At 45.3% G+C, this 57,671-nt stretch carries 45 protein-coding genes and 1 pseudogene (1 of these 46 running past the window's edge); 25 read left to right on the forward strand and 21 right to left on the reverse strand.

Going from position 1 to position 57,671, the window contains the following annotated elements:
• Positions 1 to 113 precede the first annotated feature (113 nt).
• Together L2755_RS12960 and rsmD are read right to left on the reverse strand one after the other, a co-directional pair.
• Positions 114 to 392 carry a DUF1145 domain-containing protein gene (locus L2755_RS12960; RefSeq protein ID WP_248981113.1) on the reverse strand — a complete coding sequence of 93 codons (279 nt, stop codon included), beginning with the start codon at positions 390 to 392 and terminating at the stop codon, positions 114 to 116.
• Positions 393 to 1,007 (reverse strand): 16S rRNA (guanine(966)-N(2))-methyltransferase RsmD, encoded by a 615-nt coding sequence (rsmD, locus tag L2755_RS12965; protein ID WP_248981114.1) that lies wholly within the window; start codon positions 1,005 to 1,007, stop codon positions 393 to 395. It lies immediately after the preceding gene.
• Between the two features lie 223 nt (positions 1,008 to 1,230).
• Between rsmD and ftsY the strand changes: the two genes are divergently transcribed.
• From ftsY to L2755_RS12990, 5 genes are all read left to right on the forward strand, one after another.
• The gene (gene ftsY / locus L2755_RS12970) at positions 1,231 to 2,751 is read left to right on the forward strand and encodes a signal recognition particle-docking protein FtsY (RefSeq protein WP_248981115.1); all 1,521 of its coding nucleotides are present in this window, start codon (positions 1,231 to 1,233) and stop codon (positions 2,749 to 2,751) included.
• 51 nt (positions 2,752 to 2,802) lie between these two features.
• On the forward strand, positions 2,803 to 3,495 hold the full coding sequence (gene ftsE, locus L2755_RS12975) for a cell division ATP-binding protein FtsE (protein ID WP_248981116.1): 693 nt from the start codon (positions 2,803 to 2,805) through the stop codon (positions 3,493 to 3,495).
• 8 nt (positions 3,496 to 3,503) lie between these two features.
• Positions 3,504 to 4,469 carry a permease-like cell division protein FtsX gene (ftsX, locus tag L2755_RS12980; protein WP_248981117.1) on the forward strand — a complete coding sequence of 322 codons (966 nt, stop codon included), beginning with the start codon at positions 3,504 to 3,506 and terminating at the stop codon, positions 4,467 to 4,469.
• A gap of 207 nt (positions 4,470 to 4,676) precedes the next feature.
• A complete protein-coding gene (gene rpoH, locus L2755_RS12985; RefSeq protein ID WP_248981118.1) occupies positions 4,677 to 5,534 on the forward strand; it encodes an RNA polymerase sigma factor RpoH in 858 nt (285 codons plus the stop codon).
• 45 nt (positions 5,535 to 5,579) lie between these two features.
• Entirely contained in the window at positions 5,580 to 5,738 is a 159-nt protein-coding gene (locus L2755_RS12990; protein WP_248981119.1) for a hypothetical protein, read from the forward strand.
• A 1,505-nt stretch (positions 5,739 to 7,243) separates the two neighbouring features.
• Here the strand turns inward: L2755_RS12990 and menE are convergent.
• The 6 genes from menE to L2755_RS13020 form a co-directional block, all read right to left on the reverse strand.
• On the reverse strand, positions 7,244 to 8,701 hold the full coding sequence (menE, locus tag L2755_RS12995) for an o-succinylbenzoate--CoA ligase (RefSeq protein ID WP_248981120.1): 1,458 nt from the start codon (positions 8,699 to 8,701) through the stop codon (positions 7,244 to 7,246).
• A gap of 6 nt (positions 8,702 to 8,707) precedes the next feature.
• Positions 8,708 to 9,751 (reverse strand): o-succinylbenzoate synthase, encoded by a 1,044-nt coding sequence (gene menC, locus L2755_RS13000; RefSeq protein WP_248981121.1) that lies wholly within the window; start codon positions 9,749 to 9,751, stop codon positions 8,708 to 8,710.
• On the reverse strand, positions 9,751 to 10,560 hold the full coding sequence (menH, locus tag L2755_RS13005; RefSeq protein WP_248981122.1) for a 2-succinyl-6-hydroxy-2,4-cyclohexadiene-1-carboxylate synthase: 810 nt from the start codon (positions 10,558 to 10,560) through the stop codon (positions 9,751 to 9,753). The genes menC and menH overlap by 1 nt, the downstream gene beginning before the upstream one ends.
• Complete coding sequence (gene menD, locus L2755_RS13010; RefSeq protein WP_248981123.1) at positions 10,560 to 12,269, reverse strand: 2-succinyl-5-enolpyruvyl-6-hydroxy-3-cyclohexene-1-carboxylic-acid synthase; 1,710 nt, start codon at positions 12,267 to 12,269, stop codon at positions 10,560 to 10,562. The genes menH and menD overlap by 1 nt, the downstream gene beginning before the upstream one ends.
• 327 nt (positions 12,270 to 12,596) lie before the next feature.
• Positions 12,597 to 13,046, reverse strand: a complete 450-nt coding sequence (locus L2755_RS13015; protein WP_248981124.1) for a tellurite resistance TerB family protein — start codon at positions 13,044 to 13,046, stop codon at positions 12,597 to 12,599.
• Positions 13,047 to 13,155: 109 nt separating this feature from the next.
• Positions 13,156 to 13,692: a DUF2780 domain-containing protein gene (locus L2755_RS13020; protein ID WP_248981125.1), complete on the reverse strand. Its 537-nt coding sequence runs from the start codon at positions 13,690 to 13,692 to the stop codon at positions 13,156 to 13,158.
• 185 nt (positions 13,693 to 13,877) lie between these two features.
• Here L2755_RS13020 and L2755_RS13025 point away from each other — a divergent pair, with 185 nt between their 5' ends.
• The 3 genes from L2755_RS13025 to L2755_RS13035 all read left to right on the forward strand — a co-directional run bounded on the left by L2755_RS13025 (position 13,878) and on the right by L2755_RS13035 (position 17,751).
• On the forward strand, positions 13,878 to 14,606 hold the full coding sequence (locus L2755_RS13025; RefSeq protein ID WP_248981126.1) for a hypothetical protein: 729 nt from the start codon (positions 13,878 to 13,880) through the stop codon (positions 14,604 to 14,606).
• Between the two features lie 104 nt (positions 14,607 to 14,710).
• Entirely contained in the window at positions 14,711 to 16,120 is a 1,410-nt protein-coding gene (locus L2755_RS13030) for a tetratricopeptide repeat protein (RefSeq protein ID WP_248981127.1), read from the forward strand.
• Positions 16,121 to 16,467: 347 nt separating this feature from the next.
• Positions 16,468 to 17,751: a hypothetical protein gene (locus L2755_RS13035; protein WP_248981128.1), complete on the forward strand. Its 1,284-nt coding sequence runs from the start codon at positions 16,468 to 16,470 to the stop codon at positions 17,749 to 17,751.
• Here the strand turns inward: L2755_RS13035 and L2755_RS13040 are convergent.
• Entirely contained in the window at positions 17,741 to 18,073 is a 333-nt protein-coding gene (locus L2755_RS13040; protein WP_248981129.1) for a hypothetical protein, read from the reverse strand. The two genes, L2755_RS13035 and L2755_RS13040, sit on opposite strands and share 11 nt — an antisense overlap.
• 118 nt (positions 18,074 to 18,191) lie before the next feature.
• Entirely contained in the window at positions 18,192 to 19,187 is a 996-nt protein-coding gene (locus L2755_RS13045; protein ID WP_248981130.1) for a LysR family transcriptional regulator, read from the reverse strand.
• 101 nt (positions 19,188 to 19,288) lie between these two features.
• Here L2755_RS13045 and L2755_RS13050 point away from each other — a divergent pair, with 101 nt between their 5' ends.
• Positions 19,289 to 20,491 carry a multidrug effflux MFS transporter gene (locus tag L2755_RS13050; protein ID WP_248981131.1) on the forward strand — a complete coding sequence of 401 codons (1,203 nt, stop codon included), beginning with the start codon at positions 19,289 to 19,291 and terminating at the stop codon, positions 20,489 to 20,491.
• Between the two features lie 142 nt (positions 20,492 to 20,633).
• Positions 20,634 to 21,236, forward strand: a complete 603-nt coding sequence (locus L2755_RS13055) for a tRNA-uridine aminocarboxypropyltransferase (RefSeq protein ID WP_248981157.1) — start codon at positions 20,634 to 20,636, stop codon at positions 21,234 to 21,236.
• Positions 21,237 to 21,439: 203 nt separating this feature from the next.
• On the opposite strand, the gene L2755_RS13060 is transcribed toward L2755_RS13055, so the two are convergent.
• Positions 21,440 to 23,557, reverse strand: a complete 2,118-nt coding sequence (locus tag L2755_RS13060) for an EAL domain-containing protein (protein WP_248981132.1) — start codon at positions 23,555 to 23,557, stop codon at positions 21,440 to 21,442.
• A 374-nt stretch (positions 23,558 to 23,931) separates the two neighbouring features.
• Between L2755_RS13060 and L2755_RS13065 the strand changes: the two genes are divergently transcribed.
• The 3 genes from L2755_RS13065 (at position 23,932) to L2755_RS13075 (ending at position 26,037) form a co-directional block, all read left to right on the forward strand.
• Positions 23,932 to 24,285: a hypothetical protein gene (locus tag L2755_RS13065; RefSeq protein WP_248981133.1), complete on the forward strand. Its 354-nt coding sequence runs from the start codon at positions 23,932 to 23,934 to the stop codon at positions 24,283 to 24,285.
• 40 nt (positions 24,286 to 24,325) lie between these two features.
• Complete coding sequence (locus tag L2755_RS13070; protein ID WP_248981134.1) at positions 24,326 to 24,985, forward strand: class I SAM-dependent methyltransferase; 660 nt, start codon at positions 24,326 to 24,328, stop codon at positions 24,983 to 24,985.
• Positions 24,986 to 25,059: 74 nt separating this feature from the next.
• On the forward strand, positions 25,060 to 26,037 hold the full coding sequence (locus L2755_RS13075; protein ID WP_248981135.1) for an eCIS core domain-containing protein: 978 nt from the start codon (positions 25,060 to 25,062) through the stop codon (positions 26,035 to 26,037).
• A gap of 35 nt (positions 26,038 to 26,072) precedes the next feature.
• On the opposite strand, the gene L2755_RS13080 is transcribed toward L2755_RS13075, so the two are convergent.
• The gene (locus L2755_RS13080) at positions 26,073 to 26,756 is read right to left on the reverse strand and encodes a PilZ domain-containing protein (protein ID WP_248981136.1); all 684 of its coding nucleotides are present in this window, start codon (positions 26,754 to 26,756) and stop codon (positions 26,073 to 26,075) included.
• A gap of 362 nt (positions 26,757 to 27,118) precedes the next feature.
• Between L2755_RS13080 and L2755_RS13085 the strand changes: the two genes are divergently transcribed.
• Together L2755_RS13085 and L2755_RS13090 are read left to right on the forward strand one after the other, a co-directional pair.
• Positions 27,119 to 28,450 (forward strand): M16 family metallopeptidase, encoded by a 1,332-nt coding sequence (locus L2755_RS13085; RefSeq protein WP_248981137.1) that lies wholly within the window; start codon positions 27,119 to 27,121, stop codon positions 28,448 to 28,450.
• 77 nt (positions 28,451 to 28,527) lie between these two features.
• Positions 28,528 to 29,925, forward strand: coding sequence for a M16 family metallopeptidase (locus L2755_RS13090; RefSeq protein WP_428847798.1), 1,398 nt, complete (start codon positions 28,528 to 28,530; stop codon positions 29,923 to 29,925).
• Between the two features lie 112 nt (positions 29,926 to 30,037).
• On the opposite strand, the gene mutT is transcribed toward L2755_RS13090, so the two are convergent.
• The 7 genes from mutT to pilB all read right to left on the reverse strand — a co-directional run bounded on the left by mutT (position 30,038) and on the right by pilB (position 36,781).
• A complete protein-coding gene (mutT, locus tag L2755_RS13095) occupies positions 30,038 to 30,433 on the reverse strand; it encodes an 8-oxo-dGTP diphosphatase MutT (protein WP_248981139.1) in 396 nt (131 codons plus the stop codon).
• Positions 30,430 to 30,669, reverse strand: a complete 240-nt coding sequence (yacG, locus tag L2755_RS13100; RefSeq protein WP_248981140.1) for a DNA gyrase inhibitor YacG — start codon at positions 30,667 to 30,669, stop codon at positions 30,430 to 30,432. Before yacG ends, mutT begins: the two co-directional genes overlap by 4 nt.
• A 49-nt stretch (positions 30,670 to 30,718) precedes the next feature.
• Positions 30,719 to 31,453 carry a cell division protein ZapD gene (gene zapD / locus L2755_RS13105; protein WP_248981141.1) on the reverse strand — a complete coding sequence of 245 codons (735 nt, stop codon included), beginning with the start codon at positions 31,451 to 31,453 and terminating at the stop codon, positions 30,719 to 30,721.
• An 8-nt stretch (positions 31,454 to 31,461) separates the two neighbouring features.
• Positions 31,462 to 32,067 (reverse strand): dephospho-CoA kinase, encoded by a 606-nt coding sequence (coaE, locus tag L2755_RS13110; RefSeq protein WP_248981142.1) that lies wholly within the window; start codon positions 32,065 to 32,067, stop codon positions 31,462 to 31,464.
• Between the two features lie 663 nt (positions 32,068 to 32,730).
• The gene (locus L2755_RS13115; RefSeq protein WP_248981143.1) at positions 32,731 to 33,642 is read right to left on the reverse strand and encodes a prepilin peptidase; all 912 of its coding nucleotides are present in this window, start codon (positions 33,640 to 33,642) and stop codon (positions 32,731 to 32,733) included.
• A gap of 77 nt (positions 33,643 to 33,719) precedes the next feature.
• Entirely contained in the window at positions 33,720 to 34,991 is a 1,272-nt protein-coding gene (locus L2755_RS13120) for a type II secretion system F family protein (protein WP_248981144.1), read from the reverse strand.
• An 80-nt stretch (positions 34,992 to 35,071) separates the two neighbouring features.
• Positions 35,072 to 36,781 (reverse strand): type IV-A pilus assembly ATPase PilB, encoded by a 1,710-nt coding sequence (gene pilB / locus L2755_RS13125; protein ID WP_248981145.1) that lies wholly within the window; start codon positions 36,779 to 36,781, stop codon positions 35,072 to 35,074.
• Positions 36,782 to 37,174: 393 nt separating this feature from the next.
• Here pilB and L2755_RS13130 point away from each other — a divergent pair, with 393 nt between their 5' ends.
• Positions 37,175 to 38,533 carry an O-antigen ligase family protein gene (locus L2755_RS13130; protein ID WP_248981146.1) on the forward strand — a complete coding sequence of 453 codons (1,359 nt, stop codon included), beginning with the start codon at positions 37,175 to 37,177 and terminating at the stop codon, positions 38,531 to 38,533.
• Between the two features lie 431 nt (positions 38,534 to 38,964).
• On the opposite strand, the pseudogene L2755_RS22395 reads toward L2755_RS13130, so the two are convergent.
• Both L2755_RS22395 and nadC read right to left on the reverse strand, forming a co-directional pair.
• Positions 38,965 to 39,064, reverse strand: a pseudogene (locus L2755_RS22395) (prepilin-type N-terminal cleavage/methylation domain-containing protein); the annotation flags it as partial.
• Positions 39,065 to 40,636: 1,572 nt separating this feature from the next.
• Positions 40,637 to 41,521: a carboxylating nicotinate-nucleotide diphosphorylase gene (gene nadC / locus L2755_RS13140; protein ID WP_248981147.1), complete on the reverse strand. Its 885-nt coding sequence runs from the start codon at positions 41,519 to 41,521 to the stop codon at positions 40,637 to 40,639.
• Between the two features lie 219 nt (positions 41,522 to 41,740).
• On the opposite strand from nadC, the gene ampD reads away from it, so the two are divergent.
• From ampD to L2755_RS13185, 9 genes are all read left to right on the forward strand, one after another.
• Positions 41,741 to 42,283, forward strand: a complete 543-nt coding sequence (gene ampD / locus L2755_RS13145; protein WP_248981148.1) for a 1,6-anhydro-N-acetylmuramyl-L-alanine amidase AmpD — start codon at positions 41,741 to 41,743, stop codon at positions 42,281 to 42,283.
• Between the two features lie 48 nt (positions 42,284 to 42,331).
• Positions 42,332 to 43,183: a beta-lactamase regulator AmpE gene (gene ampE, locus L2755_RS13150; protein ID WP_248981149.1), complete on the forward strand. Its 852-nt coding sequence runs from the start codon at positions 42,332 to 42,334 to the stop codon at positions 43,181 to 43,183.
• A 341-nt stretch (positions 43,184 to 43,524) separates the two neighbouring features.
• A complete protein-coding gene (pdhR, locus tag L2755_RS13155; protein WP_248981150.1) occupies positions 43,525 to 44,277 on the forward strand; it encodes a pyruvate dehydrogenase complex transcriptional repressor PdhR in 753 nt (250 codons plus the stop codon).
• Between the two features lie 66 nt (positions 44,278 to 44,343).
• On the forward strand, positions 44,344 to 47,007 hold the full coding sequence (gene aceE, locus L2755_RS13160; RefSeq protein ID WP_248981151.1) for a pyruvate dehydrogenase (acetyl-transferring), homodimeric type: 2,664 nt from the start codon (positions 44,344 to 44,346) through the stop codon (positions 47,005 to 47,007).
• A gap of 12 nt (positions 47,008 to 47,019) precedes the next feature.
• Positions 47,020 to 48,675, forward strand: a complete 1,656-nt coding sequence (gene aceF / locus L2755_RS13165; protein ID WP_248981152.1) for a dihydrolipoyllysine-residue acetyltransferase — start codon at positions 47,020 to 47,022, stop codon at positions 48,673 to 48,675.
• A gap of 159 nt (positions 48,676 to 48,834) precedes the next feature.
• Complete coding sequence (gene lpdA, locus L2755_RS13170; protein ID WP_248981153.1) at positions 48,835 to 50,265, forward strand: dihydrolipoyl dehydrogenase; 1,431 nt, start codon at positions 48,835 to 48,837, stop codon at positions 50,263 to 50,265.
• Between the two features lie 144 nt (positions 50,266 to 50,409).
• Positions 50,410 to 54,918 carry an EAL domain-containing protein gene (locus L2755_RS13175; protein ID WP_248981154.1) on the forward strand — a complete coding sequence of 1,503 codons (4,509 nt, stop codon included), beginning with the start codon at positions 50,410 to 50,412 and terminating at the stop codon, positions 54,916 to 54,918.
• A 44-nt stretch (positions 54,919 to 54,962) separates the two neighbouring features.
• A complete protein-coding gene (locus L2755_RS13180) occupies positions 54,963 to 57,179 on the forward strand; it encodes a patatin-like phospholipase family protein (protein WP_248981155.1) in 2,217 nt (738 codons plus the stop codon).
• Between the two features lie 484 nt (positions 57,180 to 57,663).
• On the forward strand, positions 57,664 to 57,671 hold the 5' end (the start) of the coding sequence (locus tag L2755_RS13185; RefSeq protein WP_248981156.1) for a M13 family metallopeptidase. Its footprint extends 2,050 nt past the window's final position; 8 of the gene's 2,058 nt are visible here — the first part of the coding sequence; its start codon is at positions 57,664 to 57,666; its stop codon lies beyond the right edge, outside the window.

The raw sequence follows: 57,671 nt of genomic DNA on the forward strand, positions 1-57,671 counted from the left end.
CCTAGCACCTAGCACCTAGCACCTAGCACCTAGCACCTAGCACCTAGCACCTAGCACCTAGCACCTAGCACCTAGCACCTAGCACCTAGCACCTAGCACCTAGCACCTAGCACCTAGCTTTTTTGCTGAGCTAAAACCAGCTGACGATATTGCAGTAAGCTAAATACGCCGAAAATAAACACTTGTAGATAATCGCCCCTCTTTAAGGAGATTAGGCTCTTAAATAAGGTGTGGAAGATAATCGTTTGGAAGCAGTGCATAAACAGGGTCACTGCTAAAAGAATATTAAGAATAGCGGCAATATTGCCGTCAAAGGGAGCCGCTAGATTATAAAACATCATTAACCATGCAAAGCCCGTCGCCAACTTACCTAATAGTAATATCAGTTTCATTTAAACGTGCTCCTCAGGCTCTTGAGTGTCATTATCTGCTAACGGATTGTACTGATATAAACGATAGATCACTTGGCCGGCTTTCTTCTCTTTAAGTTGAGTCCAACTCGCGGGTACATCAAGTGTTGCTAGTTCCGCTTCCGTTTCAACATAGATAAGTGCTTCAGGTAACAACCATTGCTGCTGATCTAGCAGTTGGATGCTTTTTTCTGTCAGTGACTTTCTGAAAGGTGGGTCGATAAATACAATGTCAAAACCGGTGCCGGGCGTTGTCGCTAATAGCTTCAAGCTATCGCCTTTGATCACATCGGCATTGTCACACTTTAAGGTCGCTAAGTTTGTCACTAGCTGTTTTGCCGCCTGGGGTTGTAACTCAAATACTCGGGCATAAGCCGCATATCGAGATAACGACTCTAAACTTAGTGCGCCACTGCCACCGAAGCAATCCAGTACTCTAGCACCGCGTAAATCGTCCGCTATCCAATTAAACAAGGTTTCACGCACACGGTCAGTTGTGGGGCGCAGACCTTCCAAATCATGGATAGGCAGTTTGCGTGATCGCCACTGGCCCGAAATAATTCTTACTTGGCCGCTTGAGGGTCTTTTTTTGACCATGGTGTCCTCGTGATTTTGCCTTATGGCAGAAAGTGGTAGACTATAGCGTCTAATTTAAGGTCGTTATTTTATACCAAAGCACAACTAAATGGTAAAAAGCCATCGCGCAGATGCGGTCGGTTACATTTTTGCTGTTTAAATCAGCGTAATTCTGCGGTGTTTTTGATATAACGTCCTCCACCCTACGCATTTATGTACAGCTATTTGAGCATCGGTAAAACACATGGCAAAGAAAGGTTTTTTTTCCTGGTTCCGCAAAGATAAATCTACAGAACAACCACAGGAAGCAGAGGCAGAATTAAACGTTTCGGCTCAAGCTGAAATTGAGCAAGTTGACGCTGAACAAATTGAAGCTGATAACGTTGCAGCAAAGCACGTTGAATCAGAAAAGCTTGCTGCTGAACAAGCAGAAGCTGAAAGAGTTGCAGCCGAGCAGGCAGAAGCTGAAAGAGTTGCAGCCGAGCAAGCAGCAGCTGAAAGAGTTGCTGTTGAACAAGCAGAGGCTGAAAGAGTTGCAGCGGAGCAAGCAGAAGCTGAAAGAGTTGCAGCGGAGCAAGCAGAAGCTGAAAGAGTTGCAGCGGAGCAAGCAGAAGCTGAAAGAGTTGCAGCCGAGCAGGTAGAAGCTGAAAGAGTTGCAGCCGAGCAGGTAGAAGCTGAAAGAGTTACAGCCGAGCAGGTAGAAGCTGAAAGAGTTACAGCCGAGCAGGCAGAAGCTGAAAGAGTTGCTGCCGAGCAAGCAGAGGCTGAAAGAGTTGCAGCCGAGCAGGTAGAACATCAACCAGAGCCGCAAGCGAAACCAGTCAAAGAGGGGTTATTTGCCCGACTTAAACGCGGTTTAAAGCGCACCAGCGAAAGCATAGGTAGTGGCTTTGTTGGAATATTCACTGGCAAGAAGATTGATGATGATCTTTTTGAAGAGTTAGAAGAGCAGTTACTGATCGCCGACGTGGGCGTTGAAACCACCACCCGTTTGATTAAGAGTTTAACCGAGCAAGCCAGTCGCAAACAGCTTAAAGATGGTGAAGCACTATATGAGCTGATGCGTGATGAGATGCAAAAAATACTAGAGCCAGTATCGATTCCTCTTGTTCCAGAAAATACAGACGGCCCGTTTGTTATTTTAATGGTGGGTGTTAACGGTGTTGGTAAAACAACCACTATTGGTAAATTAGCTAAACAATATCAAGCAGAAGGTAAAACCGTCATGCTCGCGGCGGGTGATACTTTCCGCGCGGCAGCCGTTGAACAGTTGCAGGTTTGGGGACAACGTAACGACATCCCAGTCATTGCCCAGCACACGGGTGCCGATAGTGCTTCGGTGTTGTTTGATGCACTACAAGCCGCAAGAGCACGTAATGTAGATGTACTGATTGCCGATACAGCGGGCCGCTTACAAAACAAAGCGCACTTGATGGACGAGTTGAAAAAAGTCGTTCGAGTGATGAAAAAACAGGACCAAGCGGCACCCCATGAGGTGATGCTCACTTTAGATGCATGCACTGGTCAGAATGCGATTAGCCAAGCTAAACTGTTTCAAGAGGCCGTGGGCGTAACGGGTATCACCATTAGCAAATTAGATGGCACTGCAAAAGGTGGCGTTATTTTTGCGATTGCGGACAAGTTTGGTATTCCAATTCGCCACATCGGTGTTGGTGAACAGATTGATGATCTTCGTACTTTTGATGCAAAAGACTTTATTGAAGCACTGTTTAGTCAATCAAAAGACGACTCTGACGCAAAATAGCGTTAGTTTATAAACTTTAATAGCGATATCGACGACTAAGAAATCTAATAAATGATTCGATTTGAGCAAGTCAGTAAAGTGTATTCTGGCGGGCAAAAAGCCCTGTCGGATGTGAACTTTCATTTAAAACGTGGCGAAATGGCGTTTCTTACTGGTCACTCAGGTGCGGGTAAGAGCACTCTGCTCAAGTTGATCACGGTGATCGAGCGTGCCAATGTCGGTAAAGTGTCTATTAATGGCCATGATATTGCCAAGCTTCGTCGCTCTCAAGTGCCTTACTTGCGTCGTGATATTGGGATGATTTTTCAAAATCATCACCTATTGATGGAAAAAAGCGTGTTTGATAATGTCGCGCTGCCGTTAATCATCGAAGGATTTTCCCACGGAGAGATCCGTAAGCGGGTAGCCGGTGCGCTCGATATGGTGGGGCTCTATGGTAAAGAGCGACATAGTCCCATCATGCTTTCAGGCGGTGAACAGCAGCGTGTCGGCATTGCCAGGGCTATTGTGAACAAGCCGCCACTATTACTTGCCGATGAACCTACCGGTAACCTAGACCCGAAATTGTCGATGGACATACTGCGCTTATTTGAAACCTTTAATGATTCAGGTACCACAGTGCTGATCGCAACCCATGATTTGGGCCTTATCGCACGGATGAAGTACCGTACATTAACGCTTAAGCAGGGTCGTGTGCTTGGTGCTCAAGAGCTAGACCAAACTGACACCTTAAGTGGGTACTGAGGACTATGATGAATAAACAGTCTCAGTTAACTCGCAGCAAATTGCCAATATCTGGTCAAATCGTGATGTTTTTTATTCGCCACATTCAACACGCAATGGCGAGCTTGGGTGAATTATGGCGTAATCCCATTTCATCATTCATGACAATGGCGGTACTTGGGGTCAGCCTCAGTTTACCGGCAGCGCTGCAAGTGCTGGTTAAAAATGCAGAAACCATCACTCAATCGTGGAACAGTGCCGCCGAAATATCACTATTTGTTGATGAAGGCCGCAGCGAAAAAAGTATTCAAAGTTTAATCGCTCGCCTTAAGGTGTATCCCGAGGTGGCAGAGATACATTATATCAATCGCGATCAAGCCCTAGAAGAGTTTCAACGGCTCTCTGGCTTCGGTGAAGCACTGTCCTATTTAGATGTTAACCCGCTTCCAGCCGTCGTGATGGTGACTCCTAGCTTAAAATATTCTAGTCCCACTGGCGCCAGAGAGTTGCTGAATAAGCTTGAGCAGGAAGCCGAAGTAAGCTTTGGCCGACTTGATATTGAATGGTTAGAACGCCTGCAAGCCGTGGTGCGTTTGCTTGAACGCACTGTAATGGCGATTGCAGCACTACTGGTGTTAGCGGTTGTACTCGTTATTGGTAACACGATTCGTCTGGCAATTATGAACCGACGTACCGAAATAGAAGTGATGAAGCTTGTTGGTGCCACGGAAGCCTTTATACAAAGGCCATTCCTTTATACCGGTATTTGGTTTGGGATCATCGGTGGTGTTTTAGCTTGGGTCATTATTAATTTATTGGTGTGGTATTTAGACAGCGCACTCGCTGAGCTGCTTGGTTTATATGGCAGCGAACTGCATATGGAATCACTGACATTAGCAGAGCTTGGGCAACTGGTTTTATTAGCCTCATTTTTAGGTTGGCTTGGTTCATACCTCTCTGTACGCCAACATTTACGGGCAATTGAACCTTCTTAGGGATAGGAGCAGCGGATTGGTAAAGATGAACTATCCTTCATTTGCGTTGTCTCTATGTAGGTGTAAAAATTCAACCGTACATATTAGACAACGCCGATGGTTGACATATTCTGTCAATTAGTCGATAGTTCTCTGTCCATCTCAATAGAGGTGTGATTTTCAGGTTTAGTTAGACCGTAGTATTGGTAATCAGTAGTAGGAGCGTGAATGACAGATCAAACGCAAACAATGGCCCTTATGGTTCCTCAAAGTAGTGGAAGCCTCGAGTCTTATGTTCACTCTGCCCATAGAATTTCTATGTTGGGTGCAGAGGAAGAGCATGAGCTGGCGAAGCGTCTGCAGGAAACGGGTGACCTACAAGCTGCGAAACAACTGATTATGTCGCACTTGCGCTTCGTGGTACATGTTGCAAAAGGCTACTCAGGATACGGTTTACCCCAAGCCGATCTAATTCAAGAAGGCAACATTGGCTTGATGAAAGCCGTTAAGCGTTTTGACCCAGATGTGGGCGTTCGCTTGGTATCATTTGCTGTGCATTGGATCAAAGCAGAAATTCATGAATATGTGCTTAAAAACTGGCGCATAGTTAAGGTTGCAACCACAAAAGCACAGCGTAAGTTGTTCTTTAATCTTCGTAAAACTAAAAAGCGTCTTGGCTGGTTTAGTGATAATGAAGTGGGTATGGTGGCAGAGAGCCTAGGTGTATCAAAAGCAGACGTGACCGAAATGGAATCACGTATGGCTGCCCAAGATCCCGCGTTTGATTTAGCTAGCGATAACGATGATGAGAAAGATTATGCGCCTATGCATTACCTTGAAGATCATTCATCTGATTTGGCTAGCCAAGTTGAAAATGACAACTGGGAACAAAATAACCAAGACCGTCTGCTTTCAGCGATCAAGACACTTGATGAGCGTAGTCAGCACATTCTTCAGGCTCGTTGGTTAAGTGAAGACAAAACAACGCTACAAGAGTTAGCGACCACTTATCAAGTATCGGCAGAACGTATCCGACAACTTGAAAAGAATGCCATGAACAAACTAAAAGGACGAATGGAAGCTTAAGGCTTTTGTTGGTACTGACTAAAACCTGCTACGGCAGGTTTTTTTATGTCTGGAACATTTATGCCTAAAGCCCATGGATGGATAGCTTGCGGCTTTATGTCTGGAACATTTATGCCTAAAGCCCATGGATGGATAGCTTGCGGCTTTATGTCTGGAGTTCACCCAGACATGCAGGTTGTTTCTCATCAATCAAACTTCGTTTGATACAAGGTCGTGGTGCTTCGCCCATTCCTTTGTAAAGAGTCGAGCCAAGGGGTAAAGCGCTTGTCCCCGCTCTTGATTTCATAAGAGTCAATCCCTCTGCGCCCCGGCGAAATTTTAAAAGCGAAATTTCCAACGGGGGAGATTTGATTCTGTGAGTTGGTTACATGTGTTTAAGCTCATATTCTTACTGATGAATCTACAATACGTGATATCAGACGCCTTTATAAAAATGATCTTACTCCTTTTTTAACAGAGCTAAATAGTCGTATTTTGTGAGACTGTAGCTAATGTTGTGCATGTCCTATCTTTTTCCCAATGTACTTCGGCAACTTGGATGGGGAGTGGTGTTTTCTGTGCGTTTTGCGCGATGGTCACTTTTGTGCTTTTAAATTAGGAACTCAAATGCTGAGAATGTGCGCTTTTATAACCCAGTGTAGATACGGCTTAGGCCTTTGATGGCATGGATGCCATCGTAGAGCTTACAGGGACGTACTTGCAGCGTGCCTAAGAAGTGTCTGCGCATACGCATGCTGCAAGCAATTAGTTGCACTTGATGCTGAAAGGGAGCAATGAGGTAGTTAGGGATGCAATTAGAACAGTTAAGCTGCTGTGTTTAAAGCTTAAAGCCACCATGGCTAAATGATGGTACTTTTATAACCCAGTGTAGATGCAGCTGAGGCCTTCGGAAACAGGGTGAGAGATAACGCAGTTATCAAGCTTTCGAACGAGAGGCATGGATGCCGAACTGGCCTTTAAATAGGGATGTTGTTTGTTTTCGTTGAGCCCACAGAGCCAGTTCTGTTCCAGACATAATTTGGCATTCCCTCCGTCCTTGGAGGTCAGACGTGCTTGCGGCGAGCCTCAGTGGTGTCTGCACATAAGGTAGTTCATTCACATCTGACCCATAGGGATATGGGAAATGTCATGATGATGTCGGGAACATCATCGACCATGTGATCACGACATTCGGACATCCTGTCCAGCACCTGCTGCAGGCATTTGGAACCACTTTGGTTGAAGCTAATTAACTTTGCCGCAATATTGGTTATTACTTTTTTATCAAAATTAAGGTCAAGGTCGTGGCGCTTCGCCCACACCAGAGCCAAAGGGTAAAGCGCTTGTACCCCTTGGCAATCCCTCAGCGCCCCGGCGAAATTTAAAAAGCAAAATTTCCAACGGGGGATAATTGCGTGTTCTGCTGGTTATGCAAGTTAGTTACTTTTGTGGTTTTAAATTTAAAACGCAGATGCCGAGAGCTTGCGCTTTCGAAACCAGTGTAGATGCGGCTGAGGCCGTCGAAAACAGGACGTTTTCGTTGAGCCCACAGGGACGTGCTTGCGGCGAGCCTCAGTAGCGTCTGCACATACGCCGACCGCAGGTCATTGGAACCACTGATATCCAAAACTAACTAGTTTGCCACAAATGGAGATAATGCTTTTTCAAGCATCACGAATGACGATTTTGGTGTGGCGTTCGAGTTTATCGTAGCGCACCTTAAATGGACGCTAATCCTTAACCGCTGCAATGATCTGTTTCCGCACGACTTTAATGCCTACTGTGGCGACATCTGGCCACGGGTAATAACACCTTGGCCGCTTGAAACGGGCTATTTTGTCGGCGAGGAACGCTGTTAACTCTGCTTCAGAAGGCTGGCTAGCTGAATCATTAGCAGGTTTAATGATGGCTGCTGGAAGGTGACCAAATTTGGCATCAGCTTGAGCGAAGACGATGGCGTCATCAATCAATGGATGCAGCTTTAATGCGGCTTCAACCTCTTCTGGTTGCAGGTTTTCGCCACCGCAAACAAACATGTTATCTAAACGGCCGTCAATACACAGGTTGCCGTTTTTGTCCCAATGCCCTAAGTCAGTACTGCGAAACCAGCCTTTTGTCTCTAATGAGCTTCCTAGAGTCTTGCTAAGACCATCGACGCTAAGGTAACCGAGAAACAGACATTCGCCTCTTAGCCATATCTCCCCGTCGACTATTTTTAACTCTCGCCGAGGTAATACTCGGCCACTTGAGCCATCCGTGCGGGCAATGCCGGTGGTGATCTGTGAGCTCATCTCGGTCATGCCATAACTGGTGAAGGCGTTAATATTGAGCGTGTTGAGTTGGTTTAACTGAACGGCTGAAATCGAGCCGCCACCTAACAGCATTGCTTTGACTTGGCTTAAACAGTGGTGGTCAGCTGTAAGCAACTGTTGCAGTTGCGCACTGACTAAAGACAAGTGGCTAATCTTGTCTCTGGTTAACTGCTCAGCAAGGGGTATCGATTTATCTTTGAAGATGACGCAGGCACCGGCAAGTGCGCAGCGATTGAGAATAGCCAGGCCACCAATATGAAACAGTGGCAGCGACAGTAACCAGCTATCTTTCTCAGTGATATCAATCAGTGTTTTCGACCCTTTGGCGCTGGCAATATGGTTATGCAAACTATGTACGGCCGCTTTAGGTAAGCCAGTGCTGCCAGAGGTAAGAATGGCATTTACCGCTTGTTGAGGATTAATTTCTGGTGCTTGCTGCACGCTTTGTTGCTCGAAATTCAGCGCTAATAACTGAGTGCTATCTGTGCCAAGCGCCAGCAGGGCACTTTCTAGCTTGGGTAGTCGTGTTTGTGTGCTGTTGGGGAGCCAGCAGTAGCGATATTGATGCGCTTGAATTAGCTCAAGCAGCTGTATTTGCGCAAAGCGTGGCGAAATAGGGCAAAACAGCAGAGCATTGTCGACGCAGGCCCAATAAAGCGTGAGTAACTCAGGGCTATTATTAGCAACACAAGCAAGCCTATCACCTTGCGTTAATCCTGCTTGCTTAAGCTGTTCCCCGATGGCGATGACTTGCTGACTGAGCTGCTGATAACTTACCGCTACACCGCTGAGCTTATAGGCGATGGAATCAGGTCGCTGCGCAGCAACCTGATGAATGGGGGACAATTTAACAATGTCGACAGAAGTATTGGGCATAAAGGGCTAACCGAGTTCAAGCAGCAGTTGTAGATCGCCTAATTGCAGGCATCTTGCTTTACCTGTGCTTTGCAGTAGATCTTGGCTAAAGGCGCTTAGGGTATCGATACCTGGGATCTCGCCAGGGGTCACAATGTCGGCCAAACGGCTAAGATCAGTTATACCTAGACTGGCTTCTAAACTTGAACTCAATATTGAGCGCACCCCATGTTCAGCGGCCAAATGCTGTAGTGACTGCAATTTTTCCAAGCTACCCAGTAGCATAGGCTTGATGATGATGGCACAAAGCCCTGCTTGCATCTCAAACTGATAGTGTGGCTCATTGAGCGACTCGTCTAATGCCCAAGGCGCTGCAATCGCTTGATAAAATGTTGGGTTATCGACAGCTTGTTTGCAAGGCTCCTCAATATACTCAATAGCATGCAAAGGAATACAAGCGATGAATTCGATGGCTTGTTGTAGCTCAAAGCCACGGTTTGCATCGAGCCTTAGTTTTAAATCTGGCCGTATGGCTAAGATCTGATGGATTAGTTTGATCTCATCCTCAAGGGATGTCTGTGCGACTTTTACCTTAACGGCATGGACATTTTTAGCTAGCGCCGCCACACGCTCGGTAACTGCGGTTAACGGCTCATCCTGATTACGGTAGATAAGCGGAATAGTCCGCGCCTCAAGGCTGTGGCCATCGAGCTGCCCGCTAAGTTTGGCATGTAATAAACTTAAGCCAAAAGCGACTGCGTTTTGCTCGGTCTTATCGGCAAAATCGAGCAGCTTATCTACTGGTTGTAGATGCAGCTGCGTCAGATATTCTCCGAGTTGTGCCGTTGTTTCTGCAAGCGAGTGCTGACTATAACCAGTCAATGGATTGCCTTCAATATCAGTACCCGAAAGCGGGGCAATCTCAACTTGTTCAGTTCGCTCATCACTAGCCAAACTTATTGTCGCGCTAAGCACTAAACCATGGCGTTGGTCGATGCGTTGCTTACCTACGGGTAATAATCTATCGAGATCAATACTGTATTGATGAAGGCTAAGTTTAGTGAGGATCATTACGTGGGCCTATTGGATGATTGTGGGCTAAATGAAAGCGGGTTGAGCAGTTGTACAACCAACTGGCTAAAGACTTCAGGAGCAGTGCTATGGACATTATGGCCACTGGCTGCCATAGGGTGAATAGCGATGGGATATTGTTGCTGCCAGCGAGTGGCGAGCGAGAGAAATTTTTGATCATCACTTCCGGCAATAAAATAGCATGGCGCAGAGATTATCATCGGCGTGTCCCAAAGATCGCCTTGCTCAGCAAGTGATGTGGCTTGATAGCAGTTAACCAGTGCTAAGGCTTGATTGGCACTGCGCTGCTGGATCATTGCTTGGCGTTGTTTGACGCTAAGATCGGCAAATACCGCTTGTTGGTACCAAAGCGTTAAAAAATCCTCAATATCGAGGCTATTTAGTTTCGCTGCCCACTGTGCATCATTGGCTTTTCTGGCGGTTTTGTCATCTGCAGACTTAAGGCCTGGGTGGCACGACTCTAGTATTAAGCTGAGGATCTTTTCAGGTGCATGCCGCGCAAGGTGCAGCGCTATCCGGCCACCGAGCGAATAACCAATCAAGTGATACTGCGTAATGTTAAGGCGTGAAAGTGTTTGCTGGATAAGCGAGCTGCAGGCATCAAAACCAGGTATCGGTAAGCTGCAGTTTAGGCTTTCGCCATGACCCGGCAGATCGATGCTAACGCAATAATATTGCTTAGCTAACACCTCTATAACTGCTGTCCAATCCTCTTTACTGCCCAAAAAACCGTGCAACAGTACAACGACTGGTGCAGCGGGGTCGCCTTGGCATTGAGTTGCCAGCATCAGCTTTGTTTCACCCAGGTGGCGATATGGGCAATTTGATCACTGGCTTGGTTTTGTGACACGCTCACCTCGATTACCGAAGGCCCTGGGTAGGTCAGGGCATATTCGTAAGACTCGATAAAGTCATCGAGGTCATCAACTTGGTTATAGGCTAGGCCGAACATAGCGGCGCCAAATCCAAATTCAAGACCATGGGATAAGCGATAGTAATCGTTGCGTAATTGTTCGTTAGGCACTGGCAGCAGGTTAAATATATTACCGCCATCGTTATTGAGAATAACAATAACAAACGGACTGGTGACGCTACGCGCAATCGCCAAGGAGTTGAGATCATGTAGCTGTGAAATATCACCGATAACCAGTGTGGTTGGTTTTTTATCCGCAATGGCAACGCCGCATGCGGTTGCGAGTAGTCCATCAATCCCCGAAGCGCCGCGATTGGTAAAGACGGTTGCGTGCTCAGCGGTGATAGGAGCGAACATATCGAATAGTCTGACGGGCAGACTATTGCCAATAAATAGCTGGTGCTCACGGGTTTGACGTTTGGCTATTGCCCGTATCGCCTGTGCTTCGCCGAACTCTGCATGATCAATTTGCTGCTGGTATAGGGTTTCTAGCGCTGCATTATACTGCACTAATGGCAATGCCCACTGTGCCTGAGATGAGCGTGGCCAAGGCAGCTGGCTAAAGGTGTTAGCCTGCGCAATCCATACTTGTTTCGCACTGTGCTTGGGGTCAAGTCTTTGTTGCTGTGGCAGAACTTGCCAGTAGTCCTTCCAGCTATGTTCACTTAAATAGCTCATCAACCGTTTTGACAGGATACGACCGCCAAAAACGATCACTTTTTCAGCTTGTGCTAGCAGAGCCTGGGCTTTCGGTTGCAGTAACAGCTGGTCGATATTACCGATGGCAGCGCTACTTTGTCGAAGTTGTGATTGGGCATCGGAAACGATTGGCCAACCGAGCTTTATCGATAGCGCGATCAGCTGTTCAGGCTGATGCTCAGGTGCCAATGTTGCTGCCACAATGATGCCTTTCCCATGGACAAATCTGGCCAGTGCATCATGGGTTGGTAGCTGTGAAGCTGTTGGCGCTGCGTATTGAATATAGGGTGCATTACCTTGCTGCCATTGAGCAACTGGCTTTAAATAATGGCTAAAGTCTGCTTGAGGCGCTGTTGGATAGAGTGGCTCGCGGTACATGCAGTTAATATGCACCGGCTGCGTTTGATTGCTGACCGCATCATCGATAGCGCTTAATAGCGCGGCCGGGCCAATATTCATCTCTGGCGTAGGTAAACTGAGTGGCTTGGCATATTGAGCAAAAATGGCTGGCTGGGTAATCGCTTGGTTAGCGCCACAATCAATTAGCTCTGGCGGGCGATCACCTGAAAGGACTATCAGTGGAACCTGGGTTAGCCAAGCTTCGATTACCGCTGGATATAGATTCGCGACTGCGGTGCCTGAGGTGGTGATAATAGCCACCGGAGCGCCACTGGCTTTGGCTAGGCCTAGCGCCATAAAGCCTAAACCTCTTTCATCAAAATGTAGATGTTGGCTCAGATTTTTTTGCTTCGCTGCCGCTAAGGTTAGCGGGGTTGAGCGCGATCCCGGTGCCATGCAGACATGTTTGACCCCTAGACGAGCAAGCTCCTCTAAGATTAACGTTCCCCAAAGCAAGTTTAATTCAGCCGTATGTTCAGTTTGCATAGATTATTACCATCCCAATGATAATGTTAGTTTAACTTGCTTTAGCGCCAAGGAATATGATCGGCTCTGGTTTTCTTAAATCTGCAAGCTAACGTAAAAAAGGCGAATGAAGACTATCGACCTTGATTGTCTATCCATTCACTCATCACTACATGGGTTTTAATTTTAGTGATATCGGGCAGTTATTAGTTTTGCTTTAGGCTGGAATATGGCCTACGCCATATTACTGATGCTAATTTTGTTTCCAATATTATGGGCACAGAAAACCCATCTAAACCGAAAACAAGCGCTAGCTTGAGTCAATAGCAGCCGTGTAATCGTGGTCTTTTATTGAGTTTCTATTGCTAGGTTACGCATCTGGATCAGTTCGCTATGGCGCAGGTGTAGCAATTCAGAGGTGCGACGGATCATCTGATCTTCATATTGGCACAAATGTCCATCAGCATAGGCTAAGCGCCACATTGCCAGGATGAGTTGTTGTTTTTGCTCAATATCAAAGTTGTCATTAATGGCTTGAGTAAACTCATAAAGCGAGGTGGAGTTATTTTGCGACACGGTAGCATCTGCGATTAATGCATTCACATCATCGACTGACAAGCCTAAGCTGGTGGTGAGAAGCTCAGGTAGGATGTTAGCTTCTTCATCTGACATGCTCTCATCGGCCATGACGACTTCCAATAGCAAGCTGGCCGCGGCAAGGTTAAGCTGCTGCGCCAGCTCTTCAGCTGAAAGCGTTTGACTGGGAGCTTCAAAAAATTGTTTTAGCTTGGCAAGCATGCAAGTTCCTCAAAGGTGGGTATAAAGCTTAGAGCGTCAAACTTAAGCAGAGTTCCATCTTGGTTGCGCTGAATGACTCAATAGCAACCAAGATGACAATCTAGCAAGCTTACAATATGGCGCCGAGTCCTTGCATCAGTAGGTCAGAGGTACCTGATGTTCCATTAGCGTCGAGGTAGCCCTTGACGATATCAATCATAGGTGCTGCTAAATCTTTGGAAATTCCAAGCTTTTCAAAAGCGTCGTAAACCATAGCACCCCCCTTAAGTGAGTCTCCAAATCCACCTGCTTTTGATAACAAGCCTGACATTCCTGAGCCACTATCCATTTCAGGTACTGCACTTAGCAAACCATCAATACCAGGGATAGAGTCTGCAATGGAGCTGAAATCACTGCTGCCCAATGAAGATTGCGCTAATGATAGCAAACTGCCTAAGCCGCCCTCTGCTTGACCCTGGCTTAAGCCTAGTTGCGACATAACACTGCCGACCAAATCATCAGATTGTGCCGGGGTTGAAATTGCTGTTACTACCTTTGTTGATGGATGTTTTGCAGTTGCTTCTGCGAATAGATCAACCCCGTGGGCGTTAACTTGAGTTGAGAATATGCTTAATAGCGTCAGAATACCTGCAGTCAATAATTTCATCGGGGCCATCCTTTTAAGTTAAATCTGTTGTATTTTTTACTAGTTTAACGGTTTTAACAATTTGTTTGCAGTTTTTTTACTTTTAACAAATAGCGAATACGTGATTTCAACTGTGCATTAATTACTAAACTTGGGTATCCTTAGCCCTAATTCGTGTTATTCAATTTCATTTTTTGGAAAACCCTATGTCATTATCAGCCGTCTTGACTCAAGCATTTAATTTTTTTCGTAATAATATTAGCCAGTTAGCCGCTTTAACTGTTCCGGTGTTGTTTATCCAGGTCGGTATTCAGCTATGGTTGAGTTTAGAGATAAGCACTGCTGATCTTGAAAACCCTCAGTTTGGCACCAGTCATATGGTGGCGATGATGGCGTTGTTGTTAGTATTTTCGTTTTTAATTGCCGCATTAACACTGTTTTTAGAGATCCGCTCCCAAGGACACAGTCCTAGTAACGGTATGATATTAAAAACCAGCTTGAACTTTGTTCCCGCTTTACTGTTGGCTGGAGTCTTTTCAGGTCTTGCGGTGCTGGCACCGTTCTTCGTGCTTCTGGCGATAAACCCTATGTTAGGTATTATCGGCTTGGTGATTAGTATTTACCTTTTTGCTCGATTGGCCTTTGTTAACTTCATGGTGGTCGTTGAGCGATTGACGCCGATGGAAGCCATTAAGCGTAGCTTTACCTTCAGTGGGCCGATAGCGCTGAAAACAATAACGGTATTATTACTTTATATTCCAATCTCTTTAGTGGGCAGCGTACTGGCCATGGGCACACAGCTTGGTGGCGTACCATTGCAATTGATTGGTGAAGTCATAGTGGCGTTCTTTGGCTTGTTCGTTAACGTGGTACTGTTTCGTTTGTATATGGTTTCCCGTGAAGAGTCAGATACTCCTGGCAATCTAGAGCAGTAATCCTCAAAAAACATCGGTAATAATGGCGAATGTTTTACAGGATATTCGCCATTATCCTAGCTAAGTCAACGTTACGCATCTAGTCAACAGCGTGGGAGCATATCTTGTTAAACGATATTGAATTCGTTAATCAGTTTTCAGTTGAACTGGGGCAGGATTATCGCAAGGCTAAGAGCTTTGTAACCGATGTGCCAACACAAGCTTTACTTCATGTTCGAAGCTTTAGCCATAAGCTAACCAGTTTATTGGCTGAAGAACACGCTATTCATTTCGATAGCCCCAATCTTTACGACCGTATTGAGCAGCTAAACCAACGCAGACTTATCGATGTAAAAACCACCCGAGCGCTGCATAAGTTACGTGCCGATGGTAATCGTGGTGCCCACCCAGAAAAGTATCACCTGACTCCTGAGCAATTGCAGCAGTTAAGCCAACGTGCAATTAAAAATCTACTACAGCTGGTGGATTCACTGTTTAGTCAGGTGACAAATGACAACAAGCCTGAGTATTACTTTGAAGAGTTTGATGCCTTAGCGGGCAGGGACTTGTGCTATCGCGCGGTGATGGAGCGAGATGCTGAATCGCAATATCTTGTCGGCATGTCGCTTAAGACGCGAGCATTAATGCAAAGAGAGCAGGAACAAGCATTACAAGAAAGTCGCGAAGATAAAGTCAAAGACCGCTCAACAGCATCATTCAAGCAAGCAAGTTATTGGTTTTCCCAAGCCGCAGATGACGATGTGAATGCACTCTATGAGCACGGCGTATCATTAATCCATGGTTACAGCGGTGAGTTTGATGTGATAGCAGGTGAGCAGGCCATTGCAAAGGCGGCTACCGCAGGCGTTGCCAATGCCATGGCGTTGTTAGGCTACTTTTATTTAGTGGGTAGTCAGCATTTTGCAGCCGATGTTCAGCTTGCAGAGCGTTACTTGAGCCAAGCGGCAAAGCTCGAGCAATCAGAAGCGATGGCAAATCTGGGTGTGCTTTATTATCAGCAGTCTGATCTGAAAATGGCTTATAAATATATTAGCCGTGCCGCCAATGCAGGTTTCCCCCATGCGCAATATCACTTGGCGCTAATGCTAGCTCGCGGTGAAGGTTGTGATGCCGATGCAGTCAAAAGCGAGCACTGGTTAGCTGAGGCCGCTGAACAAGGCCAAGTCGATGCGATGTTCTCTAGAGCCCAGTCGATGCTGCATGATGACAGTGCATTGGGGCAGGATTACTCCCAGGCAGAAAGCTATTTACGTGAAGTCATTAAATACGGCCACAGTGTACCGGCGATGATCGAGCTAAGCATCGCACTTGCTGACGGCATGCTAGGGCGTATTGATGTTGTTGCAGCAGCTTCTTTATTAAAACTTGCCCGAGAACACGCTAACGACGAAGAGTTGGCGGTTATCGAACCTCTATGGGCTTCACTTAAGCAGCAAGTACTCTCTGTTATTAAAATGACAAATTCAGCGCAAGAAAAAGCAGCGTTAGCGAAAGCGGCTGAGTTACTTAGCTAAGATGAGCAGATCTTTATATTGATTGCTATAGTTTGTACTCATTCTCGCGTCATTAGCATTGATAATGCACTCACTATTAGTGAATATTAATTCTTTTCATCTTCCCAAAATGATAGGAATGAACTAAGATGCGTGGACCCAATTGTGAGTGTACCCATCGGTTAAACAAGGTAACAAACTGAGGCTCATAAGCACTCTGCGGTTGATTTATCTTATCTTTGCTACCACTTTAGTTTTTCTGACTGTAAACTGTTTGTTCCACAAATATGTAAGCTACCTCTACATCTAGGTTGTATACATTATGCAATACGTGTAGATTGGCGGCAATCAAAATGCCGGAGCGCTACATGTCCTATTCTGCCACCAATGAAGCTAAATCCATTCTTGCTACTCGTACTTATTCAAAAGCGAGTCATCAGCACCTGAATGATTTTGCAGAACGCTATACTCGATTAGCGCTCGCTATTGGCCAGCATGATGAACATTACGTCGATGCCTACTTTGGCCCTAGAACATGGCAAGACGAAGCATATTGGCAGCCGATTGCAGATCTTAGGTTGCAGTACGAAGAGGGGAACCTAGTACTGGCAGCATTAGGCGAAAAAAATCTTGATGCAGAGCTTCGCGGTCGATATTGTTTCCTCGACAAGCAATGGTCATCAATAGGCGCGTATTTAGACCTATTAGAGGGTGAAAATGTCAGTTTTGATGAAGAAGCCCGGCGATTATACGACACCGCAGTTGCTGAATTCCCATTAGCAGAATTACAAAGTATTCATCAAGAACTCAATCGTTTATTACCAGGTGAAGGGGCGCTAGCAAGCCGTTTTAGCGAATTTAAACTGGCCTATATCGTGCCGAAAGATAAAGCGCCTGCAGTATTTAGCGCGGCGGTCGACAAAGCACGTGAATTAACCAAAAAGCAGTTCACACTACCTGAGCATGAAAGCTGCGAAGTTGAGTATGTGAATGATAAAGTTTGGACAGCATATAATTGGTACAAGGGTAATTACCACAGCTTAATTCAACTCAATCAAGATCAACCATTAACGATTGAACGCTATCTAGAGTTGGCAACTCACGAAGGTTATCCCGGCCACCATGTGTTTAACGCACTGCAAGAGCAGTTATTGGTAAAAGAAAAAGGCTGGTTGGAATACTCGATCTATCCCCTGTACAGTCCGATCTCATATCTCGCTGAAGGCAGTGCTAATTATGCCTTACAGCTATTGATGACCCCAGATGAGATAGTGTCATTTGAAAGTGACGTATTAATGCCACTGGCAGGGCTTGATGCGGATCTTACCTTATTGCACCAGGTTTTTGCTTGTATTAAGCGACTTGGATACTTTGAAAATCATGTCAGTAAATTATTAACCGATAACCAAATAGATCTTAAAGAGGCCGCTCGGCTGCTGGTAGATGATGCACTCTATACTCCCTCAAGAGCTGAGCAACGGGCGCGTTTCTTTGACCAAAATCGCGCGTACATTATTAACTATAGCCTCGGCGAAGATGCTGTTGCAGCGTGGGTGGAGAGTGGCACTGATGATAAAGCGATGCGGTGGGAGCGATTTGAGGCCCTATTATCAAGACCTCGTAGCGCATCTGCAATGAAAGTTATTCGTTAGGGTTGTGCTCAAAGGTGCGGCCTGCGACCGTTGATTGGGCCGTGTTCTCGCGGAAGACACCCTCTTGATGAACATTGTCAGCCTGCTCTTTCTGGAATGTTTGTCCGGCTTGTTGCTTGTTGAAACGCGCGAGCTGACGTTTTAGAAAGATGCGGCCAAACAGGCTTAATGCAATAAATGTGATAGCGCCGAAAAGTAGCAGAAATGGCAGCGCGACTAGGGCTAAGGTCATAAAGGCCAAACCGATAACGAATGCCAACCAGCCACGAGAGCCAGAAAATCGATTTTGCATTAGGTTGCTTTGAAACTGGTTGTAAATCATATGTTCTCCAAGATTTCTTAATCGTTAGCTTACACTAAAAAGATGAATATTGACTGAATCGGTAAGTTAACTAATTTCATATTGCCGTTTATCTAAGCAGATATCACGTTAATAAAGGTTAATCTTTATTAGCGTTTACAAATTCTTTTAAGTCAGGTGAATCGAACGCTGTTGAAACACTTTGGCAAATAATGTTCTTTACCCACTGATGCCCTGGGTCATCATCGTTTCTTTGGTGCCAAAGTAAAACATACGCAAGGGGCATAAATTCGAACGGCAGAGTGAGCTCTGTTAGCGGATATAGCTTCTTCGCATGTTGTGCAAAGCTTGCGGGCAGGGTGAAAATCAAATCACTGTGGGCGCAGATACTCGCAGCGCCATAAAAGTCAGGTACTGTGGTACTGATGCGACGGTGATGCCCTAAATCTGCCAGATGATAATCTAATGCCCACCAATCGTTGCCTTCGCAGCGTACCTGTACATGTGACATCTCAAGATAGATATTTAGATCCCAATGGCCTGCTGCAATCGTAGCGAGTAAAGGATGGTCTTGCCTGACTAAGCAAACCTGCTCATCGGTAAATAGCGTCTGATGTGCAATTCCTTCGGGCAGCCTTTCAATCTGAAAGGCGGATTGTGGGTGAAGATCGCGACCTGAAATACCGAAATCAATCTGACCTTGTTGAATAGCCAGGGTCGAGTTTTCGGTCCAAACATAGCTGTCTAACTTAAGATTCGGCGCCTTGGTTAGTAGCGGACTGATAAAATAGGGAATGAGTGTTTCATAGGCACTCTCTACCATGGCAAACGAAAACTGCCGAGTACTGCTGCCGGGTTCGAAGCTGGGGGGTAAAGTGAGTTGATATAAACTCTGTAAACTTTGAGGCAGCATTTTTCCAAGTTGTACGGCGTGGGCGGTAGGCTTTAAACCGTGAGAAGTGCGTAAAAAAAGTGGGTCGCCTAAGGTATCCCGTAAACGATTAAGGCTCTTGCTCAATGCCGATTGGCTTACATGTAACCGATTTGCAGCACGGGTAACGCTTTGTTCCTCTAATAGTATTTGTAGGATAACCAGCAGATTTAAGTCGATACGCGCCAAATTCTCTAATTTCACGAGATATTCCTCAATGGAAATTCATTATGGAAATAATATCATTTCTGTTCATACCATAGTTTGATTAATATAGTCGTGTTTACAATATTTTGAGAAAGATGATGCGCCGTAATTTACTACCTATTTTAATGTCGATGGTTGTACTTAGTCCTTTGGCTATCGATATCTACTTACCTTCAATGCCAGCGATGGCGACTGAATTTGCTGTTTCGGCTAGTGAAATACAATCAACCTTAGTGTTGTTTCTTTTTGCTATGGGGACGGGACAACTACTGATCGGGCCGTTAGCCGACCGTTATGGAAGACGACCTGTCGCATTGGGCGGTATTATCCTTTATATCGCCAGCAGCATGCTGGCGGCCGCCGCCGTTGAATTCCACTGGTTGCAGTTTGCCCGTGTATTACAGGGCTTAGCGGCGTGTTCAACCTCGATTGTGGTCTTTAGCGCGGTACGTGATTGCTTCTCGCCAAAAGAGAGCGCACGTTATTATAGTTATCTTAATGGCATGATTTGTGTCATTCCAGCGCTGGCTCCGACATTGGGTGGTTTACTGGCATTGCAATTTGGTTGGCGTTCGACCTTTGTGTTTATGACTCTGTACGCAATATTAATCCTAATTTTTGTTGGCTATCGTCTACCAGAAACTCGTCCTAAAAATACCGTCAGCTCAGGGCCGTTATATCGTTGGGCACGCTACAAGCCGGTGGTTTTAGAGACTCACTTTCTGTTTTATGCTTTTGCCTGTATGGCGGGAATGGCAGCGATCTTAAGCTATGTTTCCTATGCGCCAGTGTGGTTGATTGACCGTTTAGGTGTCTCGGAATTGATGTTTAGTGGGCTGTTTGGCTTAAATGCGGCTGTTAACATCGTCGCTTGTTTTGCAGCACCTTTGGTGATGAAAAAGTTAGGTAACCGCTCAACGGTGATTGTGGCACTGCTGTTTATGCTCGTATCTGCTGCGACACAAGTGCTAGTACAGGCATTTGGCCCGCAAACAGGTCTAGCAGCCGCATTTAGCTTTATGCTGCCAATGATGTTGCTCTGTATTGGTTTTGCGTTATTGCTTGGCCCTGCAACCAGTATGGCGTTATCGGCATTTGGTGAGAGAGCGGGCACTGCAACTGCAATGTTAGGCTTTATTCAAATGAGCGGTGCGTCACTGCTGACAGCGCTAGTGCAACAAACTAGTTTGCCGGCACCCTACGCCGTTGCAGTCGTCATGGGCGGCTTGGCAATTATCTTGCTAGCTATGATGGCGATGTCTCGCTTTGATCATTGGCATCAAGAGCAACACGCTTATTAGGTATGACCGCTAGCTTAAAGCGGCTGCTATCCAAATAATACCCTTTAACCTGTATGAATTAACCGTTCATGCAGGTTTTTTTTACCCATAAATTGAGTAAACTAGGCACTATCAAGTTTGTCTAATGAGTAGGTTTTTACTTTTGTCTCGTCCTAACTGCCCTTCGTGCCACTATCCGCTCAAAGCGTGTTTGTGTGCCAGTATCAAACAGATGCAGGTGAAAACTGAGCTGATCATTTTGCAAGATCCCACCGAAGTGGGTCACGCTAAGAATAGTGTTCGGCTGTTAGCGTTAGTTATTCCACAAACTAAAGTGGTTGTGGGTGAAACTGCAGCGGACTTTTCCCTGCTGCGTGAGCAACTGCAATTGACCGATAAACCGATATTCTTAGTGTATCCATCAACCGCAAGCCGCTCTGTAAGTGATATCGTAATCGATACTGATGTGATTCTATTATTACTCGATGGTACTTGGCGTAAGGCCTATAAGTTATTGCAACTGAATCCGTGGTTACTGGATTTCCCCGCTTTGCATCTTGATTTAGATGGTGCTTCTAATTACACCATACGTAAAGCCAGCCGCAGTGATAGTTTATCGACATTGGAAGCGAGTGCAATGATGCTAAAAGTGATAGAGCCTCAACAAGATGTGACGCCACTCACTGATGCGTTAGCGGCTTTAGTTGAGCAGAGGTTGGCGTCGATGCCGGCTGATGTGCGTGCTCGATACCGAGAAAATAAATAGTCGTCAGATTTGTGATTTATATCGGCTATTCATCGATAAAACATTATTGAGGTCACGCTAATTCAATAATAGATAGGGTTTAATAGAGATGTCATCTAAATTAGCTGACGTAAGTGGCTGCCTCATTCACGGCTTTTGCAGGGGAGCGAACTGGATTTATTCAGGTGATTGATGCAGCCATCTTTCAATACAATATTGCTTGTTTAAGCCTTTTTCAAAAGACTTAATGATTCAGCGGCAAAAACTTCAGCGGTTGCCGGCCAGCCAAAGTAATAACCTTGACCATATCCTTTCCCCATCTTCAGTAATAGCTCCTTTTGAGCTTTGGTTTCGATCCCTTCTGCTATATAGCTAATGTTTAACGTATGAGCCAGTTGCACCATCGCTTTACATAATTCCTTACCTTGAGGCTCATGCAGTCGTTGCGCAAAGCCTGCATCGATTTTCAAACAATCGATTGGCAAGTAGCCTAATCGGCTTAGGGAGCATAGACCTGCGCCAAAATCATCAATGGAGATGCCAATATTAAGTCGCTTTAGCTCACCTAGCACCGCTGACATCTGTGTTGGTTTGCGGATCAAGGCTGACTCTTCAATTTCAATAACCAGTTTGTTTGCAGGCAACTGGGTTTGCTGTAAAACCTTGGTTAACATCGACACAAAATCGGGGTGTTCTAGCTGGGAGGTTGAAATGTTCACTGTGATTTTCAACTGGTCATTGTATAACTCATGCCATTGGGTCATTTGCACGCAAGCTTGCTTAATAGCCCAACGCCCTACACTTACCAATGAGCCAGTTTCTTCTAGTAATGGGATAAACTCTTGCGCGTCTAAGATATCACCATTACTGCGTTTCCAGCGTAATAGTGCTTCAACAGCTATGGTGTTATTGGTTTCTAAATCGACTATTTGCTGGTATACCAAACTGAACTGATTGAGACTTTGTGCATGCCTTAAATCATTGAGTATAGCGAGCTTTTTCTCTGCTGCTTCTCTTATGGCAGCGTTGTAGAATCGAATATGATTTGGGCTTTTCTTAGCGGCATACATTGCGGTATCAGCCATGCTGAGTAACTGATTTGCTTCGTAGCTTTGCTGCGGAAACAGGGATATGCCAATACTGGTGCTTAAATAAAACTTCTGCCCATCGATTTCAAAAGGGGCATCAAACAACGACAGTACTAGATCTGAAAAAGCTTCAATCTCTTGTTTGTTTTTGCACTTTGGCAGCACTAAGGTAAATTCATCGCCGCCGAGCCGGGCGATCTCTGCATCCTCTAGGCAACAGGTCTCTAGTCTAGCGGCGACCAGTTGTAAGACCTTATCTCCAGTGGCATGACCGAAACTGTCATTGATATGTTTAAAGCCATTGAGATCCAAAAACATCAAGGCGCCGATCATAGAACTGTGCTGCCTGATATTATCAATGGCCTTATTAAGAATTTTAATAAGATGGAAGCGGTTGGGCAAGCCTGTGAGCTTATCGTACATGGCTTGCTGGGTAAGCTTGGCTTCCAGTCGCTTTTTTTCACTGATATCACTGAATAAATTGACGAAATACACAGTGCTGTCGGCATAGATGCGTCTGCAACTTTGCCAGGCTGGGAATTTTGAGCCGTCAGAGCGATATTTACACACCTCACCTTGCCAGTTATCTTTATTTCTTAATGGGTTCGGATCAATGCCATCGTTAAGCATCGCTTCAAGGTTTAGCTCGCTGGGTGTTTTAGTCAGCATGTGTTCAGCGCTATAACCACAAATACGACACATGGCCTTGTTAACGGCTAAAATATGATGGTTTTCATCAGTGATATATACCGCTTCAGCGCTGTCTTCTAAGGTGATCGACATCAACTCTTTCGGAAGAGATTTGAAGCCATTACTTGATTGTGGGCGACGTTTTCCACGTCGGTCCATAGGCATAAATTGGATTAATACCACGTCATTGCCATCGAGACTAAACGGATAAAGAGTGACTTTTGTCGGTAGCTCGGTACCTTGCTGACTTAAGTGTAACCAGTTAAAGGCAACGATATTTCCATGGGCGGCTTCACGCAGCTGTTGTTGGCCATATTCGGTACTATTGCGTCCTGAAGATTGGATCCTCGGGGAGAAATCATAGGGAGTAGCGTTGATGAATTTTTGTTCGATAGTCTCGAAATAGCGTAGAGCGGCTTGGTTTGCAGCAATAAAGCGGTAACCTTGTACAATTGCCAGGGCGGGCGGAGCTTCTGCGCTATCGAATTCAATAAGCTGCTCGGAAAGAGAGGCGGTGGCAGATTTTAGCCGAGAGTATAACTCTGACCATTTTTGCTTACTCATTTGTTCCGCTCCCTCATAACATTATTCAAATAGCAGTTACAGATTAAAAGTGAATAAATCTAGAGTTTTAACCACTCCTTTCCATTAGTGTCAAAAATACCTTTATTTGACACTTTGTACAAACTTGTTGTCACTAAACTTCATATTTAACGACATAACGGGAGGTTAATCTAATTTTTGAACGGGGTTTTAGCAGAAAATGAGGCTTAAAATTGCCTGTTAATGTATTTGTTTTGTTCTGGCATAATGCACAAACAAAAAGCGATAAATGAGCATGCAGTTGTTATATACCCATCCCACTGAATCCTGCATCTTCAGGTAAGATGGGTATAGTGGCTTATTTACAGGCACTAATAGATAGAAGGATTTGTTCGATGATGGCACTGAAATCACCTCATAAAGTATGGATAGGCGCAGTTTTGCTGTGTCTCCTCAGTAGTCCTATCATGGCCAATGATGAGACTTCACTGGCTGAAAAAGGAGAGTCGGCAAAGACGCGCTCTTTAACAATCGAACAAGAGCAGTTAAAAAAGGCCCGCGAAGCGTCTAGTTTGCATACTGAGCAAGAGGAAAAACTCTTGTCTAAGGCTGAGCCAAGGGACTGGGAAAGTGAGCAGCGTGAAAAGGCGCAGCAGCAGTTTGAAGCGCGTGAATCAAGAGAAGATAAGTATCTGCGTGAGGCCAAAGAAGCGGCAAATAAGCAGCGAAAAATCCCTAAGCCTATTTAGCGCTTACCATCAAAATGAAACCTGAGCTGGGATACGTCATTTGAATTTATGTCTTTTATGTCCTTTATGCCAAAAGTCGACTTTGGCCGCTTTTCATCAGGATAAAGTTCGGGCATATCAGCGCTGTGAACACTGCTACTTGGTTTCTGTGGCCGCTGCGTTTCAGTTGAACCTAGCTGACGAAAAAGCGATCTACGATCTGCATCAGAATGATCCGAGTGATCAACACTATCGACAGTTTCTTTCTCGGGCAATTAATCCGCTGTTCGAGCGGATTGAACGCTATGCTCAAGGGCTGGATTTTGGCTGTGGCCCAGGGCCAACCATTAGCGTGATGGCTGCGGAGTCTGGGATCAGAGTCGATAATTATGATTTGTACTATTTTAACGCTCCTGAGTTACTCCGCCGTCAGTATGATTTTATCACCATGACTGAAGTGATAGAGCATGTGGCAGATGCGCTGGCATTATTGCAAACATTAGACTCTCTGCTTAAGCCAGGGGCTATTTTAGTGGTGATGACTAAGCGTGTCATCAGTGAAGCCGCATTTTCAACATGGCACTATAAGAGCGATTTAACCCATATCAATTTTTACTCAACAGCCACATTTGAGTGGATCGCGGCCAAGTTTAATTGGACGCTTGAGGTGATAGCTGAGGACGTCGTATTTTTTACCAAGCAGGCTAATGTCTGTCTTTAAATGTAGTATCAAAGTTTTAGCTAAACCCGAATTTCAAACCCATTATAAATTATAAGTTTAACGGAATAATCAATATGATAAACAGAATGTCGCTTGTTATTTGTTATGCGGTACTGGCATTTGGGCTGCTGGTAAGTGGCGTCGTGCAGGCAAAAATGCCCTATTCAATCGCATTTCTCAATAAAGCCGAAGCCGCCTTGGTGTTGACCCAAAACGATGATTTTATTCAGCGTGTGAGTCAGTTTGATATCGACGCGAGGATGAAGCAGCCTGATGCGCAGTCTAAAAGTGATTACTTGGCTTTTGTGGCTAAGCAGACGATGGACTGGAGTGAGCAAGAGCAACTGGTACTCTCTAAAGCTTTTGATAGTATTAGCGCTAAGCTCGTTGAATTGAATATCAGTTTGCCCGAGCCCATACAGTTCATTAAGACGACTGGACTAGAGGAGGGTGGAGCGGCCTATACTCGGGGGCAAGCGATTATTCTACAGGCTCGCCAGATCGCTAATGAAGAGGGGCTTCCTCGGTTATTGGCCCATGAGCTATTACATGTCTACTCTCGATTTAACCCTAAGGTTAAGCAGCAGTTGTATCAGGCCATTGGTTACCATTACATCGGTGATATTGATTTCCCAAGCCAGCTTGCACAACGCAAACTGACTAATCCTGATGCACCGATAAATGACTTTGCCATACGGGTTAACTACCAAGGTAAACCAGTGTGGGTAGTCCCTATTCTGTTTGCTGATGCTGAGCGATATGATCTTGAAAGAGGTGGTGAATTCTTTGACTATTTGATGTTTGAATTTGTCATTGTTGGCCGTGATGCAGAAGCTAATAAAAGTGCTTATGACGCCGCCGGGGCGGAAATCATCGCAGTGCCAGAGTTAAAAGGCTTCTTTGAGCAGGTGGGTCGCAACACCAACTATATTATCCACCCGGAAGAGATTGTTGCTGATAACTTTGCTTTACTGGTTATCGAAGAGATCGAATTAAAATCACCCAAGATCTTGTTCAAGATTGAACAGGTCTTTAAACAAGCAAATCAGTAATTGCTAGTCAGCAGTCAGCAATCACAAGGTGCTGATTACTGATTTTTAGGGTTTAGATGGTGCAAGATAATTTTTTGCACCATGTTTTCTGTTTCATCGTGTTCCGCTTCTAAAATTAGCCCATATTGAAACTGCTCGGTCTGGCTTTCTGCATCTTGTTGGTTTTTCACCGTAACCAAGGTCTCGATGGTTTCGTCTTGCTCATCGAGGTTAACCTGTAATTGGTATTGACTGTCGAGTTCAAAGCCCTCTATCTTCTCGCCAACAAATGCGCCACCCTTGATTGATATATCACGTAGATCGCCATGAGAAACGACCTCACCGCTGGTTGTGCAAACTAGGTCTGCAGCAACGTTAATCGGGATCCGAGAGTGCTGCCTAAGTGCGACGGTTTGCAGCGCTTTGGGGTAATCAATAATTATCCAGCTGCCAACCACGCTAACGATTTTCTGGATACGACTCCTAAACGCTAGAATGTTGGCGTCATGCTCATCGCTATTGACCACGCGCATGATAACGCTTTGACGTTCTCTAACAAATGGAGCCGCTGCTAGCCAAGCTTTGTCATTGCCGTGAGCCAGAATTATCGAACGACCACTATCTACTCCAATCAATTTACTCCGCAATCGAATCGCTTGCGTCGGCGTAAGAATTTGCAGGTGAACCTCGGTGTTACAGCTCAAATTATCAAGAGTATTAAAATCACTTTCTATGGGCATGGTCAGACTTATCGCGGCAAGAGTCATTGTTTGAAGCTAACACAAAATATTGGTTTTGTTCAGGTTTAAGTAAGGCTTTTGACTGATTTAGTGGTCACTTTTTTGAAAAATAGAGTCACTATTATTATCGAAATACAGGGCTAATCTAGCAGGGCTTAAAGCACACAGTGGTACCATTCTCGTTAACAAACGTTGCCATATATTTACTATACGTTACAAATAATTGGCTCGGTTATTTGATTTTCGCGACGATTTGCTTTGTTATGGCATTTGAATAAGTCCAAATGGGTAGTAGAAACTGATAATTATCGTCATTTCGTATGCTATGACCAAGACATAAGTGCTTAAACAAGGAGCGAATAATGCAGCGCTATACCAAGGCATTGTTACTGTCTGCGAGTATGCTATTGACAGCATCAGCAGTTCAGGCAACAGAAGCCAAAGATATTCAAAGTTTCACGCTGGATAACGGCATGAAAATAATGGTGTTGGAAGACAGTTCAATCCCTAACGCCAACATGTACCTTTTTTGGAAAGTGGGTTCTCGAAATGAGGTCCCGGGTATTACCGGTATCTCACATTTCTTTGAACATATGATGTTCAATGGCGCTAAAAAATACGGTCCAAAAATGTTTGACCGCACCATGGAAGCCGCAGGTGGGGCAAACAATGCTTACACTAGCGAGAATTTAACGGTGTATACCGATTGGTTCCCTGCCAATGCACTAGAAACCATCTTTGATTTGGAAGCGGATCGTATCGAGAATCTCGATATTAGTGCCGAAATGGTCGAAAGCGAGCGCGGTGTTGTCGCTTCTGAGCGTTTAACCGGACTAGAAAACTCTAACTGGCGTAATCTGCAAGAGGAGCTAAAAGGCGCTGCATTTAGAGCGCATCCTTACAGCTGGTCGGTGATTGGCCATGAATCTGATATTGCCGCTTGGACATTAGATGATTTAGTTCAGTACCATAAAACCTATTATGCGCCGAATAATGCGGTGGTTGTTATTGCAGGTGATGTGAAGCTGGCTGACGTTAAACGTCTTGCTAATCAATATCTAGCCCCCATTCCTGCTCAAGCGCCGCCAAAAGAAGTTAACACGGTTGAGCCGCTACAAAAGGGCGAGCGCCGGGTATTTGTGCAGAAAGCATCGGTGAGCACACCTAATGTAATGTTGGGCTATCACGTACCTTCGACCTCAAATGCTGACTATTACGCACTAGATCTGTTGTCCTCTATCTTGACCACGGGTAATAGCTCGCGCATGTATCAAGGTTTAGTCGATAAGCAGGTTGCGATTGAAGTTGAAACCTATATGCCAATGTCTTTCGATGCCAACCTCTTTTATGTGATGGGTGTTGCCAATCCAGGGGTGACGGCAACCGAACTTGAAAAAGGCATGATTGCTGAGATCAACCGCGTTGCTGCTGAAGGTGTCACCGAAAATGAGCTTGCTAAGGTTAAAAACATCAAGTTAATGGGTTTCTATCAAGCGATGGAAACCATTAATGGCAAGGCTAATACCATAGGGACCTATGAACTGTTCTTTGGTAGCGTTGATAAGCTTTTCAACGCACCTCAAGCCTATAACAAGGTAACGCCTGCTGATATTCAACGTGTGGCGCAAACTTACCTTAAACGTTCGAATAGAACCGTTGCTGTGCTGGCTGCTGTTGAGGAGACTGACCAATGAAAACACTAATTACAGCCCGAGAATGCACTGCAGCATGGCTGCCAAATATCGCCAAAACAAAGCAAGTTGTAAGCGCGATGACCATTGCCAGCGTGATGGCTCTGACAGGCTGCGCCGCGACAGACATGCAAGCTACCACAGTGGACACCGGCAGCTTTAGTGTGCCAGCTTATCAGCAAATGACCCTTGATAATGGCCTGACTATCTATCTCATGCCGCAAACAGAAGTGCCGTTAATCACCGTGAATGTGACTATCCGTGCCGGTGCAGTAAACGATACCACATCGGGCGTGGCAGAGATTACTGCCGCGAGCTTGATGCTGGGAGCGGCTGGCAAGACCAAGCTGGAAATAGAACAAGAGGTCGACTTTTTAGGTGCCAGCCTTACCAGTGGCGCGGGCAAAGAGGGTAGCTATCTCAGTGCTAACTTTATGGCAAAAGATGCCGACGTTATGTTGCCTTTAATCCACAGTATTCTATTGTCGCCAGATTTCGATGCCATTGAGTTTGATAAGTTACGCCAAAGAGAAATTGCCGGACTCGGGCAATCCAAAGAGAGTCCTCGCGCCGTTATCAGCCGTTATTACGACAAACTGATTTTTGCGGATCATCCTTACGGTAACGCAACATCAGGTAATAGCAGTTCACTGGCAGAGCTTAATGTGTCGCAGCTGCGTGCTTTTCATAAGAGCTACTATCAGCCATCAAACACCGCTATTAGCATAGTGGGTGACTTTGACGCCACGGCAATGAAAGCTAAATTGCAGCAGTTATTTGCTAAATGGCAAGATAGCGAGCCTGTGATTCGTTTGGACTTGAAGCTGGGCTTGCCAACGCTTGATGCGAGCAATGTGCTGTTAGTCGATAAGGGCGATGCCGTTGAAACCACTTTTCTAGTGGGCGGTATGGGCATAAGCCGTGATAATCCTGATTTTGTTGGTTTAACCGTGGTCAATACCATATTGGGTGGGCGTTTTACCTCATGGTTAAATGACGAGTTAAGGGTCAATGCAGGACTAACCTACGGCGCTCGCTCAGGCTTTAGTGCTTATTCAGCTGCGGGTACCTTTAGGATCAGCACCTTTACTAAGACGGCGACGACTAAAGAAACCATCGATCTGGCGTTGAAGACTTATAAGCGCTTGTGGGAGCAAGGGCTGGATCAGGCCACCTTAGATTCTGCTAAGGCTTACGTAAAAGGCCAGTTTCCACCTAAGTATGAGACCAGTGGTCAGTTAGCTGGGTTGATGTCTGATATGTATCTTTATGGCTTTGATGATGCATTTATCAATGAGTTTCAAGCCAAGGTTGATGGCTTAACCTTGCAAGAATCAAAGCGCTTAATCGATACTTACTTCCCTAAAGACAAGCTACAGTTTGTCATTATCGGTAATGCAGCCAAGATCGCGCCAATTGCTCAGCAATATGGCACGGTGAAACAGGTCGATATTAAAGATGTTGGTTTTGGTGGTTAATCGATAACTTGACGCTCATTATCTTGAGTTCAGCTTATAGCATTAGATGATCGATCAAAAAGCCGCGATAGATGTCGCGGCTTTTTACTGTTAATTTGTCAGTAAAACATAATTAGGCAGTTGCCAAAATCTTATCGACAATGGCTTGGTTCGCTGCGGGGAATTCAAATGAGGCTAGATCCGCTTTAGCGACCCACTGCACCATCTGACCCTCTACGCCATGGGCAACCCCAGAGAAATCTTTCACCCAATGAATATCAAGCAGCACTTTTTTATCACCATAATCATGCTGGATCTCCATCATAGGTGTTGTGCTTGATACATTGAGGTCGACCTCCTCTTTTAGCTCTCTTATAAGCGCTTGAGAGGTGCTTTCGCCAGATTCTACCTTGCCGCCTGGGAACTCCCACTTTCCGCCTTGGTGAAGGTGGGCATGACGCTTAGCCAATAAAATCTCCTTGGCGTCGTTTTCAATCACACCTACAGCGACATGGATTGGTTTACTCACTGCTTATGGTCATCCTTTGAATCATCGTCATTCATAAAAAAGTCCGCATCATCGTAACCGAGTTGATCTAGCATCTCTGGGTCAAACTCAGGCTTAACGGGGATCGCGTGCTTCTCTGACGCCCAATCACCGAGATCAATCAGTTTGCAGCGGTCGCTGCAGAAAGGCTTAAATTTAGAATTGTTATCCCAGGTGACTTCTGCTTGGCAGGTTGGACATTTTACAGTAAGAGACATAATTGGATTAACTAGCGTTTAGAATGAGAGTGAGGCGATTTTATCGCTTTTAAGGGCAGGTTGCCAACTCAAACTGAATCGATTGATCTGAGTGCCTTTGTTTATCAAACTGCACAAAGTGGATCGCATAACGATTTTTATGACCGCTAATCGTCGGGTAGCAACCATGTTCGGCTGCGATTTTAACTCTAATGAGTGATAGCGCTTGATCGCTGTTACCTTGATAAAACCCGGCAACGGCTTGATGCTCGGTATATTCGGTTGCCTGTCTGGTTAAGTCGAGCAGCAAATTAATCGGTGATAAAAGGCAAGCAAACTGGCTCATCCACTCTTGATATTCTGCTTGACGAACCTCCCACGGTTTAGCGAGCCAAAAATGCAGTTGCGGCAGATCGAAATTACAACTGGCACCGGGCATTTTAAATCGCTGCCTCAGTGCGGCAAGAAAGCGGTCTTGTTTTATCTGGACTCCAGGGCGGTCAGAGACTTGTAAAATCTTTCGTGCCACGCTGAGTTTAGCAATATAAGTTTCGACTTCTTGGCTATTAATTGTCGGTAGGGATTGCCATTTGGATAGTGCAAAAAGCTGTCTGTCTAAGTCTTTAAGCACTTCACCACGGTAATCGCAGCGCTCGGTGAGTTCGCACAGTGAAAACAGAGGATAGAAACAGCGGTGCTGGTGGTCATGATCTAAGTTGGCCTGTAATTGTTCGGCCAAATACTCTAGCCTTAGGTAGCTACGTATTTTTTCGTTAAGTGGTTGTTCATAGATCAAATCAGTCATGGCGTTATTTAAGCACTACAGGATAATTTTAAATAAAATGTGTTTAGTGCGTTTACCTTGCACTTTAACGCCGATATCTCTCCTTGATTGTCTATGACATCATCGGCTTTTGACAGTTTCTCGGCCCTAGTGGCCTGACTGCCTATTATATTTTTTACTTGCTCGGCAGAAACCGTATCTCTTGCGATGGTTCTCTGCTGTTGCAACTTTGGTGGAATATCCACCAAAAGTGTACGTTGCACTAACCTATCTAACCCGTTCTCAAATAGCAAGGGCACAACCATAATTACATAATCTGATAGCGCATCTTTACAATTTTTCAGCATAGTCTCCCGAATTAACGGGTGTAATAGGTTATTTATCCATAAGCGTTGTTCATTGTTATTAAAAATCAGCTCTCTTAACCTGGCGCGATCTAAATTGCCATCATCGAGCAAGACACTGTGTCCAAAATGGTTGACGATGGCATTGAGTCCGTCTGAATCTTTACTGACCACTTCACGCGCCACAATATCGGCGTCGACTAAGGTGATACCAAGATCGGCAAAAAGGTTAGCAACCGTCGTTTTACCGCTGCCGATGCCTCCGGTGAGTCCTACGATATAATCAGCCATATTGCCTCATTCACTCATTGATTCTGAAAGCTGAGAAGGTCCTAGGTACTAGGACGTTCGCCAGCTCACTGCTAGGACGGGCTAGGTCCTGCTAGGAAATCAACAGAAAACACCCTTTGGCTTTTGATGTTGATTCTATGCTTTGCTAGCACCTTCTTTTAAAGTAGGTCGGCATTTATGCCGTCGCTGTTATCTTTTCTAGTTTTTATACCGTAAGCGAAGATCCTAGATCCTAGGCCGTTCGCCTGCTCACTGCTAGGACGGACTGGGTCCTGCTAGGAAATCAACAGAAAACACCCTTTGGCTTTTGCTGTTGATTCTATGCTTTGCTAGCACCTTCTTTTAAAGTCGGTCGGCATTTATGCCGTCGCTGTTATCTTTTCTAGTTTTTATACCGTAAGCGAAGCGTTCCGTAGTGACGATGTCGCGCGCCGTAAGGCCGTTCGTCTAAGACTTACCTCTTTGCTAGCACCTATCTGAAAGCTGAGAAGGTCCTAGGTACTAGGACGTTCGCCAGCTCACTACTAGGACGGACTAGGTCCTGCTAGGAAATCAACAGCAAACACCCTTTGGCTTTTGATGTTGATTTTATGCTTTGCTAGAACCTAGAACCTAGAACCTAGAACCTAGAACCTAGAACCTCTAAACTCGAACCTAGAAGCGTTATAACGTCGAAATATACCATTGGGTAATCGAATCGCCCCATATCATGGCAATCCAACCTGCGGCGGCAATGTAAGGTCCAAAGGGGATTGGGTTGCCTTGATTAAGCTTTTTAAAGGCGATCAATGTCAGGCCGACAACTGCGCCCACTAATGACGACACTAGAATCACTATGGGCAATACCTGCCAGCCAAACCAGGCGCCAAATACTGCTAGCAGCTTAAAATCACCATAGCCCATACCTTCCTTGCCGGTGACTAACTTAAATGCCCAGAACACGCTCCAAAGGCTTAAGTAACCCGCGGCGGCGCCGACAATGGCATCTGACATCGACACGAAGGTGCCGCTTAAGTTTAAGATTAGGCCTAACCACAGCAGCGGCAGGGTGATTTGATCGGGCAGTAGCATCTCATCGAGATCAATGCCTGTCAGCACCACAAGGCCAAAGGTGAGTATTGTGGTCAATACAAACTCCGGCGTTGGGCCGAAATGCCACGCGAGAAAGGCCACTAAACTGCCGGTGATCAATTCAACGATTGGATAACGCGCCGAAATAGGATTATTACAGGCGGCGCATTTGCCTCTTAATGACAACCAGCCGAGTATGGGCAGGTTATGCATGGGTTTTATATTGGTTTTGCACTTTGGGCAGGCAGAACCGGGCACCACTAAGTTGTACTTTTCTGGAAAAGCATCGATAGGCGCGCTAAGGGCGGTTTCGTTCTGCTCAAACACTGGCTTTTTATATTCAGCCAGATAGTGGTTGCACTCTTGCTGCCAATCTCGCTTCATCATTACCGGTAAACGGTGAATCACTACGTTTAAAAAACTGCCGATAACGGCAGCAAACACAAAGCTCAGCGACACAAACAACCAAAGGTTGTGGTTAAAAATGGTAATTAATTCAGTCATTATTTTTCTTTGTTTTGTTAATCATATAAGTTATTAATAATGGATTCTAATGATAACGGTTATTGAGGTAAAGCTGGCTAGCCACCCACAACATTACCTAATTGGAATATCGGCAGATACATGGCAACAATTAAGCCACCAACCACAGTACCAATCACCACCATCATAATCGGTTCAATCAAGCTTGATAAGCCATCGACGGCATCATCGACCTGCATCTCGTAAATATTGGCCACCTTGTTGAGCATATTATCCAGTGAACCAGATTCTTCACCAATCATCACCATCTGGATCATCAAGTCAGGAAACAGCCCTGTGGTGCGCATCGCCACATTCATCTGCATGCCCGACATCACTTCGGTGCGAATATTAAGTACCGCCTTTTTGTATACCGCATTACCGGAGGCGCCTGCAGCAGACTCTAAACCATCAATTAGTGGCACGCCCGCAGCAAAAGTGGTGGCTAGGGTGCGAGCAAACTTAGCCATGGCGCCTTTATGCAATATCTCACCTACGATAGGGATTTTTAACACCAAAGCATCAATTTTGTCACGAAATAGCTGCGAGTTACGGTGGGCGCGCCTAAAGCCCCATAGCGCTGCAATAATGGCAATCACAAACAGGTACCAGGAGGCTTGCAGCCAGCGGGACAGGTTTACCACTATTTGGGTGAAAGCTGGCAACTCGGCGCCAAAGCCCTGAAAGATCGTTTCAAACTGCGGCACCACAAACAGTAGCAGTAGTGCGGTGACCATTATCGCCACTATGACTACCGCTGCAGGGTAGAACATCGCCTTCTTAATTTTCGACTTTAACGCTTCAGATTTTTCCCGATAAGTGGCGATGCGATCAAATACCGCGTCCAATGAGCCTGAATGCTCGCCTGCGGCCACCAGATCGACATACAGATCATCAAAGTAGAGCCGATGCGGCCTTAATGAATCTGACAGCGGAATGCCCGATTGCACGTCATTGACAATTGTCGCTAACAGCTCACGCATCTTGGGCTTTTCATGGCCTTTACCCAGCAGTTCAAGGGTGGTAACAATCGGTACCCCCGCTGCCAGCATGGTGGCAATTTGGCGGGTAGCCATGGCGATATCCATGGGTTTGATTTTTTTCTCTGAACTGAACAGCGGCGCCGATTTTTTACGCACCGATTTGGGGGTGACGCCTTGAGCTTTTAGCTGAGCGCGAATTTCGGCGCTAGAGACCCCCCGCAGTTCACCACTGGTGCGGCGGCCATCACGGCTAACCCCTGCCCAAGTGTAGGTGATCACTTTGGGTTGGCTTTTTTGGGTTTTCTTTCTCTCTCTAGCTTGTTTAGATTGTCTGGTTGCAATAGCCATTGGCACCCTTGATATTCAGTATTGTTATTATTTGCTCTTGTGGCTCAGTTTTTGGTGGCTCACTCTTCAAACCGGAGAGCTTAGAAGCTAGTGACGCGGTTAATCTCTGCAATACTGGTGACCCCTTGGATCACCTTTAACAGCCCTGAATCGCGCAGGTCGCGCATCCCTTGCGATTTAGCCTGCTTAAGAATTTGCAGTGAATTGCCCCCCTCCATAATGGTGCGGGCAATCTCATCAGACATCTTCATCACTTCATAAATGCCGACACGGCCCTTATAGCCGCCAGAGCAGTGCTCACAGCCAACAGGCTTGTGGGCTATTATACCCTGTTGGATTTGCAGCTGAGTAAAGCCAAGCTTGAGCAGCTCATCATTAGGGACAACTTCAGGGGTTTTGCAGGCTGGGCAAAGTCGTCTCGATAGACGCTGGGCAATAATTAAGTTGACCGAGCTGGCGATGTTATAGCCGGCGACACCCATGTTGATAAGACGGGTCAGGGTCTCGGCGGCAGAGTTGGTATGTAGGGTTGATAATACTAGGTGACCTGTTTGCGCCGCTTTAATCGCTATTTCGGCGGTTTCCAAATCTCGAATTTCACCCACCATCACCACATCGGGATCTTGACGTAAAAAAGAGCGCAGCGCCGAGGCAAAGGTCAGCCCGGCTTTTAAATTAATATGAACCTGGTTAACGCCTTCAAGATTGATCTCAACCGGATCTTCGACGGTGGAGATATTGCGCTCTTCAGTATTAAGAATATTCAGTCCGGTATACAGAGAGACGGTCTTACCGGACCCTGTCGGCCCGGTAACCAGGATCATCCCTTGGGGTTTCTTGAGCATATCTTCGTACATCTGTCTTTGGTCATCTTCATAACCAAGTTTTTCGATACCCAGCTGCGCCGAAGAGGAGTCCAAGATGCGCATTACGATCTTTTCGCCCCATATAGTGGGCAGAGTGCTAACACGAAAATCAATGGATTTAGTGCGGGACATCTTCATCTTGATGCGGCCATCCTGTGGCACTCTTCTCTCCGCAATATCAAGTTTCGACATCACTTTCAATCGTGCAGAGATACGCCCCGACAGATTCACCGGCGGCTCAGACACCTCTTTTAAGATACCGTCGATACGAAAACGGATGCGATAACGCTTCTCATAGGGCTCAAAATGCAGGTCCGATGCGCCTTTGCGGATGGCATCGGTGAGGATTTTATTGATATAGATAACAATGGGCGCGTCATCTTTACCATTCCCCGTTTGCTCTTCCTCGCGCTTATCGGTATCGGTCACCTCAATGGCCGCGAGCGCTTCCTCATCAATAGCGCTCAGGTCAAGCGCGGTAATATCCTCTTCGAGTACCTTGTCGAGGGCTTTAATCAGCTTGTCATCTTCAACCAAAATTGCTTCGGCGTGCAAGCCTGCACTGAACTGAAAGTCTTCCAGTGCAGTGATATTGGTTGGGTCGGAAGTGGCAATGTAGAGGCGGTTACCGCGCTTAAACAGCGGTAAACATTTATGTTTCTCAATCAGCTTTTTATTGAGGAACTCATCGGGGATTGCCGATATGTCGAATTCATCGAGATCAAGCAGTGGGGTGCCATACTCTTCGTAGCAAAGCTCGGCAACTTCACGAGCTGTTAATAGTTTGATCGTAACTAAGGTGCGTACTAAAGATTGCTTGTGTTTACGGGACTGCGCTATAGCGTCCGCCAACTGTTCTTCGCTCAGCAGTCCTTTGCGAATAAAAAGTGTCGATAATCCCAAATGTAGGCCTGTTGATGGCATAGGCGTTTCCGTTGCACACAAGTGTAAAAATCATAACGTTTTTTAAGCGTTTTGTCATGGTCGTTGTGAGTAAAAATAGATAAAGAAAGAGACAGAATAATGCCGAATGTCATGTTTTAAAAAGACCTTTTAAAACATGTGTTTATGATGGATGTCGCCTCGCTGCTTTATCCTTTAATAATCATAGTGTCTCAATTGCCATAAAATTGACATTTATTTCATGTTTTAGCCAGTAAAATCGACAGTTTTTGTTGAGACATGGCATGCCAAACGAGGATTTTTTAATCGTTGTAGAGCCAAAGTACAGAAATCATAAGGATGTGTTCATGTAAGTTGTTATTATAGCGAAAATATATAGTGTCTGAATGAAAGCTGGAGCTTTGGAGCTGTGGGATGTTATTGAAGACTTATGCCTGGGGAGTCATTGCTACGTTCGCAACCCTATTCTTGTTGGGGACAGTGTTTTCATTCCACCTTATCCACATTGTTGGTATTGATAATGAATATGACTTAAAAAGACTCATTGTGGTTGGTTTTATCGCTATCTCTTCTCTTGGTTTGCTTGGGATAAGAGATGTGCCGCTGATAAACGTTTCCACATTGACCAAAACACTTTTTGGCCTATTTATATGTTTGGCTACTTATTCTGCTTTAGCGAGTAAACACCCTTATTGGGGAATGGTTGAAATTGCCAATATTGGCATGCTGGTGGTAGCATTTTATGTGCTTTCGGCATGCATGAGGGCTATTGATCGAGATAAGCTGCACTGTGGTGTTTACGCTTTTAGCTTGCTGTTCTCTGTGTTGACGTTTTGTAAGTATATTCTGTTTCTTTTGTTCTCCTACTTTGATGCGCAAAGTTTTAATATTCACGGACTATTATCGGGTTACGTTAACGTTAGATTTTTTAATCAATTGCAAGTCATGCTGGTGCCGCTGCTTTTTTTGCCTTTTGCTCTCCCGATATTGGCAAAATTCAAACGAGTCTCTTTAGTCTTTATTGCTCTTCACTGGTTGGTTCTGCTGCAAACCGAAGCGCGTGGCGCGGTACTCTCTCTTATTCTCGCTCTGGGGGCTATGTCATATTTTTTACCCAAAGATATTCGTAAAAGCTTAATTGTAGCCTCGCTTAAAGCCATGTTGCTTGGAGGGATCCTATGGTTTGTGCTTATATTTCTTATCCCTTATTGGTTAATGGATAGTTCAAACTTCCAAATAAGGACGGGCAGCTCCGGACGTATCGATCTTTGGCTCTTTGTTCTTAAATCAATTCCTGAACAACCTTGGCTTGGTTTTGGGCCGATGAGTTTCAGTTGGGCTGAAGGAAGGCCATTGCCTAATGCTCACCCACATAATTCGGTCATGCAACTGCTTTATGAGTACGGTGTCATCGTGTGTATGCTTTTCATCGCGTGGGCTGTAAACCGTTTTTACAATATGATGGCATACATAAGAAAATCTGAAGTGTTCGTCTTTGTCCCGATAGCTTTTGCTCTATTGTCGGCTCTTATTTATTCATTGGCCAGCGGTGTGCTAGTGATGCCAATGGCACAGCTGCTGCTAGTGTGCTTGGTTGCGATGCAAGTGCAATATAGCAGCCCTCATTACTATAAAATGGGTGCGCTTTCTCGGGGCGTGTTGTTTTTCGCGGTGACAGCCGCGACCGTTGTGCTATTGGTTAGCTATAAGAATGAAGCATTGCTTCCTGCCTTGTTTCCCAGAATTTGGGTCAATGGGCTAATTAGCTATTAAATTCAACTGTAGTAGGCTCAACCTGAATATCGTTGTTGGAGGTTGTGGGAGACTCGCTGAGCTATGACGTTATTCCGTGAATATATCAGGTGTTTGTCTATTGCTATTCTATCCGAAATATTATCATCGGTAAGTTTTTAAAGTATTTACTTTCATATGGATGGGCAATCGGTAGGCATAAAAAAGGCCACTTTTTTAGCGGCCTTTAATTCAGAGAGTAGAGCTCTAAGTGCCCACGCTGCATGTTGCTGTTGTTGTATCACAGTTAATAGACGTTGTGTCTGAATCCTTTGCTACAAATGCCCCAACAGTTCCAGTACAAGCAGCTGCTACATAGCCATCTAGAACTATGTCAGCAATATCAGCGGCGGCCTTTGCCTTAGTGTAAGCAGATGCTTCAGCCAAACAAGAGTTAACCTTACCTTTATCGACATATTCTTGATAAGCAGGCAGTGCAATCGCTGCCAAAATACCGATAATCGCGACTACGATCATCAATTCAATTAGGGTGAAACCCTTAGCCTTGTTCATTTGTGATCTGTTCATCATTGCTTTATTCATCATAGTCATGTCTATCTCCATTAGAAATCATTTAAGTCAGTGCGGTAAATGTATCGTTTGTTGCAACTGCTTAGTGTAATAGTGCTTCAACCTTGCTTGATGCTCCTGCGCTAGCATGTCGCAATATCCAAAGCTTTGAGCCAATGGGTGAAATATATCGCTAAAACATCTAGCTGAAATATTTTCCTATATAGCCGTTAGCGCGACCTAAGGTGTCAGTGTCACTGTTATTATGTAATTCGTTTAACTCTTATTTAGCTTTTACTAAAGTCTTGTTTAGCTCTTATTTAACGCTATCTAATTTACAGCGATAAAGCTAGCTTATACTCATTTTTTTAAGTTGTTTGAAAAGTTAATCCCAACGTATCGAGGTGATATTTTGGGGCTCTCTTTTGTAAAACTTAAAGTGTTAACTCAATTTACCTTGCTTCATTCAGCACTCTAAACTCTAAACACTTAACTAAACTCTAAATATTAATCGTATGTTTAGTGTACATATCTAATCAACTATAATGCTCATTTTTTGATAGAGCCAACACTAAGTTTAAGCCACATATCTTAAGTTGAAACAAAGCTAGTTTACTGCATTAAATAGCAAACAAATAAAAAGTAAATAACATTAAACCACAAGCTGACGCCGTTGCCCTCTTGTCTACTGCCAAAGTTAGTACAAAGTTAATGGAATTGGAATAGGCAATGAGCACAAAGTTGTAAGCTAATGGCTAATTCATCTAAAAGTAGCGCTTGTTGTACTAAAAAGTTCTAGCATTATATTGTCAGTGGTAGGGTTATTGACGATTTATGCTAGAACGTCATTTTTAAGGCGCAGTAAACTGCATATTTGAGCTGGCAGTGGCTAAAGTGGTTTAGACAGCGGCTTTCGATGCGATATCACAAAAAACATGATATTTGCGACCTTTGTAAATCTCTGTCTAACTGAATTGGTTAGGCCGTTTTTTATACAGTTACTCTGTTGTACTGCATTTGCACATCGTGTAAATAGTGACCGCTTAAGTGGAGCTGAGATAGTCTAGTCGTTACAGCGGTTTTATTCGAAATATCGCCTTTCGCCTTTACAACTACGTAACATCGTGTGGCGGTTAAGCTAGATTTCAATTGTCTGTGAATATTCAAATGGTAGTGATGCTGTTGTTATTCATTGCGGCAATTTATGGGGTTGATATACAAATATTTATTATTTGGCTTATTAAAAGCTGATTCAATAGAGCAGCGGCAGAGGCTAATTTTGACGCTATTGTTGCTTGGCTAAACTTATTATCCCAAGGACAACCGTTAAATAAGCAAGTGATTTTGCTTGTTCCATTGTGACTACAAATGCTGCTAGTGATACTGAGGCTAGTTGCTAAAGCTAAAGTTTAACTGGTCAGTTGAATGTGATGATTGAAATAGTAGGCGATGAGGCAGAGGCCTATTTAGTGATTAGTGATTGAGCGGAAGTGAGTTTGTTTTCTTAAAAGCAAAGATCTCAGCGCTTAGTCGCCAAGACCTTTGCCATATGAGTGCTGTTTATTCGAGCGCAGGCTATTTAAGTCTTAAGGATAGATCAAGCGCGCGCACATGTTTGGTCAGTGCACCGACTGATATATAGTCAACGCCAGTTTTAGCAAAGCTAGTAATGGTATCGAGGGTGACATCACCAGACACTTCTAGTTTGACGCCCATGCCTTTAGCCAAGTATTGCTTATTAAGCTCTACGGCCTCTAGCATCATAGTCACATCGAAGTTATCGAGCATGACGATATCCGATTCAGCCTCTAATGCTTGAGTCAGCTCATTGATGCTCTCGACTTCAACCTCAACCGGCTTATCTGCCTGTAACGCTCGAGCGGCGGCAATTGCTAGGGCGATGCTACCACAGGCCATAATGTGATTTTCTTTAATTAAGAAAGCGTCAAACAGCCCAATACGGTGGTTTTTACCCCCACCACAAGTGACCGCATATTTTTGTGCAGTTCTGAGTCCGGGAATGGTTTTGCGGGTATCCAATAGCTGGGTATGGGTACCCGATAGACGATCTACGTAATGCTTAGTTAATGTGGCAACCCCTGAAAGCGTTTGAATGAAGTTCATTGCGGTGCGCTCGCCAGTCAGAATAGCGCGGGCTGGCCCCTCTAATTCACACAATAACTGATTGGCAACCACCAGATCACCATCGTCAACATGCCAATGTAGGGCAACATTGCCACCCAGCTGGTTAAACACCTGCTCGGCCCACGCTTTACCACAAAATACTCCGTCTTCACGGGTGATTAGCGTTGCTTGAGCAACTCTGTCTGCTGGGATGAGTTGCGCGGTAATATCGGCATCGAAACGTTGTGATGCAGCAAGACCGGAGTGGGCATCTTGATGACCTAAATCTTCGTCAAGTGCGGCTTTGACTGAGAGTCGAATGTCATTTTCAAGCATGTTTGGCTGTCCTTACTGGCTAAATGTAGCCGTGGTGGTAAGCATTTTTTTGTGCTAATTATCTTATCATAAAGCCTTAGGCTTAAGCCTAGCATTATTGTGTTATTGTTTTAGAATTGTTCGACTTTTTATGACGCGTTATGACAAAACAGCAGCTATATTCATAGGGTTAAACCTGATAAAGTGTCAGTAATCTACATCGGTTAATAGGTTTGATTTTTGCCATTTTCTCTTATTGATGGTTGGTTTACCCAGGCGCGCTTTTGTTTATCGCCACACTTTAACTCGCGACCGTTAAATGAGGTCAGCTTATTAGTGGTACACAATATAAGCATGCCAGCTGGCCGTTTTGGTTTGCCTTATATCGACCAGCTTTTTCAGGGCTGTTTGGATCTGAGTGCTGATAGTAGCTTTAATGATTTGCAGGGGCTGCAAGTGTCGGCGCACTTTTTGATTCGACGTGACGGCGAGCTGGTGCAATATGTGTCCTGTGATGACAGGGCTTGGCACGCGGGAGTATCCCAGTATGACGGGCGCTCTGGCTGCAATGACTTTGCAGTAGGCATCGAACTCGAAGGCACGGATGATATCGACTATACCGATAAGCAGTATGTCTGTTTGGGGCAGTTGGCTGGCAAACTCATGGAGTCTTACCCCAATTTAACAGCGGACAGAATTGTCGGACACAGCGATATCGCACCAGGGCGAAAGACCGACCCCGGTAACAGTTTTGATTGGCAACGCTTTAAAGGCTTGCTATAGCACCGTTTGAAACACTTTACGGATTAGAAGATCGAGGATGGACAATCTATGGCGTTATTTTCATTACTAATCGCAATTTTTGTGGAGCGCATGCGCTTACTGCCAGACGCTTGGCAATTTGATGTGATCTTATCGAAATACCATCAAGCACTGTTTGGCGATAAACAAGTTCGTTCCATCTTAATGATGGCGTTGGCGCTGCTGTTGCCAGCACTATCAATTCATATACTCTCTTGGTTTATATCCGGCATGTTCTGGGGGGCTATTAGCCTAGTACTCTGGGTCGGGGTGGCGGTGTTATGCTTTAGCCATAATCAACAGAGACAAGCATTTAAGCGTTACATTCAAGCGGCTTGCCGTGGCGATACTCAGGCGTGCTTTAACTATGCGGCTGAGCTAGATTCGAGCCGATGCCTTGAATCTGTCAGTGAACAAGATCTTGGCGAGCGAGTGGGCCAGAGTGTGGCTTGGATAAACTATCGCTATTACGGCGCGATTGCGTTGTATTTAATCTTGCTGGGTCCGGTCGGTTCAGTACTGTACTGCACTGTGCGCTTTTATAGTGAACAGAAGCGTAATCGTCAGCTTGATCTACCCTTGGTGGATCCTCTGTTATTTGTGCTTGATTGGATCCCTAGCCGAATTTTCGCATTTGGTTATGTGCTCAGCGGTCACTTTAGACAGTCGATTTCAGCTTGGATTAGCCTAGCTTTTAATCCTAAGTCCGATGCCAGAGACATTATTACCAAGGTGGCTACCGAAGCGGAAACACTGCCTGAATCATCTTCGGCACCGGTTTGCGTACAATCGACTATTGCACTGTTACAGCTCAGTAAGCGTAATTTTATCCTGCTTATTACCGCATTATCGCTGTTGACTATTTTTGGCGTCGTGAGTTAGAACCGCTAGACGCTCATCAGTATGAGGAGGGCTCACCATTGGTGAGCTGCTCCTTTTTTCGATTGGCTGTCATATCAGCTGATATTATATCGATCCCATTGAATCCTGCATCTTCAGGTAGGATGGGTATATATCGATCCACTCAAGATAACCCTGAGCAAGTTGCAAATACCTCAACTGGGACATTGGTCTGACCCCTTGTTGATAAAAATCAGCTATGCTCACACATCGCGCATGAATATGATGCAGATCACTTGCTAGACAACTAAAGTGTGATTTGATAAAGTGCGCCCAGTCAATTAAATTGGTAAGACCAATTTACAATAGGAGCTGAGGGCCATATGGCTTATAGCAAAATAAACCAGCCAAAAATATCTGACGTCATCATGGGTCAGCTGGAACAGATGATCCTGGAAGGGAGTATCCAACCAGGTCAGAAGTTGCCACCTGAACGTGAATTGGCGCTGCAGTTTGAGGTATCACGCCCCTCTTTGCGTGAGGCTATTCAAAAGCTAGAAGCAAAAGGCTTGTTGATGCGCCGCCAAGGTGGCGGTACCTATGTAAAAGAGCAGTTATGGCAAAGTCTTGCGGATCCCATCGTTGAGTTAATGCATTCTGATCCAGAAAGTCAATACGACTTGCTGGAGTTTCGTCACGCCACTGAAGGCATGATGGCTTATTTTGCAGCGCTTCGTGGTAACGACGCCGATATGCAAAATATCAAGCGCACCATATTAGAGGTGGAAGCGGCAGAAGAAGTAGAAGAGCAAGCGAAGGCGATTGTACGTTTTTATCTCGCTATCGCCGAAGCATCTCATAACGTGGCCATGTTACACCTAGTACTCAGTTTATCCCCTGTGCTGCATAAAAACGTGGCGCAGAACTTAGAGCTTTTAAGCCGACGCGAAGAAGCCTCTACTATGGCGAACGATCACCGGCTAGCATTGCTCGCTGCCATCGTCCGTCGAGACCCAGAAGCAGCTCGCGAAGCTTCCAATGAACACCTAAGTTACATTGAAGAAGTGATGTTGTCTGTAAGGGAAGAAGATAGCCGGTTGCAGCGTAGTCTGCGCCGCTTAAAAAGTGGTCACTAGGCACTAAGCCAAGCAGCACTTTATTCATATAATTCATTATTAATGTATATAGGGAAGGACAGCGTCATGTCTGAACATATGCTACACGATTTAGATCCACTAGAAACTCAAGAATGGGTAGATTCACTGCAAGCGGTATTGGAGCAAGAAGGCCCTGAACGCGCGCACTACCTATTAGAGCAGCTGATTGATAAAGCGCGTCGTAATGGTACTCATCTACCTTATAAAGCGACGACGGCATACTTGAATACAATCCCTTCAGGCCAAGAGCCACATATGCCAGGCAACCAAGAGATGGAGCGCCGTATTCGCGCTATCGTCCGTTGGAATGCCTTGGCTATGGTGCTACGTGGTTCTAAGAAAGATTTAGAGCTAGGTGGTCACATCTCAAGCTTTGCTTCTAGTGCCACCATTTATGACGTTTGTTTTAACCACTTCTTCCGCGGTCCGAATGAAAAAGACGGCGGCGATTTGGTTTACTTCCAAGGCCATATCGCACCAGGTATCTATTCACGTTCTTTCCTTGAAGGGCGCATCACTGAAGATCAGATGAATAACTTCCGTCAAGAAGTTGATGGGAAAGGCCTACCTTCATACCCGCACCCTAAGTTGATGCCTGACTACTGGCAGTTCCCGACGGTTTCTATGGGTCTGGGTCCTATCCAGGCGATCTATCAAGCACGTTTCCTTAAGTATCTTACCGATCGCGGTATTAAAGATTGCTCTGAGCAAACGGTTTACTGTTTCTTAGGTGATGGTGAGTGTGATGAGCCTGAGACATTAGGTGCTATCGGCCTTGCTGCACGTGAAGAGCTGGATAACTTATGCTTTATTGTTAACTGTAACCTACAGCGTCTTGATGGCCCTGTACGTGGTAACGGTAAGATCATTCAAGAGCTTGAAGGCGAATTCCGCGGCGCAGGCTGGGAAGCGGTTAAAGTGATTTGGGGTCGTTATTGGGATCCACTACTTGCCCGTGATACTAGCGGCAAGCTACTGCAGTTGATGGAAGAAACCGTTGATGGTGAATACCAGAACTGTAAAGCTAAAGGCGGCGCTTATACCCGTGAACACTTCTTTGGTAAGTACCCTGAAACTGCCGAAATGGTCGCCAATATGTCAGATGATGACATCTGGCGTCTAAACCGTGGTGGTCATGATCCGGTTAAGATTTTTGCTGCACTGCAGCATGCTAAAAATACCAAAGGTCGTCCAACCGTTATCCTTGCTAAAACCGTTAAAGGTTATGGTATGGGTGATGCGGGTGAAGGTAAAAACATCGCCCACAACGTGAAGAAGATGGGGATTGAATCCCTTAAATACTTCCGCGATCGTTTCAATATCCCAATTAGCGATGATCAGCTAGAAGATATTCCCTTCTATCATCCTGGCGCTGATTCAGAAGAAGTTCAATATCTTAAAGCGCGCCGCGCCGAACTACATGGTGCGATACCTACTCGTCGTCAGAAGTTCTCTGGTGAGATTGAAGTGCCATCATTGAAGATCTTTGACTCCGTCCTTAAAGGTTCAAATGGCCGTCAGATCTCTAGCACCATGTCATTTGTTCGTATTTTGACCGCGCTGCTAAAAGATAAGAAAATTGGTCAGCAGATCGTACCGATTATTCCAGATGAAGCGCGTACCTTTGGTATGGAAGGTCTATTCCGTCAGGTAGGTATTTACGCTCATGAAGGGCAAAAATACGTGCCACAAGATTCTGACCAAGTCGCTTACTACCGTGAAGATAAGAAGGGCCAGGTACTGCAAGAGGGGATTAACGAGCTAGGGGCTATGTCATCTTGGGTCGCAGCGGCAACGAGTTACTCAGTTAACGACACGCCGATGATCCCGTTCTATATCTACTACTCAATGTTTGGTTTCCAACGCATTGGCGACATGGCTTGGGCGGCGGGTGATATGCGTGCTCGTGGCTTCATGATCGGTGGTACATCGGGTCGTACCACGCTTAACGGCGAAGGTCTACAGCATCAAGATGGTCACAGTCATGTTTTGGCTAACACGGTTCCAAACTGTATCTCTTATGACCCAACCTACGGTTATGAAATTGCGGTTGTAGTTCAAGACGGTATTCGTCGTATGTATGGTGAGCAGGAAGATGTTTTCTACTACCTAACCACAATGAACGAAAACTACGAACAGCCAGCAATGCCAGAAGGCAGTGAGGAAGGTATCGTTAAAGGTATCTACAAGCTTGAAACGCTACAAGGTAGCGGTAAAGGCTCGGTGCAGTTGATGGGCTCGGGTACCATTCTAGAGCAGGTGCGTAAAGCAGCAGTCGCACTATCAAAAGACTTCGGTATCTCTGCTGATGTTTATAGTGTCACGAGTTTCAACGAGTTGACGCGTGATGGTCAAGCGGCTGAGCGTTACAACATGCTGCATCCGACTGAAACACCAAAAGTGCCGTACATCACTGAGGTGTTGTCTAGCGATGCACCAGCGATTGTGGCAACAGATTACATGAAGATTTACGGTGAGCAGCTACGTGCCTATATCCCAACCGATTACAAAGTGTTGGGTACAGATGGTTTCGGTCGTAGTGATAGCCGCGAGAACCTGCGCCATCACTTTGAAGTTGACGCTAAGTTTATTGTTATCGCTTCACTTAAAGCCCTTGTTGACCGTAACGAACTACCTGTTGATGTGCTCACTAAAGCCATCAAAGACTATGGCATCGACGTTGACAAGATCAACCCACAGTACGCGTAAGAGGGAAACAAAATGGCAGAATTAAAAGAAGTTTTGGTTCCTGATATCGGTGGTGATGAAGTTCAGGTTATCGAGATCTGTGTTGCTGTAGGCGATACGCTGGCAGCAGAAGAGTCAATCATTACGGTTGAAAGCGACAAAGCAACTATGGATATTCCAGCACCTTTCGCTGGCGTGTTAAGCGAGCTTAAAGTGGCCGTCGGCGATACCATATCAGAAGGTAAGTTGATTGCGATGATGTCTACCGCAGCAACATCAGCTCCAGCAGCTGAAGCACCGGTTGCTGCTGCAGCCGTTGCCGCACCGACTCCAGCCCCCGCTGTTGTCGAAGCGCCTGTAGCCGCTGCAGCACCTGCTGGCGCAACACAGGTGATTGAAGTCGCGGTTCCGGATATCGGTGATGCCAGTGATGTTGAAGTCATCGAAGTCTTAGTGGCTGTTGGTGACAAGATTGAGGTTGATACTGGACTGATTACCTTAGAGACGGATAAAGCGACCATGGAGGTGCCTGCACCTACAGCGGGTATCGTTAAAGCGCTTAAGGTGACCTTGGGTGACAAGGTCTCGATGGGTTCTTTAGTGTTGATGCTAGAAGTTGGCAGTGCCGCTCCAGCAGCATCAGCGCCAGCAGTCGAGGCTCCCGTTGCCACGCCAGCTCCTGCTGCAAGCGCTCCTGCTCAGGCAGCCAGCAAACCGCCGGTACCGCATCATCCAAGCGCGGGCACCCAGCCTAAGACGGGTGCGGTACATGCTTCACCTGCAGTGCGTCGTTTAGCACGTGAATTCGGTGCAGACTTGACTCAGGTTACCGGTTCTGGTCGCAAGGGTCGTATTCTTAAAGAAGATGTGCAAGCGTTCATCAAGTATGAGCTTAGTCGTCCAAAAGCATCGGCTGCAACTGCCGTTGCTGGTGGCGCGGGCGGATTAAACGTGATTGCAGCACCTAAAGTTGATTTCGCTAAGTTTGGCGAAGTTGAAGAGGTGCCGTTAAGTCGTATTCAGAAAATATCTGGCCCTAATTTGCATCGCAACTGGGTGACCATTCCCCATGTGACCCAGTTTGATGAAGCCGATATCACTGAAATGGAAGCATTCCGCAAAGAGCAAAACGCGATTGCTGCGAAGAAGAAAGCGGATTATAAGATCACGCCTTTAGTCTTTATGATGAAAGCGGTTGCTAAGGCGCTAGCTGAATTCCCTGTGTTTAACTCAAGTTTAAGCGCCGATGGTGAGTCACTGATAAAGAAGAAGTACTTCCATATCGGTGTTGCCGTTGATACGCCAAATGGCCTCATGGTGCCAGTGGTTCGTGACGTCGATAAGAAAGGCATTGTTGAGTTATCGCGTGAGTTAATGGATATCTCTCTGCGTGCCCGTGATGGCAAGCTTAAGTCTGCCGATATGCAAGGCAGTTGTTTTACTATTTCAAGTCTTGGTGGTATTGGTGGTACGGCATTTACGCCTATCGTTAACTATCCTGACGTAGCTATTTTAGGTGTGTCTAAATCTGAAATTAAGCCGAAGTGGAATGGTAAAGAGTTTGAGCCTAAGTTGATGCTGCCACTGTCATTATCTTACGATCATCGTGTTATCGATGGTGCGATGGCGGCGCGATTCAGCGTCACGCTTTCAACCATTCTCAGTGATATTCGCACGCTTATTTTGTAAAGTTGAAGGCTGCTCATGATGAGCAGCCTTTTTTCTGTTACGACTAGGATTGTGATCAGTATCAAACAAAGGTTAAAATGCGGCCACCTACAAGATTTGGCCCCACTTTATCGTTGAGACGGTGCTCCCGCCAACGACATAAAAACAATAGAGGAAGACATGAGTAACGAAATCAAAACTCAGGTAGTTGTACTAGGCGCAGGCCCTGCAGGCTATTCAGCAGCATTCCGTGCTGCAGATCTAGGTCTAGATACTGTCATCGTTGAACGCTTCAGCACATTGGGCGGCGTTTGTTTAAACGTCGGTTGTATCCCATCTAAAGCACTGCTTCATGTTTCTAAAGTGATTGAAGAAGCAAAAGCTGTTGCCGCACACGGTGTTGTTTTTGGTGAGCCGAAGATTGATCTTGAAAAGCTTCGTGGCTTTAAAGAGAAAGTGATTGGTCAGCTGACTAGCGGATTAGGCGGAATGTCTAAAATGCGTAAAGTTGACGTTGTAAATGGTTTAGGTAAGTTCACTAGCCCAAATACCATGGAAGTAACCGCAGAAGATGGCACAGTTACAGTGGTTAACTTTGACAATGCGATTATAGCTGCGGGTTCTCGTCCTATAAAGCTACCTTTCATTCCCCATGAAGATCCACGCATCTGGGATTCGACTGACGCGCTTGAGCTTAAAGAAGTGCCTGGTAAGTTGCTGGTTATGGGCGGCGGCATCATCGGTCTGGAGATGGGTACCGTTTACTCATCTCTTGGTAGCGAAATCGATGTGGTTGAGATGTTTGACCAAGTCATTCCTGCTGCAGATAAAGATGTTGTTCGGGTATTCACTAAGCAGATCAAGAAGAAATTTAACTTAATCCTGCAAACTAAAGTAACTGCAGTTGAAGCAAGAGATGACGGTATCTACGTCACAATGGAAGGCAAGAAAGCACCAGCTGAACCTGTTCGTTACGATGCAGTTCTTGTGGCTATTGGTCGTTCTCCAAACGGTAAAGGGCTAGACGCAGAGAAAGCAGGCGTCAATGTTGATGAGCGCGGTTTCATTAATGTTGATAAGCAGATGCGTACTAACGTAGCTAACATCTTCGCTATTGGTGACATCGTTGGTCAACCAATGCTGGCACACAAAGGTGTACATGAAGGTCATGTTGCTGCTGAAGTTATTTCAGGTCTTAAGCACTTCTTCGACCCTAAAGTTATTCCATCAATCGCCTATACAGACCCAGAAGTCGCGTGGGTTGGTCTAACTGAGAAAGAAGCAAAAGAGCAAGGTGTTGCTTATGAGACTGCGACTTTCCCTTGGGCTGCAAGTGGCCGTGCCATTGCGTCTGATGCCAGTGAAGGTATGACTAAGCTAATCTTCGACAAAGAGACTCATCGTGTTATCGGTGGTGCTATTGTGGGTGTTAACGGTGGTGAATTACTCGGTGAAATTGGCCTAGCAATTGAAATGGGTTGTGATGCTGAAGATTTAGCATTAACCATTCATGCGCACCCAACTTTACACGAATCAGTAGGGCTTGCTGCAGAGATGTATGAAGGTTCAATTACTGACTTGCCTAACCCTAAGGCAAAAAAGAAAAAGTAAGTTATTTTCTAATAAACTTAGCGCTCTAATGAGCGCTTTTTTTATGCCTATAGCCCAGTAAAGTGGGAGTTTGTCCAATCAAAGCGTGATTCCGTGTTATCTAAATGATACATTCAAGTTAATCTAAAAAAGCCTGATATACCAATGAGAATAACAATCATAAAAAAATGGTTTAGCTTTGTCATATTATTGATTAGTTGCTCCGCGCCGGCACTCGCTAGCGGGGTAGTTCAACGTATTTTTACCGCCAGTGATGGACTCATTAACGGTACTGTACTGGACATTAGTTTTGATGCCCATGGTTTCACCTGGCTTGCCACAGAAGAGGGTCTTTACCGTGTTAGTAGCACCAAAATTAGAAGGCTCGATCAGGTTGGTTTAGACTCCAAGCTGAGTGACAACTTGATTCATTTAGTTTCCCCTTTAAGTCAACGTCATCTGCTTGTTAGTAGCTTCTACGACATCTACCTCTACGATATCTACGCTAATACTTTTACTGCTTTTGGTAGTAGTACTCTATTTCCTGAGTTTGCAGGTCTAGGGATCATCTCGCAAATTGAAGATGACAATGGCAAGCGAATTATACTGACTAGAGAAGGTGAACTACTGCGTTTTGATTACGCCAAAATGACCCTAGAACGGATTAACTTTTTAAGCAGTAATCAAGATTCCCCTTGGCGTGCCTTGTCAGCCATTTCAGACAATCGATTGCTGCTGGCTACAAAGGGGCAGATTGAAGTTAGAGATAAACAGGGTCAGCGGCTTGCAGTACTGCCTTGGATAGATAGTTACGGTCAGATTAAGCAGGTTTTTAGAGATTCTAACCAGCGGGTTTGGATAAGTTCAAGCAAAGGCTTTTTTGAGCTAATGCAACAAGACTTATCGATCCGTCAGGTATCACAGCTGCCCTATTACACGACCCATATTGCCGAAGATAAAAAAGGTTTTCTTTGGCTGGCAACTCGATCCGGTCTGTTTAAATGGTTGCCAGATGCAGCGTCTGGGCAACTCTATGGTAACGAGATAAAGCAAAAGTCGAATATCGATTATATACACGATATCGCGGTTGATGAAACTGGTCTTATTTGGATTGGTGGTTCAGGTGATGGGGTTGCCGTATTAGCGGATAAAGCCGATTTTTTACTAGATCAGTTTAGTGAAGCTGCACCCTATCAGCTACCTGATGAAGTCATTTGGTCTATCTACGCGGATAAGGAGGATATGTGGTTAGGCACTGATGCTGGGTTATTGCTCATCGACAGGCAAACTAAAAATTCCTATTTTATAACGCCCAAGAATATTGATCTAAATGACAGCATCTATGGCATTGATCCACTGGATGAGCAAAATATATTGCTTTCAAGTACTAATGGGCTCTCGGTTGTTAATAAAAACACTTTTCATACACAAACGTTCGGCGAGTGGATGGGGGGCACGGGCAGCCTTCAGAGTAAAACAGTTTACGACACCTATTTTGATACCCTCATCAAGGGACGTATTTGGTTCGCTACCAACAGGGGGGTATTCTTTTGGGACCCTGGCTTGGCAGAGCCTCAGTACGTCAGCTTGAGTGCTGATAATAGTATCGCCCAGTTACAGATTATTAAGTATGTAAACCGAGATAGTTCACAGCGATTGTGGCTGGGGGGTGATCGATTACTCGGATATCTCGATAAACAAAATAATTATCATGCCGTAACCGCTCCGCTAGCACAAGGGTTGGGCAAGACTTCGGTTAATACCATGAAAGAGGTCGAGGCGGATCTTTTTTGGATTGGACTCGAAGATCGTGGCGCTATTGAATACAACTCGCAAACTGGCCATGTTCGCTCTTTGACTGAAGAGTGGAAAATCAACTGTAATAGTGTGTATTTTATTGAAGAGGTTGGACAGTATCGCGTTATAGGCTGTCCACGCACGATTATCCGTTTCGACACTTTGACTGATGAGATTATTGTTGTTGCCGCTGAAGATGGCTTTATTAGTGATGAGTTAAACGAAGGGGCGGTGTTTGCTTCTGCTGAAGGGCTCTATGTCGGCACGCCAGATGGTGCCATGCTATTAGATGTTGTTAAGCTTAAGAGCCGCACAGCGAGAGATACTATCTTACTCGAGTCGATGGAAGTCTACTTCGAAGATCGCACCGAAATAAGCTTAGTACCGCAAGACGGTCACCGTATTTTACCGGGCGCGCTGCTGGTGAGTTTTCAACTGGCTCGTCACAACTACCTCGACGAAAAACCACTACAACTGCAATACCGCTTGCGTCGCGCTGCAGATAAAACCGGTGGTAGTTATATCTATCTTGATGGTCAATCCCAGTTAAATATTTCAGGCTTAGATGCAGGTACCCACGTACTTGATATCATTAGTTTACAGAATGAGGTTTGGTCCGCTACGCCTTTTTCATTCGCTTTTAAAGTGGAGATGTACTGGTGGCAAACCCCTTGGTTTAAAGGCCTCTTACTCGTTGGGGTATTACTGCTAGGGCTTGGGGTTATTGTTATCAGGCAGCGGCAGGTGATGGCTTTCAAAAGGATTAACTTAGCGCTTACAGAGAGTGAGAATAGATTAAAACAGGCATTGAAAGGCAGTAACTCTGAGCTATGGGAGTGGCATCTAGAGACGGATATTTTTAGACTAGAAAATGGCGGCGGATTTTTTAATGGCGAAGGTACTCAGGTGTGCCTTAAACTCGGTCAATTTCCTATTCATAGTGAAGATAAAAGCAACGTGCTTAGTGCTTGGAAGGATATGCTTGCTGAGCGCACCGATCGCTTCGAAGTCGAGTATCGCTTCATGCAAAGCGATACTGTATGGAGCTGGGTGCGGGTGTTAGGTCGACCAGTTGAACGCAATAGTGTTAACGGTACCATTGAGCGCGTTGCTGGTATCTATACCGATATTACCGAGCAGCGCCAGCTCAAAGATGATGTTTATTTACTTGCTCAAGCATTTGAAAATACAACAGAGGCAGTGCTGATATACGACAGAGACGAGCTGATCCAAGTGACCAATAAGGCCGCGCAAGATATTTTGGGCTTTGATGATAGCAGGCTAATTGGTCGGTCTTTTTCAGAAGTATTGCAGGGTAAAAAGTCGGGGACTCATATTGCAGATCTGTTGCAACACGGCTTGAGCTGGACCGGTGAGAGCACTGTGGCGTGCGCCAATGATCAGCAGTGTGCTGTTTGGCTAAATGTATCATCTATTTTGAATGCTAATGGGGAGGCGACCCACTATGTTGTGGTCTTTTCCGATATCACCGCTCGCAAACGTACTGAAGCTGATCTGCGTCGTCTCGCAAATTATGACGTACTCACAGGTTTACCAAATCGCTCTTCGTTTTCGGGCAAACTATCACAGTCAATTTATCAGGCTGAAAAAGAGGGTGGTAACCTCGCTCTGCTATTCTTGGATTTAGATCGCTTTAAACACGTCAATGATTCTTATGGTCATAGCATGGGCGACGCCTTGCTTGTTGAAGCGGCAAACCGTTTGCAAGCATTTGTCACTAATGACAATGTGCTATGCCGTTTTGGTGGTGATGAGTTTGTTATCTTGCTCCGTAGCGACACCGGTATTGACAGTATTAATCAGCTTTGCGAGCAATTATTGGCAAGCATAGAAAAACCGTTTGATCTTTATGGGCGGGAGTTTTATATCTCAACCAGTATCGGCGTCAGTCTGTGGCCTGAAGATGCGAAGCAGCCAGAGACGCTGATCAAGAATGCCGATTTGGCCATGTATCATGCTAAAGAGGAAGGCAAAGGAAACTTTAAGTATTACTCTCAAGAGCGTAATGCTGAGGCACTTTATCATTTACGACTAGAGGCCGATCTACGTAAAGCAATTGAAAGGGATGAGTTTGAGCTTCATTTCCAGCCACAAATAGATATCTTACAGAATGATAAGCTCGTCGGGGTGGAAGCCTTACTGCGTTGGAATCACCCGAAAGATGGCTATGTGCGCACCGATATCTTCATTAAAGTTGCCGAGGCATGCGGGCTGATCGTTGAAATTGACCGTTGGGTTATGCGTGAGGCCTGTCGCCATGGTGCGCGTTGGTCGGTAATTTTAGATGAACCGCTTAAAATCTCAGTCAATATCTCAGCGCTGCATTTTCGTCAGCCAGATTTTATCCAAGGTGTCGAAAAAAGTTTATCTGAAACAGGAATGCCCAATCGTTCACTATCGCTAGAGATCACTGAAGGCGTATTGATGAAAGAGCTTAAAGTGGCGAAGCAACATCTAAAAGAGCTCAAATGTTTAGGGGTGGATGTGGCGATTGATGATTTTGGTACAGGTTATTCCTCCTTGGCCTATTTACGTCATTTTGAAGTAAATACTCTGAAAATCGATCGCTCCTTCCTTATTGATATTGCGACTAATAAAGCCGATCAGGCCATTGCTAGCAGTATTATTGAGCTAGCAAGAAACTTAAAGTTAGATGTTGTCGCTGAAGGGGTTGAGACCCATGAGCAGTTAGAGCAGGTCTTTAGCCGTGGTTGCTATGTCATCCAGGGTTACTACTTTGCCAAACCGATGTCATGCATTGACTTAGATGCTTACATGGCGTTACAGCCAAAAGTGAGTTTACAGCGCCAAACAGAGCAACTTATGGCACCTAGTGAGCTTGCACAAGTTAATTAAATACCCTACGTTAAAACATCATTAGAAGAGTTGAATAAGTCATTATGATACATAGAATTATTATTCTTTGTTTGCTGGTTTTTTTTCAAACATTTGTTAGCGCCACAGAGCGGCCTAAGATAGGTCTAGTACTGAGTGGTGGTGGCGCAAAGGGTGCGGCACATATTGGTGTACTTAAGGTGCTTGAAGAGAAAAATATTCCCATTGATTACATCACTGGTACCAGTATTGGTGCTTATGTTGGAGGCATGTACGCACTGGGTTATAGCGCTGCCGAAATAGAAGCCATTATGATGAATACCCATTGGGATAAGGGTTATTCAGATACCATTCCCCGTGAACAGCTCAGCTTTAAAGATAAAGAGATCCGTGACAAATATAATATCCCAGTCAGCATCGGTTATAGCGATGAACAAGTCAAAATGCCTGCGGGTTTATTGCGTGGTCAGTCAATGTCGCAACTGCTACGAAGCTCGACTAACTTGGTGCAGCAGTTTGGCCACTTCGATGAGCTTTCAATCCCGTTTAGAGCGGTGGCAACTGACTTAGCGACCAGCCAAGCGGTGGTGTTAAGTGAAGGCAGCCTAGTAGCGGCAATGCAGGCCTCAGCGTCAGTTCCAGGTGCACTTCAGCCTGCAGTCATTAACGGAATGTTATTGGTTGATGGTGGTATCGCCAATAATATGCCGATAGACGTGGTTAAAGAGATGGGCGCAGATATTGTTATTGCGGTGGATATTGGCTCGCCACTTGTCGGTAAAGAGCAGCTTAACAGTACCATTGCGGTGCTCAATCAGCTTTCAACTATCCTCACCAATGCCAGCGCAGAGAGGCAAAAAGCGTTATTGTCGGATGAAGATATCCTGATCCGGCCTAATATAGGTAAGTTAAGTACCACTGATTTCAGCATCATGCCTATCGCCTTACCTTTAGGCGAAATTGCAGCGCGAGCGCAATTAGCTAAGCTCGAAAAATATAGCATCTCTAAGCAGGAGTTTAGTGAATACCTTGCTGCCAAGCGCAGTAAAAGCAAGTTATGGCTCAATGAGTTGAATCGGCCATTGATTAAAGTCATCTACGACAACGACTCTAAAGTGAGTGAGAAGTTACTTGCCGATAGCCTCAATCTAGATGTTGGTGATCATGTCACCGTCGATTCCTTAGAAGCGGGAATTGCGCGGGTCTATTCATTGGACAAATTTGAGCGTGTTGATGCTGAGTTTACCGACACCGCTGATGGGCGAGTGCTCACCGTTACCACTAAAGCAAAATCTTGGGGGCCGAACTATTTCCAGTTAGGCTTTAGTTGGGAAGATGATTTTAGCCTCGATTCAGTCATCTCACTGGATGTGGCGTACACCATGACAGACTTGACCGAAAATGGCGGCGAATGGCGCAATGAGATCTCGCTCGGGTTTGACAAATTATTAGGCTCTGAGTTTTATCAGCCTTTGTCCAAAGATCAAGATTACTTTAGTCGTGCCCGGGTTGAGTATGAGCTTAAAGATTGGGGCTTCTTCGAAGATAACAGCCGTATTCTTGAGCTGAAACAAACAGCTTATCGAGCAGAGGTGGGTATCGGTTGGAATTATACCCAAAACGGTAAACTAGAGGTCGGTTTGTTGGCTGAGAACGGCAGTTTAGAGAATGAACTTTGGCAACTTGGTACGGTCGATTACGACGGCTACGGTGGTTACTTTAAGTTTGCCTATGACGATCTCAATAGCATTAACTTCCCGACATCGGGTAATCGCTTTACCTTAAATATGTACCTTCGAAAAGAGGGTTATGATCAAGATATTACCTCTGAGTCCTCTGACGTTTCATTGCAAATTGAAGCAGATTGGCGTGGCGCCGTCGGTGTTGGTAACCATGCATTTGTCGGTATCGCCTCCTTTGCAACAGTGGATAAAGAGGGTGCTTTCACGGTCAATGTGTCTGAATTGGGTGGTTTTTTAAACCTTTCTGGTTACCATAAAAATGCCCTCTATGGCTCACATAAAGTGTTTGGGGCTTTTGTATATCAATATGATTTAGGGCGCGATGTATTAGGCATGACTGAGTACCCACTGTACTTAGGGACGAGTCTTGAGGCGGGTAACGTCTGGAATCAAAAAGATAACGTCTCATTAGATGACCTTATTTATGCCGGGAGTATTTTCCTAGGTATAGACACTAGCGTTGGGCCAGCAGCATTTGGCTTTGGCGCGTCAGATGATGGTGAGAAAACGGTATTCCTGTTTCTCGGTAAGAACTGGTAACTGAGAAAACAGTGGCCGTAGCGCTGGAAATAACAGCATAAAATGTGACAAGTTTGAGCATATACCAATTCCTATAAATAGCTGTTCATTCAGCGGGAATTCAAAGCCCTGTAGGTAAGGGCTGTATTTGCTCCTGCAATACAGACATTCGCCACATCCATGTGGCTCGCGGATGATTGAAGCTAATAGTTATTCTATATCGAGAGCATCTAACGCAGCATACAGAGCTTTGCCATCGCTTTGAACATCAGCCACACTACGTGAGCTTCTCAGAACTTTCACTGTGGCGTTGCATTGTCTTAAAAGGGAATAACCATTTCTTTAACGATGCGGCTAACATTGAAGAGCCCTGAGAAAGCTCTGAATTGAACACATATTTAGCGGAATTGGTATTTTTAGTCTAAACATAGTGAGCTATATGAATTAAACGATTGTTTTTACGCTATCTAAAAGCAGCTTTTAAAGGATTAAATCGGGGATGAATATGAATAA

Source organism: Shewanella abyssi (genome assembly GCF_023284025.1).
GTDB classification, from domain to species: Bacteria; Pseudomonadota; Gammaproteobacteria; order Enterobacterales; family Shewanellaceae; genus Shewanella; species Shewanella abyssi.

Bases quoted from the DNA above. Each gene is read 5' to 3' on its own strand.
- L2755_RS13115 (WP_248981143.1), bottom strand. From the start codon at position 33,642: ATGACTGAATTAATTACCATTTTTAACCACAACCTTTGGTTGTTTGTG.
- L2755_RS13130 (WP_248981146.1), top strand. From the start codon at position 37,175: ATGTTATTGAAGACTTATGCCTGGGGAGTCATTGCTACGTTCGCAACC.
- zapD (WP_248981141.1), bottom strand. From the start codon at position 31,453: ATGACTGATTTGATCTATGAACAACCACTTAACGAAAAAATACGTAGC.
- L2755_RS13075 (WP_248981135.1), top strand. From the start codon at position 25,060: ATGATAAACAGAATGTCGCTTGTTATTTGTTATGCGGTACTGGCATTT.
- aceE (WP_248981151.1), top strand. From the start codon at position 44,344: ATGTCTGAACATATGCTACACGATTTAGATCCACTAGAAACTCAAGAA.
- pdhR (WP_248981150.1), top strand. From the start codon at position 43,525: ATGGCTTATAGCAAAATAAACCAGCCAAAAATATCTGACGTCATCATG.
- menD (WP_248981123.1), bottom strand. From the start codon at position 12,269: ATGCAAACTGAACATACGGCTGAATTAAACTTGCTTTGGGGAACGTTA.
- L2755_RS12960 (WP_248981113.1), bottom strand. From the start codon at position 392: ATGAAACTGATATTACTATTAGGTAAGTTGGCGACGGGCTTTGCATGG.
- menE (WP_248981120.1), bottom strand. From the start codon at position 8,701: ATGCCCAATACTTCTGTCGACATTGTTAAATTGTCCCCCATTCATCAG.
- ampE (WP_248981149.1), top strand. From the start codon at position 42,332: ATGGCGTTATTTTCATTACTAATCGCAATTTTTGTGGAGCGCATGCGC.
- L2755_RS13090 (WP_428847798.1), top strand. From the start codon at position 28,528: ATGACCATTGCCAGCGTGATGGCTCTGACAGGCTGCGCCGCGACAGAC.
- L2755_RS13020 (WP_248981125.1), bottom strand. From the start codon at position 13,692: ATGAAATTATTGACTGCAGGTATTCTGACGCTATTAAGCATATTCTCA.
- pilB (WP_248981145.1), bottom strand. From the start codon at position 36,781: ATGCCATCAACAGGCCTACATTTGGGATTATCGACACTTTTTATTCGC.
- L2755_RS13180 (WP_248981155.1), top strand. From the start codon at position 54,963: ATGATACATAGAATTATTATTCTTTGTTTGCTGGTTTTTTTTCAAACA.
- L2755_RS13175 (WP_248981154.1), top strand. From the start codon at position 50,410: ATGAGAATAACAATCATAAAAAAATGGTTTAGCTTTGTCATATTATTG.
- L2755_RS13025 (WP_248981126.1), top strand. From the start codon at position 13,878: ATGTCATTATCAGCCGTCTTGACTCAAGCATTTAATTTTTTTCGTAAT.
- nadC (WP_248981147.1), bottom strand. From the start codon at position 41,521: ATGCTTGAAAATGACATTCGACTCTCAGTCAAAGCCGCACTTGACGAA.
- L2755_RS13120 (WP_248981144.1), bottom strand. From the start codon at position 34,991: ATGGCTATTGCAACCAGACAATCTAAACAAGCTAGAGAGAGAAAGAAA.
- aceF (WP_248981152.1), top strand. From the start codon at position 47,020: ATGGCAGAATTAAAAGAAGTTTTGGTTCCTGATATCGGTGGTGATGAA.
- rsmD (WP_248981114.1), bottom strand. From the start codon at position 1,007: ATGGTCAAAAAAAGACCCTCAAGCGGCCAAGTAAGAATTATTTCGGGC.
- lpdA (WP_248981153.1), top strand. From the start codon at position 48,835: ATGAGTAACGAAATCAAAACTCAGGTAGTTGTACTAGGCGCAGGCCCT.
- L2755_RS13085 (WP_248981137.1), top strand. From the start codon at position 27,119: ATGCAGCGCTATACCAAGGCATTGTTACTGTCTGCGAGTATGCTATTG.
- menC (WP_248981121.1), bottom strand. From the start codon at position 9,751: ATGATCCTCACTAAACTTAGCCTTCATCAATACAGTATTGATCTCGAT.
- L2755_RS13080 (WP_248981136.1), bottom strand. From the start codon at position 26,756: ATGCCCATAGAAAGTGATTTTAATACTCTTGATAATTTGAGCTGTAAC.
- L2755_RS13015 (WP_248981124.1), bottom strand. From the start codon at position 13,046: ATGCTTGCCAAGCTAAAACAATTTTTTGAAGCTCCCAGTCAAACGCTT.
- L2755_RS12990 (WP_248981119.1), top strand. From the start codon at position 5,580: ATGTCTGGAACATTTATGCCTAAAGCCCATGGATGGATAGCTTGCGGC.
- ftsX (WP_248981117.1), top strand. From the start codon at position 3,504: ATGAATAAACAGTCTCAGTTAACTCGCAGCAAATTGCCAATATCTGGT.
- L2755_RS13040 (WP_248981129.1), bottom strand. From the start codon at position 18,073: ATGATTTACAACCAGTTTCAAAGCAACCTAATGCAAAATCGATTTTCT.
- ftsE (WP_248981116.1), top strand. From the start codon at position 2,803: ATGATTCGATTTGAGCAAGTCAGTAAAGTGTATTCTGGCGGGCAAAAA.
- menH (WP_248981122.1), bottom strand. From the start codon at position 10,560: ATGCTGGCAACTCAATGCCAAGGCGACCCCGCTGCACCAGTCGTTGTA.
- yacG (WP_248981140.1), bottom strand. From the start codon at position 30,669: ATGTCTCTTACTGTAAAATGTCCAACCTGCCAAGCAGAAGTCACCTGG.
- coaE (WP_248981142.1), bottom strand. From the start codon at position 32,067: ATGGCTGATTATATCGTAGGACTCACCGGAGGCATCGGCAGCGGTAAA.
- L2755_RS13050 (WP_248981131.1), top strand. From the start codon at position 19,289: ATGCGCCGTAATTTACTACCTATTTTAATGTCGATGGTTGTACTTAGT.
- rpoH (WP_248981118.1), top strand. From the start codon at position 4,677: ATGACAGATCAAACGCAAACAATGGCCCTTATGGTTCCTCAAAGTAGT.
- L2755_RS13060 (WP_248981132.1), bottom strand. From the start codon at position 23,557: ATGAGTAAGCAAAAATGGTCAGAGTTATACTCTCGGCTAAAATCTGCC.
- ftsY (WP_248981115.1), top strand. From the start codon at position 1,231: ATGGCAAAGAAAGGTTTTTTTTCCTGGTTCCGCAAAGATAAATCTACA.
- L2755_RS13065 (WP_248981133.1), top strand. From the start codon at position 23,932: ATGATGGCACTGAAATCACCTCATAAAGTATGGATAGGCGCAGTTTTG.
- L2755_RS13035 (WP_248981128.1), top strand. From the start codon at position 16,468: ATGTCCTATTCTGCCACCAATGAAGCTAAATCCATTCTTGCTACTCGT.